This window comes from Sphingomonas changbaiensis NBRC 104936, from assembly GCF_000974765.1.
GTDB lineage: Bacteria > Pseudomonadota > Alphaproteobacteria > Sphingomonadales > Sphingomonadaceae > Sphingomonas_B > Sphingomonas_B changbaiensis.
This window is the reverse complement of record NZ_BBWU01000048.1, coordinates 55,752-109,498: the sequence shown is the minus strand read 5'-3', so window position 1 is coordinate 109,498 and position 53,747 is coordinate 55,752. Positions and strand designations below refer to the sequence as shown.

Annotated in this window: 59 protein-coding genes (2 of these 59 cut by a window edge); 33 read left to right on the top strand and 26 right to left on the bottom strand. The window is 65.5% G+C overall.

The window, feature by feature from the left end; all coding sequences use genetic code 11:
• On the bottom strand, nucleotides 1-755 hold the 5' portion of the coding sequence (locus SCH01S_RS12990) for a PhzF family phenazine biosynthesis protein (protein WP_046349235.1). 79 nt of this gene lie to the left of the window's left edge; the window shows 755 of its 834 coding nt (coding positions 1-755); the start codon lies at nucleotides 753-755; its stop codon lies beyond the left edge, outside the window.
• 83 nt (nucleotides 756-838) lie between these two features.
• Here SCH01S_RS12990 and SCH01S_RS12985 point away from each other — a divergent pair, with 83 nt between their 5' ends.
• Entirely contained in the window at nucleotides 839-2,041 is a 1,203-nt protein-coding gene (locus tag SCH01S_RS12985) for a TCR/Tet family MFS transporter (protein WP_046349234.1), read from the top strand.
• Here the strand turns inward: SCH01S_RS12985 and SCH01S_RS12980 are convergent.
• The 5 genes from SCH01S_RS12980 to SCH01S_RS12960 all read right to left on the bottom strand — a co-directional run bounded on the left by SCH01S_RS12980 (nucleotide 2,038) and on the right by SCH01S_RS12960 (nucleotide 7,733).
• Complete coding sequence (locus tag SCH01S_RS12980) at nucleotides 2,038-3,204, bottom strand: glycosyltransferase (RefSeq protein ID WP_046349233.1); 1,167 nt, start codon at nucleotides 3,202-3,204, stop codon at nucleotides 2,038-2,040. The genes SCH01S_RS12985 and SCH01S_RS12980 overlap by 4 nt on opposite strands.
• A gap of 4 nt (nucleotides 3,205-3,208) precedes the next feature.
• Nucleotides 3,209-3,970 carry a competence/damage-inducible protein A gene (locus SCH01S_RS12975; RefSeq protein ID WP_046349232.1) on the bottom strand — a complete coding sequence of 254 codons (762 nt, stop codon included), beginning with the start codon at nucleotides 3,968-3,970 and terminating at the stop codon, nucleotides 3,209-3,211.
• Between the two features lie 61 nt (nucleotides 3,971-4,031).
• A complete protein-coding gene (locus SCH01S_RS12970) occupies nucleotides 4,032-5,309 on the bottom strand; it encodes a cysteine desulfurase-like protein (RefSeq protein ID WP_046349231.1) in 1,278 nt (425 codons plus the stop codon).
• A 6-nt stretch (nucleotides 5,310-5,315) separates the two neighbouring features.
• Nucleotides 5,316-6,593 (bottom strand): dipeptidase, encoded by a 1,278-nt coding sequence (locus SCH01S_RS12965; protein ID WP_046349230.1) that lies wholly within the window; start codon nucleotides 6,591-6,593, stop codon nucleotides 5,316-5,318.
• A gap of 108 nt (nucleotides 6,594-6,701) precedes the next feature.
• Nucleotides 6,702-7,733, bottom strand: coding sequence for an AI-2E family transporter (locus tag SCH01S_RS12960; protein WP_052733934.1), 1,032 nt, complete (start codon nucleotides 7,731-7,733; stop codon nucleotides 6,702-6,704).
• A 139-nt stretch (nucleotides 7,734-7,872) separates the two neighbouring features.
• Between SCH01S_RS12960 and map the strand changes: the two genes are divergently transcribed.
• Both map and SCH01S_RS12950 read left to right on the top strand, forming a co-directional pair.
• Complete coding sequence (gene map / locus SCH01S_RS12955) at nucleotides 7,873-8,694, top strand: type I methionyl aminopeptidase (RefSeq protein WP_046349366.1); 822 nt, start codon at nucleotides 7,873-7,875, stop codon at nucleotides 8,692-8,694.
• Nucleotides 8,695-8,755: 61 nt separating this feature from the next.
• The gene (locus SCH01S_RS12950) at nucleotides 8,756-10,882 is read left to right on the top strand and encodes a PQQ-dependent dehydrogenase, methanol/ethanol family (protein WP_046349228.1); all 2,127 of its coding nucleotides are present in this window, start codon (nucleotides 8,756-8,758) and stop codon (nucleotides 10,880-10,882) included.
• 127 nt (nucleotides 10,883-11,009) lie between these two features.
• On the opposite strand, the gene SCH01S_RS12945 is transcribed toward SCH01S_RS12950, so the two are convergent.
• Entirely contained in the window at nucleotides 11,010-14,186 is a 3,177-nt protein-coding gene (locus SCH01S_RS12945) for an error-prone DNA polymerase (protein WP_046349227.1), read from the bottom strand.
• 58 nt (nucleotides 14,187-14,244) lie between these two features.
• Nucleotides 14,245-15,744 (bottom strand): flavin-containing monooxygenase, encoded by a 1,500-nt coding sequence (locus SCH01S_RS12940; protein ID WP_046349226.1) that lies wholly within the window; start codon nucleotides 15,742-15,744, stop codon nucleotides 14,245-14,247.
• Between the two features lie 345 nt (nucleotides 15,745-16,089).
• Here SCH01S_RS12940 and SCH01S_RS12935 point away from each other — a divergent pair, with 345 nt between their 5' ends.
• From SCH01S_RS12935 to murA, 3 genes are all read left to right on the top strand, one after another.
• On the top strand, nucleotides 16,090-16,560 hold the full coding sequence (locus tag SCH01S_RS12935; RefSeq protein WP_245612262.1) for a phasin family protein: 471 nt from the start codon (nucleotides 16,090-16,092) through the stop codon (nucleotides 16,558-16,560).
• A gap of 200 nt (nucleotides 16,561-16,760) precedes the next feature.
• Nucleotides 16,761-17,087 (top strand): ATP-dependent Clp protease adapter ClpS, encoded by a 327-nt coding sequence (gene clpS / locus SCH01S_RS12930; protein WP_084689577.1) that lies wholly within the window; start codon nucleotides 16,761-16,763, stop codon nucleotides 17,085-17,087.
• Between the two features lie 56 nt (nucleotides 17,088-17,143).
• Nucleotides 17,144-18,427, top strand: a complete 1,284-nt coding sequence (murA, locus tag SCH01S_RS12925; protein ID WP_046349224.1) for a UDP-N-acetylglucosamine 1-carboxyvinyltransferase — start codon at nucleotides 17,144-17,146, stop codon at nucleotides 18,425-18,427.
• Here murA and rnk read toward each other — a convergent pair whose 3' ends face one another.
• From rnk to SCH01S_RS12905, 4 genes are all read right to left on the bottom strand, one after another.
• Nucleotides 18,428-18,841 (bottom strand): nucleoside diphosphate kinase regulator, encoded by a 414-nt coding sequence (gene rnk / locus SCH01S_RS12920; RefSeq protein ID WP_046349223.1) that lies wholly within the window; start codon nucleotides 18,839-18,841, stop codon nucleotides 18,428-18,430. It abuts the gene before it with no gap.
• A 205-nt stretch (nucleotides 18,842-19,046) separates the two neighbouring features.
• On the bottom strand, nucleotides 19,047-20,306 hold the full coding sequence (locus SCH01S_RS12915) for a DUF445 domain-containing protein (RefSeq protein ID WP_046349222.1): 1,260 nt from the start codon (nucleotides 20,304-20,306) through the stop codon (nucleotides 19,047-19,049).
• 69 nt (nucleotides 20,307-20,375) lie between these two features.
• Nucleotides 20,376-23,465, bottom strand: coding sequence for an efflux RND transporter permease subunit (locus tag SCH01S_RS12910; protein ID WP_046349221.1), 3,090 nt, complete (start codon nucleotides 23,463-23,465; stop codon nucleotides 20,376-20,378).
• A 10-nt stretch (nucleotides 23,466-23,475) separates the two neighbouring features.
• Complete coding sequence (locus tag SCH01S_RS12905; RefSeq protein ID WP_046349364.1) at nucleotides 23,476-24,660, bottom strand: efflux RND transporter periplasmic adaptor subunit; 1,185 nt, start codon at nucleotides 24,658-24,660, stop codon at nucleotides 23,476-23,478.
• Nucleotides 24,661-24,895: 235 nt separating this feature from the next.
• On the opposite strand from SCH01S_RS12905, the gene SCH01S_RS12900 reads away from it, so the two are divergent.
• A complete protein-coding gene (locus SCH01S_RS12900) occupies nucleotides 24,896-25,609 on the top strand; it encodes an SIMPL domain-containing protein (protein WP_046349220.1) in 714 nt (237 codons plus the stop codon).
• A 57-nt stretch (nucleotides 25,610-25,666) separates the two neighbouring features.
• Here the strand turns inward: SCH01S_RS12900 and SCH01S_RS12895 are convergent, their stop codons facing one another.
• The gene (locus SCH01S_RS12895; RefSeq protein WP_046349219.1) at nucleotides 25,667-25,924 is read right to left on the bottom strand and encodes a GlsB/YeaQ/YmgE family stress response membrane protein; all 258 of its coding nucleotides are present in this window, start codon (nucleotides 25,922-25,924) and stop codon (nucleotides 25,667-25,669) included.
• A 182-nt stretch (nucleotides 25,925-26,106) separates the two neighbouring features.
• Here SCH01S_RS12895 and SCH01S_RS12890 point away from each other — a divergent pair, with 182 nt between their 5' ends.
• Nucleotides 26,107-26,868: a class II aldolase/adducin family protein gene (locus tag SCH01S_RS12890; RefSeq protein WP_046349363.1), complete on the top strand. Its 762-nt coding sequence runs from the start codon at nucleotides 26,107-26,109 to the stop codon at nucleotides 26,866-26,868.
• Nucleotides 26,869-26,871: 3 nt separating this feature from the next.
• On the opposite strand, the gene SCH01S_RS12885 is transcribed toward SCH01S_RS12890, so the two are convergent.
• A complete protein-coding gene (locus tag SCH01S_RS12885) occupies nucleotides 26,872-27,672 on the bottom strand; it encodes a DODA-type extradiol aromatic ring-opening family dioxygenase (RefSeq protein ID WP_046349218.1) in 801 nt (266 codons plus the stop codon).
• A gap of 95 nt (nucleotides 27,673-27,767) precedes the next feature.
• Here SCH01S_RS12885 and SCH01S_RS12880 point away from each other — a divergent pair, with 95 nt between their 5' ends.
• From SCH01S_RS12880 to SCH01S_RS12865, 4 genes are all read left to right on the top strand, one after another.
• Nucleotides 27,768-28,307 carry a (2Fe-2S)-binding protein gene (locus SCH01S_RS12880; protein WP_046349217.1) on the top strand — a complete coding sequence of 180 codons (540 nt, stop codon included), beginning with the start codon at nucleotides 27,768-27,770 and terminating at the stop codon, nucleotides 28,305-28,307.
• A gap of 107 nt (nucleotides 28,308-28,414) precedes the next feature.
• On the top strand, nucleotides 28,415-29,278 hold the full coding sequence (locus SCH01S_RS12875; RefSeq protein WP_046349216.1) for an RcnB family protein: 864 nt from the start codon (nucleotides 28,415-28,417) through the stop codon (nucleotides 29,276-29,278).
• Between the two features lie 63 nt (nucleotides 29,279-29,341).
• Complete coding sequence (locus tag SCH01S_RS12870) at nucleotides 29,342-30,010, top strand: prolyl hydroxylase family protein (protein WP_046349215.1); 669 nt, start codon at nucleotides 29,342-29,344, stop codon at nucleotides 30,008-30,010.
• Nucleotides 30,010-30,432: a GFA family protein gene (locus tag SCH01S_RS12865; RefSeq protein WP_046349214.1), complete on the top strand. Its 423-nt coding sequence runs from the start codon at nucleotides 30,010-30,012 to the stop codon at nucleotides 30,430-30,432. The genes SCH01S_RS12870 and SCH01S_RS12865 overlap by 1 nt, the downstream gene beginning before the upstream one ends.
• A 6-nt stretch (nucleotides 30,433-30,438) precedes the next feature.
• Here the strand turns inward: SCH01S_RS12865 and SCH01S_RS12860 are convergent, their stop codons facing one another.
• Nucleotides 30,439-30,921 carry an SspB family protein gene (locus SCH01S_RS12860; RefSeq protein ID WP_046349213.1) on the bottom strand — a complete coding sequence of 161 codons (483 nt, stop codon included), beginning with the start codon at nucleotides 30,919-30,921 and terminating at the stop codon, nucleotides 30,439-30,441.
• A gap of 76 nt (nucleotides 30,922-30,997) precedes the next feature.
• Between SCH01S_RS12860 and hisB the strand changes: the two genes are divergently transcribed.
• The 12 genes from hisB (at nucleotide 30,998) to SCH01S_RS12800 (ending at nucleotide 39,009) form a co-directional block, all read left to right on the top strand.
• Nucleotides 30,998-31,585 (top strand): imidazoleglycerol-phosphate dehydratase HisB, encoded by a 588-nt coding sequence (hisB, locus tag SCH01S_RS12855; protein WP_046349212.1) that lies wholly within the window; start codon nucleotides 30,998-31,000, stop codon nucleotides 31,583-31,585.
• Nucleotides 31,582-31,902, top strand: coding sequence for a YciI family protein (locus SCH01S_RS12850; protein WP_217995436.1), 321 nt, complete (start codon nucleotides 31,582-31,584; stop codon nucleotides 31,900-31,902). The genes hisB and SCH01S_RS12850 overlap by 4 nt, the downstream gene beginning before the upstream one ends.
• On the top strand, nucleotides 31,899-32,504 hold the full coding sequence (gene hisH, locus SCH01S_RS12845; protein ID WP_046349211.1) for an imidazole glycerol phosphate synthase subunit HisH: 606 nt from the start codon (nucleotides 31,899-31,901) through the stop codon (nucleotides 32,502-32,504). The genes SCH01S_RS12850 and hisH overlap by 4 nt, the downstream gene beginning before the upstream one ends.
• Before the next feature lie 136 nt (nucleotides 32,505-32,640).
• Complete coding sequence (hisA, locus tag SCH01S_RS12840; protein WP_046349361.1) at nucleotides 32,641-33,366, top strand: 1-(5-phosphoribosyl)-5-[(5-phosphoribosylamino)methylideneamino]imidazole-4-carboxamide isomerase; 726 nt, start codon at nucleotides 32,641-32,643, stop codon at nucleotides 33,364-33,366.
• Complete coding sequence (gene hisF, locus SCH01S_RS12835) at nucleotides 33,363-34,130, top strand: imidazole glycerol phosphate synthase subunit HisF (RefSeq protein WP_046349210.1); 768 nt, start codon at nucleotides 33,363-33,365, stop codon at nucleotides 34,128-34,130. The genes hisA and hisF overlap by 4 nt, the downstream gene beginning before the upstream one ends.
• Entirely contained in the window at nucleotides 34,123-34,467 is a 345-nt protein-coding gene (locus SCH01S_RS12830; RefSeq protein WP_046349209.1) for a phosphoribosyl-ATP diphosphatase, read from the top strand. Before hisF ends, SCH01S_RS12830 begins: the two co-directional genes overlap by 8 nt.
• A gap of 1 nt (nucleotide 34,468) precedes the next feature.
• Complete coding sequence (locus SCH01S_RS12825; RefSeq protein ID WP_046349208.1) at nucleotides 34,469-34,660, top strand: hypothetical protein; 192 nt, start codon at nucleotides 34,469-34,471, stop codon at nucleotides 34,658-34,660.
• A 65-nt stretch (nucleotides 34,661-34,725) separates the two neighbouring features.
• On the top strand, nucleotides 34,726-35,406 hold the full coding sequence (gene gmk / locus SCH01S_RS12820; RefSeq protein ID WP_046349207.1) for a guanylate kinase: 681 nt from the start codon (nucleotides 34,726-34,728) through the stop codon (nucleotides 35,404-35,406).
• Nucleotides 35,407-35,445: 39 nt separating this feature from the next.
• The gene (locus SCH01S_RS12815; RefSeq protein WP_046349206.1) at nucleotides 35,446-36,684 is read left to right on the top strand and encodes a putative DNA modification/repair radical SAM protein; all 1,239 of its coding nucleotides are present in this window, start codon (nucleotides 35,446-35,448) and stop codon (nucleotides 36,682-36,684) included.
• Nucleotides 36,684-38,078 carry a UdgX family uracil-DNA binding protein gene (locus SCH01S_RS12810; protein ID WP_046349205.1) on the top strand — a complete coding sequence of 465 codons (1,395 nt, stop codon included), beginning with the start codon at nucleotides 36,684-36,686 and terminating at the stop codon, nucleotides 38,076-38,078. The genes SCH01S_RS12815 and SCH01S_RS12810 overlap by 1 nt, the downstream gene beginning before the upstream one ends.
• Nucleotides 38,079-38,100: 22 nt before the next feature.
• Nucleotides 38,101-38,367 carry a DUF3297 family protein gene (locus SCH01S_RS12805; RefSeq protein WP_046349204.1) on the top strand — a complete coding sequence of 89 codons (267 nt, stop codon included), beginning with the start codon at nucleotides 38,101-38,103 and terminating at the stop codon, nucleotides 38,365-38,367.
• Nucleotides 38,368-38,400: 33 nt separating this feature from the next.
• Nucleotides 38,401-39,009 carry a flavodoxin family protein gene (locus SCH01S_RS12800; RefSeq protein WP_046349203.1) on the top strand — a complete coding sequence of 203 codons (609 nt, stop codon included), beginning with the start codon at nucleotides 38,401-38,403 and terminating at the stop codon, nucleotides 39,007-39,009.
• Here SCH01S_RS12800 and SCH01S_RS12795 read toward each other — a convergent pair.
• Nucleotides 38,991-40,169: a TIGR03118 family protein gene (locus tag SCH01S_RS12795; RefSeq protein ID WP_046349360.1), complete on the bottom strand. Its 1,179-nt coding sequence runs from the start codon at nucleotides 40,167-40,169 to the stop codon at nucleotides 38,991-38,993. The genes SCH01S_RS12800 and SCH01S_RS12795 overlap by 19 nt on opposite strands.
• A gap of 90 nt (nucleotides 40,170-40,259) precedes the next feature.
• Nucleotides 40,260-42,383 (bottom strand): AsmA family protein, encoded by a 2,124-nt coding sequence (locus SCH01S_RS12790; RefSeq protein ID WP_046349359.1) that lies wholly within the window; start codon nucleotides 42,381-42,383, stop codon nucleotides 40,260-40,262.
• 148 nt (nucleotides 42,384-42,531) lie between these two features.
• Here SCH01S_RS12790 and rpmI point away from each other — a divergent pair, with 148 nt between their 5' ends.
• A complete protein-coding gene (rpmI, locus tag SCH01S_RS12785) occupies nucleotides 42,532-42,735 on the top strand; it encodes a 50S ribosomal protein L35 (RefSeq protein WP_046349202.1) in 204 nt (67 codons plus the stop codon).
• A 12-nt stretch (nucleotides 42,736-42,747) separates the two neighbouring features.
• Nucleotides 42,748-43,125, top strand: a complete 378-nt coding sequence (gene rplT, locus SCH01S_RS12780) for a 50S ribosomal protein L20 (protein WP_046349201.1) — start codon at nucleotides 42,748-42,750, stop codon at nucleotides 43,123-43,125.
• Between the two features lie 329 nt (nucleotides 43,126-43,454).
• On the opposite strand, the gene SCH01S_RS12775 is transcribed toward rplT, so the two are convergent.
• Nucleotides 43,455-43,715, bottom strand: coding sequence for a YjhX family toxin (locus tag SCH01S_RS12775; protein ID WP_046349200.1), 261 nt, complete (start codon nucleotides 43,713-43,715; stop codon nucleotides 43,455-43,457).
• Between the two features lie 283 nt (nucleotides 43,716-43,998).
• Here SCH01S_RS12775 and SCH01S_RS12770 point away from each other — a divergent pair, with 283 nt between their 5' ends.
• The 3 genes from SCH01S_RS12770 (at nucleotide 43,999) to SCH01S_RS17350 (ending at nucleotide 44,886) form a co-directional block, all read left to right on the top strand.
• Nucleotides 43,999-44,223 carry a DUF433 domain-containing protein gene (locus SCH01S_RS12770; RefSeq protein WP_046349199.1) on the top strand — a complete coding sequence of 75 codons (225 nt, stop codon included), beginning with the start codon at nucleotides 43,999-44,001 and terminating at the stop codon, nucleotides 44,221-44,223.
• Nucleotides 44,223-44,546, top strand: a complete 324-nt coding sequence (locus SCH01S_RS12765; RefSeq protein ID WP_046349198.1) for a DUF5615 family PIN-like protein — start codon at nucleotides 44,223-44,225, stop codon at nucleotides 44,544-44,546. The genes SCH01S_RS12770 and SCH01S_RS12765 overlap by 1 nt, the downstream gene beginning before the upstream one ends.
• A gap of 208 nt (nucleotides 44,547-44,754) precedes the next feature.
• Nucleotides 44,755-44,886, top strand: a complete 132-nt coding sequence (locus SCH01S_RS17350) for a hypothetical protein (RefSeq protein ID WP_281174994.1) — start codon at nucleotides 44,755-44,757, stop codon at nucleotides 44,884-44,886.
• Nucleotides 44,887-44,906: 20 nt separating this feature from the next.
• On the opposite strand, the gene SCH01S_RS12760 is transcribed toward SCH01S_RS17350, so the two are convergent.
• The gene (locus tag SCH01S_RS12760; RefSeq protein WP_046349197.1) at nucleotides 44,907-45,125 is read right to left on the bottom strand and encodes a KTSC domain-containing protein; all 219 of its coding nucleotides are present in this window, start codon (nucleotides 45,123-45,125) and stop codon (nucleotides 44,907-44,909) included.
• Nucleotides 45,126-45,239: 114 nt separating this feature from the next.
• On the opposite strand from SCH01S_RS12760, the gene SCH01S_RS12755 reads away from it, so the two are divergent.
• The gene (locus tag SCH01S_RS12755) at nucleotides 45,240-45,941 is read left to right on the top strand and encodes a BglII/BstYI family type II restriction endonuclease (protein WP_169746396.1); all 702 of its coding nucleotides are present in this window, start codon (nucleotides 45,240-45,242) and stop codon (nucleotides 45,939-45,941) included.
• A gap of 121 nt (nucleotides 45,942-46,062) precedes the next feature.
• Here the strand turns inward: SCH01S_RS12755 and SCH01S_RS12750 are convergent, their stop codons facing one another.
• The 5 genes from SCH01S_RS12750 to SCH01S_RS12735 are packed head-to-tail and all read right to left on the bottom strand — an operon-like array spanning nucleotide 46,063 to nucleotide 49,198.
• Complete coding sequence (locus SCH01S_RS12750) at nucleotides 46,063-46,719, bottom strand: MT-A70 family methyltransferase (protein WP_046349196.1); 657 nt, start codon at nucleotides 46,717-46,719, stop codon at nucleotides 46,063-46,065.
• A 44-nt stretch (nucleotides 46,720-46,763) separates the two neighbouring features.
• Entirely contained in the window at nucleotides 46,764-46,991 is a 228-nt protein-coding gene (locus SCH01S_RS16215; protein ID WP_084689566.1) for a DUF2188 domain-containing protein, read from the bottom strand.
• A gap of 11 nt (nucleotides 46,992-47,002) precedes the next feature.
• Nucleotides 47,003-47,782, bottom strand: a complete 780-nt coding sequence (locus SCH01S_RS12745) for a putative phage abortive infection protein (protein ID WP_169746395.1) — start codon at nucleotides 47,780-47,782, stop codon at nucleotides 47,003-47,005.
• Between the two features lie 2 nt (nucleotides 47,783-47,784).
• Nucleotides 47,785-48,837 carry a ribonucleotide-diphosphate reductase subunit beta gene (locus SCH01S_RS12740; protein WP_046349194.1) on the bottom strand — a complete coding sequence of 351 codons (1,053 nt, stop codon included), beginning with the start codon at nucleotides 48,835-48,837 and terminating at the stop codon, nucleotides 47,785-47,787.
• Nucleotides 48,838-48,889: 52 nt separating this feature from the next.
• On the bottom strand, nucleotides 48,890-49,198 hold the full coding sequence (locus SCH01S_RS12735; RefSeq protein WP_046349193.1) for a hypothetical protein: 309 nt from the start codon (nucleotides 49,196-49,198) through the stop codon (nucleotides 48,890-48,892).
• A 53-nt stretch (nucleotides 49,199-49,251) separates the two neighbouring features.
• Between SCH01S_RS12735 and SCH01S_RS12730 the strand changes: the two genes are divergently transcribed.
• Nucleotides 49,252-49,515, top strand: coding sequence for a DUF2171 domain-containing protein (locus SCH01S_RS12730; protein WP_046349192.1), 264 nt, complete (start codon nucleotides 49,252-49,254; stop codon nucleotides 49,513-49,515).
• Nucleotides 49,516-49,583: 68 nt separating this feature from the next.
• Here SCH01S_RS12730 and SCH01S_RS12725 read toward each other — a convergent pair whose 3' ends face one another.
• Nucleotides 49,584-50,048 (bottom strand): endonuclease domain-containing protein, encoded by a 465-nt coding sequence (locus SCH01S_RS12725; protein ID WP_046349357.1) that lies wholly within the window; start codon nucleotides 50,046-50,048, stop codon nucleotides 49,584-49,586.
• A 103-nt stretch (nucleotides 50,049-50,151) separates the two neighbouring features.
• On the bottom strand, nucleotides 50,152-52,038 hold the full coding sequence (locus SCH01S_RS12720) for a ribonucleoside-diphosphate reductase subunit alpha (RefSeq protein WP_046349191.1): 1,887 nt from the start codon (nucleotides 52,036-52,038) through the stop codon (nucleotides 50,152-50,154).
• 421 nt (nucleotides 52,039-52,459) lie between these two features.
• On the opposite strand from SCH01S_RS12720, the gene SCH01S_RS12715 reads away from it, so the two are divergent.
• A complete protein-coding gene (locus tag SCH01S_RS12715) occupies nucleotides 52,460-52,777 on the top strand; it encodes a hypothetical protein (protein ID WP_046349190.1) in 318 nt (105 codons plus the stop codon).
• 264 nt (nucleotides 52,778-53,041) lie between these two features.
• Nucleotides 53,042-53,747, top strand: the beginning of a protein-coding gene (locus tag SCH01S_RS12710; RefSeq protein ID WP_046349189.1) for a fumarate hydratase. 815 nt of this gene lie beyond the right edge of the window; 706 of the gene's 1,521 nt are visible here — the first part of the coding sequence; its start codon is at nucleotides 53,042-53,044; the stop codon falls past the right edge of the window.

Here is a 53,747-nt window from a genome sequence, read left to right as displayed (position 1 = left end):
ATGCGACCGGTGCGGCCGAGGCGCGCGCCCTGCGCAGCCGCATAGGGAGCCGTCACGCGCCCGCTCTCCAGCATCCACTGCGCGACGGAGGCGTTCAGGCTGCCGGTCACGGGATCCTCGAGCAGGCCGCCGAACGCATCGCTGAAGATCGCGCGCACTTCGTAGGCGGTGTCGTGCCCCGGCGGGTACGGACCGACCACGCCGATTTCCATGCGCGACGGATGATGACGCGCCGGGGTGAGCGCCAGCACCTCCTCGGCCGAGCCGAGCAGCACCGCGACCCAGCCGGGACCGTTGTCCGCCCAGGCGGCATCGGCGATGCGGTCGCGCGCAATCCCGAGAATGCCGGCGATCTCGACAAGCTTTTCCTCGTCCACGGGTCCGGAGCGGAGCAGCGGCGGCGCGGCGAAGGAGAGGGTCTCGCCGCTGCGGCGGAGCGGCACCAGGCCGGCGCCGCATTCCTGGATGACTTCGCCCGCGTTGCGCGGCGTTCCGCCGGAATCCAGCCAGGCATGGGCGGTGCCGAGCGTCGGGTGACCGGCGAACGGCATTTCGCGGTCGAGCGTGAAGATGCGGACCCGGTAATCGGCCTCCGGGTTCGTGGGCGGCAGCAGGAAGGTCGTCTCGGAAAGGTTCAGCCAGCGCGTGATGCGCTGCATCTGGTCGGTCGAGAGCGCTGTCGCGTCGTGCACCACCGCGACCGGGTTGCCGCTGAAATCCTCGATGCCGAACACATCGACCAAGCTGAAATCCATGACGAGCCTCCGTTGCCCGCCGGGCTTGGCTCACCTATTCCGCCTGCGCAACCAGTCGCCGGCTTTGCAGGAGCAAAGAGAAAATGACCCAGCGGGGCATCGGCTTCGTGCTTGCGACCATCTTCATCGACGCGATCGGGTTCGGTTTGATCATGCCGGTCCTGCCGCGGCTGCTGATGGCGGTCGGTGATTTCCGGTTGCCGCGGGCGATCGAGATCGGCGCCTGGATGGGCCTCGCCATCGCCGTCGCAACCTTCTTTGCGGCGCCCGTGCTCGGCAATCTGAGCGACCGGTTCGGACGCCGCCCGGTGCTGCTGATCGCGCTTGCCGGCATGGCGATCGACTATCTGCTGCTGGCCGTCGCCGGAACCATCTGGCTGATCTTCATCGGCCGCGTCCTCTCCGGCGCGCTCGGCGGCAGCTATGCGCCGGCACAGGCAGCCATCGCCGACCAGACCGCGCCGGAAGATCGGGCCCGCACGTTCGGGCTGGTCAGCGCCGCCTTCGGCATCGGCTTCATCGCCGGACCCGCGATCGGCGGCCTGCTGAGCGCGTTCGGCAATCGCGCGCCTTTCTATGCGGCCTCTGCCCTGGCGGCGCTCAATTTCCTCTATGGCTTGACGATCTTCCCCGAGACGCTGCCGGTCGAGCGCCGCCGCGCGTTCGACTGGCGCCGTGCCAATCCGCTTGGCGCACTGGCCGCGGCACGGGCGGTGCCGAACATGATGGCGGTCGCTGTCGTGCTGACGCTGTGGCAGATCGCCAGCATGGTCTATCCGATGACCTGGAGCTTCTACACGATCGCGCAATTCGGCTGGTCGAACGCGATGATCGGCGCGAGCTTTGCGGCAGTCGGCCTGATCATGGCGCTGACCCAGACCTTCCTGACAGGCCCCCTGGTCAAGCGGCTTGGCGAGCGCGATGCGGCGACGCTGGGCCTGGTCGGCGCGATCGTCGGATTCCTCGCCTATGCGTTTGCGACCCAAAGCTGGATGGCCTTCGCGATCATGGTCGCGATCGCTGTCCAGTCGCTCGTCCAGCCAAGCCTGATGGCCATGCTGTCGCGTCGGGCCTCCCCTGAGACGCAAGGCGAGGTGCAGGGCGTCGCGAGCATGGCGATGGGCATCGGCGCGATCGTCGCGCCGCTGGCGCTGACGCGTGTGATGGCCGAGTTCACCAAGGCCGATGCGCCGGTCCATTTCCCCGGCGCGGCGTTCCTGGTTGCGGCGCTGTTCGGCCTGGGGGCGCTGGTGCTGCTGCGGCGGCTGCCGCGGGTGGGTGCCTAGGCGGCGTCGATCAGCCAGCGCGCCGCGAGTTCTTCCTGGCTGGGATTGAGCCGCGCGCGAAAGCCGGGCGCCAGTTCCCGCGCGCGGCGTTGGAAGCTGTCGTTCTGGTAGAGCTGGCGCAGCGAGGTCGCGAACGCCTCCGGCTGGATTGCGCCGGCATAGACATGGCCGCCCAGCTGCAGGCGGGTGATCGCCTGGCCCGTCAGCGCCTTTTCCAGATCATAATGGACGACGACCACCGGCACGCCGGCCGAGAGCGCGCTGCTGACGAAGCCGAGCCCGCCATAGGTCATCACCACCCGCGACCGCTCTGCGATCCGAGCAAACGGGATGGGCGACGGTTCGACGGCAAGGCCAAGCCGGGTCAGCTCCACCTGCTGCGCGGCAGAGGCACCCTGGGCGTAGACGCGGATCGGCAGCCCCGAACGGGCCAATCCGTCCCAGAGCGCCGGAGTGCGCAGCAGCGCGGCATCGGCATAGAGAAAGATTTCCTCGCCCGCCCCCGCTTCCCCGATCGGATGCGCGACCGACGGGGCGACCACCGGCTCGCGCCGCCATTTCGCGTAGACGTCCAGCTCCGTGAAGGTTCCGGCCAGCGCGTGATCGGCCGCGAACAGCTGCGGCAGATGGGCGAGCGGTTTCAGCCCAGCCGCGGCCATCGACGCGTTCACCACGCCAAGCACACCGGCCTCTGCATAGACCGGGGGCTGGCCCGTCAGGCTGGGGAATTCGTCCAGATGGCCGGGCACCGAATCGAAGGCCAGGCCGATCGCCAGTGTCGGTATCCGGCCACGGGCAGCGCAGAGCAGGGCCGGGGCGAAATCGGCAGCGACCGCGTCGGGCCGCACGGCATCGAATATCTGGTGCCAAGCCTGGATCAGCACCGGCAACGTGTCTGGAATGTCGAGGCCGACACGGACAAGGATGTCGCCCATCGTGTTCGGCACCGGCCCGCCCAGCGCCCCGACATTCCCCAGCAGCCGGGGCCAGAGAGGCGCCTGCCATAGCTTCACGTCGCGCGGCAGATCGAAATCGCGGCTCAGGCGCTGGGCCGCGATCACCACCTCATGCCCTTCGGCCGTCAGCCGTCGCGCGATATCGGCCATGCGGACGAGATGGCCGCGATTCGCCCCCAGCTCCCAACCCAATAGAATGCGCGCCATGCGCTCAGATGCCGCCGTCGATGGGGGCGCGACCAGCTTCGGTGAGACGAGCAGCCAGATCGGCGCGGCAGGCGCCCAGCGCGACCGCGTCGGTCGAGCGGATCACGAAATTCGCCCCGACTTTTCCCTCGCGAAAGAACGGATAGCTGCCGATCTGGCAGCCCTCGTGCGCCTTTTCGGTTGCGCGCAGCAGATCCGCGACTTCGCTTTCGGCGACCCAGCAGCCGATCGTTTCCGACAGCAGCGGCTTGCCCCCCTCGATCGCCCCCGACAGCGCATCGAGCATCATCGCGGTGATGTGCGGGACGCCCGCCATGATGAAGATGTTCTGCCAGCGAATGCCCGGCGCGCCCGACATGCGGTTCTCGATCAGGTCGGCCCCTTCCGGCACGCGGGCCATCCGCAGCCGCGCATCGGTAATGCCGCCGCGGCTCTGGTAGTAGCTTTCGAGCATCTGGCGCGCCCGAGGATGGACGACGACCGGAACACCCAGCGCCTCGGCAATCGCGTCGACGGTAATGTCGTCATGCGTGGGGCCGATGCCGCCGGTCGTGAACAGATAATCGTTGCGCGCGCGAAGCGCGTTCACCGCCTCGACGATTGCCGGCACGGTATCGCCGACCACGCGAACCTCGGCCAGGCGAATGCCCTGCAGGTTCAGCCACAGCGCGATCTGGGCGATGTTCCTGTCCTGGGTGCGCCCGGACAGGATTTCGTCGCCGATAATGACGAGCCCGGCGGTCCAGATTCGATCGATGACGGCCATGTCCCGCCCTTACCGCAGCCTTTGAGTCGCGCAACCGCCTGAAGGCCGGACTGGCCGTTTCTCAGTCCGTACGCTTTGCGATGGCCGCCAGTGCTTCGAGCGTGCGGTCGATCTCCTCGCCCGTATTGTAGTGGCACAGCCCCAGGCGCAGCAGCCCGCCGCTCTCCGCCAGGCCCAGCCGGGCGACAACTTCGATCGCGTAGAAGTGACCGGCCCAGGCGAAGATGTCGCGGCTGGCCAGTGCTTCCGCGGCGCGCTCGGGACGGCAATTCGCGATCGTGAGGCCGAACGTCGGCACGCGGCCGGCAATGGTCGCCGGCCCCCAGAGCTTCACCGACGGGATCGAGCGCAAGCCGTCGAGAAGGCGCGCGCTCAGCTGCTCCTCATAGGCCTGGAACGCATGGAATGCGGCGCGCAGGCGCTCGACGCGGCTGGCCCCATCCCGCGCGAAGCGGGTACCGAGCGCGTCGAAATAATCGATCGTGCCGAGCATCGCGGCCTGGGCTTCGAACGACGGCGTGCCGGTCTCGAATGCGCGCGCCGGCGGGCGGTCGGCGGCGGGCCTGACCTTGTAGGGCCGCAGCCGCTCCAGCAGTTCGGTACGGCCCCACAGCACGCCCTGGTGCGGGCCGAAGAATTTGTACGGCGAGCAGACCAGAAGGTCGCAGCCCAGTGCGGCCACCTCCGTGATCACGTGCGGCACCGATTGCACCGCATCGACGAACAGCACGGCGGACGACTGCGCCTTCACGATAGCGGCGATCGCGGGGATGTCGTTCAACGTGCCGATCGCGTTGCTGGCGCCGCCGACCGCCACCAGCCGCGTGCGCGGGCCGAGCAGGGCCGGCAATGTGTCGATCCGCAGCGTGCCGCTGTCCGGATCGAAATCGAGCCAGCGCACCGTCACGCCGCGATCCTCTGCCGCGAGCAGCCAGGGCGCGACATTCGCATCGTGATCCAGCCGGGTGACGACGATCTCGTCCCCGTCCCGCCATTCACGCGCGAGCGCGCGCGAGACCGACAGGGTCAGCGACGTCATGTTGGGGCCGAATCCGATCTCGTCCGGCGCTGCGCCGAGCAGGTCCGCCATCGCCGCATGCGCGGCATCGCTCATCGCCCCGGTATCGATGGACGTGCGGAAGTCCCCGCCAAGATTGGCGGTGCCGCTCTCCAGATGCCGGACCATCGCATCGATCGCCGGCGCGCACATCTGCGTGCCGCCGGGACCGTCGAGATACACCCGGTTGCCGACGCGGAGCGCCGGGAATTGCGCACGCACCTCGTCAATCGGGAATGAGGCAGCCGCGCCGGTATTCCGTGAGGGCATTTCGGACAGCATTTCCGTCTATTCCTGTTGCGCAGCCGTGATCGGCTTTGTCGCGGGCAGCTCGCCCGCCATTCCGGCGGCGACCTTTTCCGCCTGGGCCATTACGCGCAGCACATTCTCGCCAGCAAGCTTGGCAATATCGGCGTCGCTCCAGCCGCGGCGCATCAGCTCGGCCAGAAGCGCGGGATAGGTGCTGACGTCCTCCAGCCCTTCGGGCAGGTCGTTGCCGACGCCGTCGAAATCGGAACCGATGCCGACATGGTCGACTCCCGCGATCTTGGCGATGTGCTCGATATGATCGGCGACCTGCGCCAGCGTGACCTTTGGGGCCGGATGGGCCTTCTCCCACGCGGCGAGCGCCGCCGCGGCTTTCTCCGGCTGCCCGATCAGCAGTCCTCCAAAGGGCGGCGCGTTGAGCCGGGTCTTTTCCGCCGCGCGATCGGCCGACCATCGGCGATAGGCATCCGACACATAGGCTGGAGCATAATTGACCATCACCACGCCGCCATTGGCCGCGACCAGCTTCAGCATATCGTCGGAAACGTCACGCGGATGGTCGTCGAGCGCGCGTGCGCTCGAATGGGAGAAGATCACCGGCGCCTTCGTCACGCGCAGCGCATCGCGCATCGTCGCTTCACTGACATGAGAGAGATCGACCAGCATGCCGAGCCGATTGAGCTCGTGCACCACTTCCTCGCCGAACGGGGTGAGGCCGTCATGCTTGGGATCGTCGGTCGCCGAATCCGCCCATTCGATCGTCCGCGAATGGGTGAGCGTGAGATAGCCGGCGCCGAGTGCGCGATAGGCGCGAAGCACCGACAGGCTCTCGTCGATCTGCCCCCCGCCTTCCACGCCGATCATCGAGGCGATCTTGCCCTCGTGGTGGATCCGCCGGACATCGTCGGCCGTGCGCGCCAACGCGAAGTCCTGCGGGTAGCGCGCAACGATATCGCGGACGAGGTCGATCTGCTCCAGCGTGTCCTTGACCTGCTCGAGCCCCGGCAGGTCGGCCGACACATAGACGGACCAGAATTGCCCGCCGACCATCCCGCGGCGCAACCGCGCGATATCCGTGTTGTACGGCGTCGGCCGCTTGTCGAGCCCTTGGCGAAGATCCATCGTCCAGCGCGCATCGCCTTCGCGTTCGCGCAGCACTTCGGGCCAGTCGTTGTGGCCGTCGATCAGCGGCGTCGTTTTCAGGACGCGCGCGACCCGGGCCGAATAATCCTGCGCCGGACTGGGCGATGACAGGGCGAGCAGCGCCGAAAAACAGGCGAGTGACGCGACGTGTTTCATGAGTGGCGATTCATCCTCTCTGGTTGTGGGAGGCCCCGGCTTCCGCACTCTCGATAAGTGCCCCTGCGCCGCGCCTCAAACGGAAAACACGTCCAGGTCGCGCCGACCTCAGTCTTCCGACGGCAACGGGGTCGGCGTGTGCAGCGCTTCGCGCACCCAGAGTTGTTTGACCAGCACGTAGAAGACCACGGCAAGCGGAGCGGCGAGCACGACGCCCGCGGCGCCGAACAGCGTTCCCATCGCGACTACACCGAACAGCAGCAGGGCCGGCGGGATATCGACCGCGCGTTGCTGGATGAGCGGCTGGATCAGATGGTTTTCGGCCTGCTGGACCAGCAGATACAGGCCTGCGACCCAGACGGCTTGTTGCGGGCTGTGGACCAGAGCGACGGCGATCGCCGGGACAGCCGAAAGGATCGGCCCGAGATAGGGAATGAACTCGAGCGCTGCGGCCAGCACGCCGAGCGTCAGGGCCGATGGCGACCCCAGCAGCAGCAGGCCCACTCCGGTCAACAGACCGACCAGCGCCATCGCGGCGAGCTGGCCCAGAAGCCATCGCCTGAGCGCCACGCCCACGGTATCCAGCGCGGCCCCGGCAAGCTCACGCCCTTTGGGCGGCACCAGCTTCACCAGGCCGGTCCGGTACAGCCGCGGCTGGGCCGCAAAATAGATGCTGCCGAAAATCACGAGCAGCAGGTGGAGAATGACCCCGATCGACGACGAGGCGATTCCCCCGACCCGGTTCGCAATCATGGCAGGATCGAGGAGGTTCTGGACCGCGTGGCGAAACGCGTCGCCGATGCCGATCGGATCGAGCAACTGGCCCAGCCGGTCGATCGCGCCCGGAATGGCCTGAGCGATCAACGTCGACTGCACGGACACTTCCCGGCCGAACAGCCAGGCCGCCCCGATCGGCACGCTGAACGCGATGATCACGGCTCCGGCAAGCGCCACGCCAGGCGGCATGCGCAGTCGCGTGTGCAGGAGGTCGGTGATTTCGCGTAGCAGGACCGCAACCAGAACGGCCGCAAAGGCGGTGATGACGACATCTCTCAGCATCCAGAGCGCGGCAGCGAGCGCCAGGATCAGGAGCGCGAGGATCAATCGCTCGGCGGTCTGCTTGTGCTGAGTCAGCGACACCGATCCCGCAATGTTTGGACCCGAAACAATGTTCCGGGCCGGTCCGGGAACAAGCGTCGCGCGGGCGGCCTCGCGGCTCGAGCGGGGAAATTCAACGCGATTCGTTGTCGGGAGCGGCCTGGATCGCTACATTTGCGCGATGACCAGCTATATCGACGCCGACGCCGCTGCGACCAGGACCAACGCGATCAAGCTGCATGGGCCCGACGGGTTCGCGGGCATGCGCAAGGCGGGACGGCTGGCGGCGGATATTCTCGACGCCATCGCGCCGCATATGGCGCCGGGCGTCGAGACCCAGGCGATCGACGACATGATCCGGGCGCACATGCTGCGCGAAGGGGCCGTGCCGGCGACCCTCGGCTATCGCGGCTATACGCATTCGAGCTGCATCTCGATCAATCACGTCGTGTGCCACGGCATCCCGTCCGAACGGACGCTCAAGGACGGCGATATCGTCAATGTCGACGTCACTCCGTTGCTGGACGGCTGGCATGGCGACACCAGCCGCATGTATCTGATCGGCGACGTCGGCGTGAAGGCACGGCGCCTGGTCGACGTCACCTATGAAGCGATGATGCTGGGGATCGAGCAGGCGAAGCCCGGCAACCGGCTCGGCGACATTGCGCATGCGATCCAGTCCTTTGCCGAGAAACACAGATATGGCGTGGTCCGCGACTTCTGCGGTCACGGCGTCGGACGGCTGTTCCACGACGCGCCGGAGGTCGTGCATGCCGGCCGCCCGGGAACCGGCCCTGAGCTGAAGCCCGGCATGTTCTTCACGATCGAGCCGATGATCAATATCGGCCGCCCGGACTGCAAGGTGCTGGAAGACGGCTGGACCGCCGTCACCCGCGACCGCTCGCTCTCAGCCCAATTCGAGCATTCGATCGGCATCACCGAAACCGGCTGCGAAATCTTCACCAAGAGCCCCACCGGCCTCGACAAGCCGCCTTACTTCTAAAAAGCCGTAGCAAATCGCAACCGAGTGCAGCAAACTCCCGTCAAAACACGGGAGTAGGGGCATGCGGGCAGTGATTGCGGCGGCTTTGGTGCTGGGCGCCGCGGCTGCTTATGGGCAGACGGGGATCAAGCCGGGCGCCAAGGTGGACGGCGCCTATCTGACCAACGGCGGCGACGGGACGGACTGGCCATCGGTCGGGCGCGATTACGACGAACAGCGATTCAGCCCGCTCGCGCAGATCAACGACAAGACTGTCGATCAGCTCGGCATCGCCTGGTTTGCCGACCTGCCGGACGCCCGCGGGGTCGAATCGACACCAGTGATGGTCGACGGCACGCTCTACGTGACCGGCCCCTGGTCGAAAGTCTTCGCCTATGACGCGGTGACCGGGAAGCCGCGCTGGAGCTTCGATCCCAAGGTCCAGGGCACCAAGGGCGTCGAGGCGTGCTGCGACGTGGTCAATCGCGGTGTCGCGGTGTGGAAGGGCAAACTTTATCTGGGAACCCTCGATGGCCGGCTGATCGCGCTCGACGCCGCGACCGGCAAGCCCGTGTGGAGCGTGCAGACCACCGATCCGGCCAAGCCCTACACGATCACCGGCGCGCCCCGGGTCGTCAAGGATATGGTGATCATCGGCAATGGCGGCGCAGAATTCGGCGTGCGCGGCTATGTCACCGCCTATGACGCGGCGACCGGCAAGAAACGCTGGCGCTTCTACACGGTCCCGAACCCAACCGGGCAGCCTGATGGCGAGGTCTCCGATCCGATCATGGCCAAGGCGTTCGCCACATGGACCGCCAATGGCCAATGGAAGCAATCGGGCGGGGGCGGCACCGCCTGGGATGCGATCGTCTACGACCCTGCGCTCGACCAGCTCTATATCGGCGTCGGCAATGGGAGTCCGTGGAACCATCAGGTGCGGAGCGAAGGCCGGGGCGACAATCTGTTCCTGTCGTCGATCGTCGCGCTCGATCCGAACACCGGCGCCTACAAATGGCACTATCAGGAGACGCCGGGCGAGAGCTGGGACTATACCGCGACCCAGCCGATCATCCTGGCGGAACTGGGCGGACGAAAAGTGCTGTTGCACGCGCCCAAGAACGGCTTTTTCTTCGTGATCGACCGCGAGACGGGCAAGCCCATCTCCGCCGATATGTTCACGGCCGTGAACTGGGCGACCGGCTATGATCCGAAGACCTGGCGGCCGATCGAGAATCCCGACGCGCGCTATGGTGCCAAGGGCAAGCCGTTCCTGGCTGCGCCTGCCCCGATCGGCGCGCACAGTTGGCAGCCGATGAGCTTCTCTCCCGCGACCGGCCTCGTCTACGTGCCGGTCAACGACATCGGCTTCGGCTATATCCCGCCGCTCTCGCCCGAAGACGCAAGCCGCAAGGCGATCGGCTTCAATGTGGCTGCGAACATGAGCGAGGGAATGCTACCGGCCGACCCGGCCTTCATCAAGGCCGCGATCGCGGCGACCAAGGGGGCGCTGGTCGCCTGGGATCCGGTCGCGCGCAAGGCGCGGTGGCGGGTCGACTATGCGACGCCCTGGAACGGCGGCACGCTCGCGACCGCCGGCAACCTCGTTTTCCAGGGCACTGCGCTGGGCGAATTCCGCGCCTATGCGGCCGACAGCGGCAAGCAGCTCTGGTCGCTGCCGGTCCAGTCGGGCGTGCTCGCGGCCCCTTCCACCTATTCGATCGGCGGCGTGCAATATGTCGCGCTGCTGACCAGCCGCGGCGGCGCCTGGGCGCTGACCTCGGGCTATGCCGGTGGCGCCGCCAACAAGGTGCCGAGCATCCCGCGGCTGATCGTGCTGAAGCTGGGCGGCACGGGGAAATTACCGGCACTGCCGGAGCCGATGGCGGCCAGCTTTGACCCGCCGCCGGCGACCGCGCCTGCTGCCCAGGTTGCGCACGGCAAGGCAGTCTTCGGCCGCTATTGCCAGGTCTGCCACGGCGCGAACGCCGTCAGCGGCGGCGTAACGCCGGATCTCCGCCATTCGGGCGCGCTCGGAGACGCGGACACGTGGAAAAACATCGTCATCGACGGCGCACTCCACGACCGCGGCATGGTGAGCTTCGCCAAGGTCCTCAGCCCCGCGGACGCCGAAGCGGCCCGCGCCTATGTGATCAGCGAGGCGAACTGGGCGAAGACGCACGACACGGCGATTTTGGGGAGCCGGTGAAGCAAAGCCTCCGCTCGTCCTGAGCGTAGGCCGAAGGACGAAGTCGAAGGGCGTCGGCACGGGTCAGGGAGCAGCGCCCTTCGACTACGCGCTATGCGCTCCGCTCAGGACGAGCGACCCACGTCATCTAATGGAAATCCCGCGTCTTCACCCGGATCAGGTCGCCACGATCGGGTGAGCCGCCGTGTGTCGCGCCATCGCCGCGGCTGGTGTGGTGCGGAAAGTCCATTTCGCCGACACGGCGCAGCAAGTGGGTCGAATCCTCGATCCGCTCGCTGACGATGTGGATTACCTTGCCTTCGATCTGCAGCCTGCCGCGCACTGTAATCATGGCCGATCCCATGATCGCGCGCCGCTGCCGTTCGAAGTCGCGTTCCCACACGATGACATTGGCGATGCCGGTCTCGTCCTCCAGCGTGATGAAGCAGACATTTCCTTTGCCGGGCCGCTGGCGGACCAGGATGATGCCGGCGACCGTCACTCTTGCGCCGTCCTTCAGCTTGGCAAGATGGCCCGCAGGCACGATACGTTGCCGGTCCAGCTCCGGCCGCAGGAACCGCACCGGATGGTGGCGCAGCGACAGCTGGATCATGCCATAATCCTCGACCACCTCGCGCCCTTCCGTCATCGGGCGGAGGGTGACAGCGGGTTCCCGATTCTCGACTGACATGAACAAAGGCAGCTCGGTCTGTCCGAGCCCCCGCACTTGCCACAGAGCCTGGCGACGATCGATGCCCAGGCAGGCGAAAGCATCCGCTTCGGCCAGCTTTTCAAGTGCCGCCACCGGCACGCCCGAGCGATGCCAGGCATCTTCGACCGAGACGAACGGTTTATCCATCGCTGCAACGGCAATAAGGGCGCCGTGAGTGTCTGACAGGCCTTTGACCAGCCTTAGGCCGAGCCGCACCGGCTTGCGTTCTGCGTCTCCTTCCAGCGTGCAATCCCATCGGCTCGCATTCACGCACGGCGGCAGCACCTTCACGCCATGCTCGCGAGCATCGCGGACGATCTGGGCGGGCGCATAGAAGCCCATCGGCTGCGCGTTGAGGAGGGCGGCGCAGAAGATTTCCGGATGATGGCACTTCATCCAGGACGAGGCGTAGGCGATCTTGGCGAAACTGGCCGCGTGACTTTCGGGAAAGCCGTAGCTGCCGAAGCCTTCGATCTGCTTGAAGGTGCGCTCGGCGAAATCGCGCGTGTAGCCGTTCGCGAGCATGCCCCCGATCATCTTGCCCTTGAATTTGTCGACACCGCCCCTGGACTTGAATGTCGCCATCGCACGCCGGAGTTCGTCCGCCTCGGCAGGAGTGAAGCCGGCGCCGACGATTGCCACTCTCATCGCCTGCTCCTGGAAAAGAGGGACGCCCAGAGTCCTTTCCAGCACCTGTTTGAGTTCTTTGGACGGATATTCCGGCTCTTCCTTCCCCTCACGCCGCCGCAGATAAGGATGGACCATGTCGCCCTGGATCGGTCCTGGACGCACGATCGCGACCTGGATGACGATGTCGTAGAATTCCTTCGGCTTCAGCCGCGGCAGCATCGACATCTGCGCCCGGCTTTCGATCTGGAAGACGCCGAGTGTGTCGGCGTTAGAGATCATCCTATAGACGGCTTCATCGTCGTTCTGGAAAACATCGGACCACAGGTTCAAATCGATTTGCTTGTGCTCGCGCAGCAAATCGAACGCTCGGCGCATGCAGCCCAGCATGCCGACGCCCAATACGTCCACCTTCATGATCTTCAATTCCTCGAGATCATCCTTTTCCCACTCGATCACGCGTCGATCCACCATCGTCGCCGGCTCGACCGGCACGAGTTCATCGAGACGATCATCGGTGAGGACGAATCCTCCCGGATGTTGGCTGAGGTGCCGCGGCATACCGATCAGTTGACGGCTGAGCTCAAGCGCGAGCGCCAGGCGGGGCGCATCTTTGTCCAGACCGAGCTGTTCGACATGCCGTTCGGCAACGCCGTCGTTCGACCATCCCCAAATCTGGCCGGACAGCGCACCGGTCAGGTCCTCGGGTAAGCCCAGGGCCTTGCCTACCTCCCGAATAGCCCCACGCGTCCGATAGCGACTGACGACCGCGGTCAATGCGGCATGATCATGTCCGTAATTGTTATAGATCCACTGGATCACCTCTTCTCGGCGTTCATGTTCGAAATCGACATCGATGTCGGGCGGTTCGTCGCGATTTTCGGAAATGAACCGTTCGAACAAAAGACCATGTTTGACCGGATCGATCGAGGTGATCTCCAGTACATAGCAGATCATCGAATTGGCTGCCGAGCCACGGCCTTGGCAGAGAATATCCTGGCTACGTGCGTAGCGGACGATCGAATTGACGGTCAGGAAATAGGGAGCGTAACCGAGCTTACCGACCAGGCTCAGCTCGTGTTCCAGAAGATTTGAATATTCCTTCGGCACCCCCTTTGGAAATTTCGTGCGCAGGGCGTCGCGAGTCAGCTTCTCCAACGCCGATTGGGGCGAACGCCCGGACATCACGATCTCGTCGGGATATTGGTAGCTGAGCTCGCGCAAGCTGAAGGTGCAGCGCCTCGCGATGTCGGCGGTCGCCTGCACCGCGTCGGGAAAGCGAGCGAACAGCCGCTCCATTTCCTTGGCGCTCTTCAGATGCCGGTCGGCATAGCGTTCGCGGCGGAAGCCGAGTTCGTCGATCGTGCAATGCTCGCGGATTGCGGTCACCACATCCTGGAGCATTCGTTTGTTGGGACTGTCGTAAAGCACATCGCCGGTGGCGAGCGACCGCACTCCATAACGCCGGGCCAGCGCGTCGAGCGCGCGCAGCCGCGTGGCCTCGCCCGGCCGGCGGCGATGGGTGAGCGCCAGATGGGCGCGGCCGCCGAAGATGCCGCCGATTTGCGCAAGCGCGACCTCGGTGACGCGGTCTGCTTCGTCCGGAACCAGCGCCGCAACTAGTCCGTCGCTCCACGCTGGGATGTCATCCCAATGTAGGAAACACTGGCCCTTCTCGCCCCTTTTCCGGTCGACGCGTCCCTTGCCAATCGTCAGCAGACGCGTCAGGCGCGACCAGGCGGCGCGGTCCTGTGGCCAGACCAGCAGTGCCGTCCCATCCATCAGGTCGAGCCGGCAACCGGCGACCAGCCGCACCCCGGTCGCATCGGCAGCACGCAGAGCCTTCACGAGACCACCAACCGTATTGCGATCGGTGATGCCGAGCGCGGAGTAACCGAGCATCGCCGCGGCCGCGAACAGTTCCTCTGCGCTGGAAACACCGCGCAGGAAGCTGAAATGGGTGGCTGTGTTGAGTTCCGTGTACATGGCCCGAGTCGCCGGACCAATTACACCAATGTTCTAGTTATGTTCCAGTCTGACGCGCCTACTCCGCCGCGATCAGCTCCGGCGCGGCATCCCGCCGCACGGGGCCGGCCTTGCGGAAGGTCATCGCGCCATCCTCGACCTTGCCGAATTTCAGATCGAGCATGTCGAGCGCGTAATTCTGGTGGACTCGCCACGGGCGTTTCGAGCCCTGCTTCGGCAATTTTTCCAGCGCGCGCTGGACATAGCCGGAGGTGAAGCTGAGCCAGGGCTGTTCCTCGACCTCGGGATCGTCGAGCACCGGCGTCGCAATCTGGGTGCCGGTGCGGTCCATGTGATTGATCAGCCGCGCGACGTACATGCAGGTCAGGTCGGCCTTCAGCGTCCAGGACGCGTTGGTGTAGCCGAACGACGTGGCGAGGTTCGGCACGCCTGAGAACATCATCGCCTTGTAGGTCATCGTCCGGGAAAGTTCGACCGGCGCACCGTCGACGCTGAAGGCGACGCCGCTCAGCAGCTGCACGTTCAGGCCGGTCGCCGTCACGATGATGTCGGCTTCCAGTTCGCGGCCGTCCTTGAGCAGGATTCCCTTCGGCGTGAAGCGGTCGATATGGCCCGTCACGACCTCGGTCGAGCCGTTGCGGATCGCTGCGAACAAATCATCATCGGGCACGAGGCAGAGGCGCTGGTCCCAGACATTATAGCTGGGCGTGAAATGCGCCATGTCATAGCCCTCGGGCAGCAGCGCCTTCACGCGCTCCAGCACCCAGGCATTGACGCCTTCGGGATTGGTGCGCGTCTTCTTGTAGAAATACATGCCGAACAGCACGTTCTTCCACCGCGTCAGGCCATAGGCGAGCTTCGACGGCAGCATCTTGCGCAGGCCGTTCGCGATTTTGTCCTGGCTAGGTCGCGAGACCATGTAGGTCGGCGATCGCTGCAGCATCGTCACATGCGCTGCCTCTCGCGCCATCTCCGGGACCAGCGTGACGGCAGTCGCACCGCTGCCGATCACGATGACCCGCTTGTCCTTGTAGTCGAGCTTTTCCGGCCAATGCTGCGGATGCACAATCTGTCCGCGGAAATCCTCGCGGCCGGCAAATTCGGGCGTGAAGCCCTGGGCGTAATCGTAATAGCCGCTGCACATGAACAGGAAATTGGCAGAATAGGTGGCCAACTCGCGATTCGGTCCGCGCTCGACCTCGACCGTCCAGCGCGCCGTCTCCGAATCCCACGACGCGCCCTTCACCCGGTGCTGGTACCGGATATGCTTGTCGATGCCGTAATGGGCGGCCGTTTCGCGCAGGTAATTCTTGATCGAGGGCCCGTCGGCGATCGCCTTCGCTGCCGTCCACGGATGGAACGAGAAGCCCAAGGTGTGCATGTCCGAATCGGAACGGATGCCGGGATAGCGGAACAAGTCCCACGTGCCCCCCAGATCATCGCGCGCCTCCAGGATCACGTAGCTCTTGCCCGGCGCATAGGCCTGCAAGTGATAGCCCGCGTCGATGCCGGAAATCCCGGCGCCCACCACCAGCACGTCCACCGATTCGATCGTCATGCCCACATCCTTCCTGACGTTTACGTAAACCGCAAGGGGCAACGGGTCCAGCGACGATCAAGCGGCATTATTGTGCACCGCACAAAAATCGCTTGAACTTGCCGAATCGATCCTATATTGTGCAGTGCAACATAACGATCGGGGAAGCTGTTTCCGATGAGTAGCAAGGAACGCAAGTCCGCTCCCGTGAAGGCGCCGGCCGCGAAAAGGGCCACAGCGCCGAAGCCCGTTCAGCCCGTTGCCGAACAGGCGATGACGGCGCCGGCAGCGATTGCCGCGGCGACTGTCCAGACTGAGACCCAGCCGGTCGTGACGCCGGCCGAACCGACCACGAAAGGACCGACCATGACCGACACCGTCAACAACACCGCCGATACCGCCAAGACCTTCGCGTCGGACGCGCAGGCTCGTGCGACCCAGATGTTCAGCGACTTCAACACCCGCAGCAAGGCGGCCGTCGAGCGCTCGACCAAGCTGGTCGAGGAGCTGAACGAGTTCAACAAGGGCAATATCGAGGCGCTCGTCGAGTCGGGCCGCGTCGCTGCGAAGGCCGCGGAGACGCTGGGCCAGCAGGCGGCGGAGACCGCTCGCAAGAATTTCGAGCAGACCACCGCGGCGCTGAAGAGCTTCGCGTCGGCGAAGACCCCGACCGAGTTCTTCCAGCTGCAGAGCGAATATGCCCGCACGGCTTTCGACCAGCTGATCGCCGAGACCTCGAAGAACAGCGAGACGATGCTGAAGCTGGCCGGCGACGTGTTCCAGCCGATCTCGAACCGCTTCGCGGTCGCTGCCGAGAAGATCAAGACCGCCGCTTAACGTTGCGTGGCTTACCCTCGACCGGCTCTCCCCCTTCCCCCTGAGCCGGTCGAACCGACGGCCGCCCCTCCCTTGGGGCGGCCGTTTTCGTTTGTGCGGTTAACGGCACGCGCTCACCCTTGCCCGACGGAGCCGGCTTGCCATATTCTGCGTTCGCCATGCGTGACACGGATTTCAACATGATCGACCGCCCGACGCTCATGGCAGAGCGCAAGGATGATGAAGACAGCGGCACCGGCGTCGGCGTTGCAACGCGCACGCGGACCAAGTCCAAGAAGCCGTCGCTGTACAAGGTGCTGATGCTCAACGACGACTACACGCCGATGGAGTTCGTCGTGCTGGTGCTGCAGAGCTTCTTCAGGATGAGCATCGAGGATGCGACGCGGGTGATGCTCCACGTCCACCAGAAGGGCGTCGGCGTGTGCGGCATCTTTTCCTATGAAGTCGCCGAATCGAAGGTCAGCCAGGTGATCGACTTCGCGCGCCAGAACCAGCACCCGCTCCAGTGCACGCTGGAAAAGGCGTGATCTGACCTTCCCTTCCCTCCCTTTCAGGGCGGGGAAACTATCGCTAAGCGCTCTCCATGGATCGCATCATCATCCGCGGCGGGCGGCCGCTTGAGGGACGCCTGCCGATTTCCGGCGCGAAGAATTCGGCGCTGACGCTCCTTCCCTGTGCGCTGCTGACCGACGAGCCGCTGACCTTGCGCAACCTGCCGCGCCTCGCGGACGTCGACAGCTTCGGCCACCTGCTCAACCAGCTCGGCGTCTCCACCACGATCGAAGGCACCCGGCCCGAGGATTTCGGGCGCGTGATGACGATGCGCGCGACCAGTCTCACCGCGACGATGGCGCCGTACGACATTGTGCGGAAGATGCGCGCGTCGATCCTGGTGCTGGGACCGATCCTCGCGCGCGCCGGCGAAGCGACGGTGTCGCTGCCGGGCGGCTGCGCGATCGGCAATCGCCCGATCGACCTGCACCTGAAGGCGCTGGAAGCGCTGGGCGCGAAGCTGGAAATGAGCGCCGGATATGTCCGCGCGGTCGCCCCCGGCGGGCGGCTTCCCGGCGGCCATGTCGCCTTCCCGATCGTGTCCGTCGGCGCCACCGAGAATGCGGTGATGGCGGCAGTGACCGCCTCCGGCCGCACGACCATCGAGAACGCTGCGCGCGAGCCGGAAATCGTCGACCTGTGCCGCTGCCTGACGTCGATGGGCGCGCGGATCGACGGCATCGGCACCGAGACGCTGACGATCGACGGCGTCAAGGAACTGCACGGCGCGACCTATGCCGTCATGCCCGACCGGATCGAGGCCGGGAGCTATGCCTGCGCGGTCGGCATTACCGGCGGATCGCTCGAGCTGGCCGGCGCACGCGCGAGCGAAATGCGCGCAACGGTCACGGCGCTGCAGGAAGCGGGACTGGACATCGAGGAGACGCGTGACGGGCTGAAGGTAACGGCAAACCGGCCGCTGAAGCCGCTCACGCTCTCGACCGCGCCCTACCCGGGCTTCGCAACCGACATGCAGGCGCAATTCATGGCGATGCTGACGCTTGCGCAGGGCTCCAGCGTGCTGACCGAGACCATATTCGAAAACCGCTACATGCACGTGCCCGAACTGGCGCGGATGGGCGCGGACATCCAGGTCACCGGCCGCTCGGCGGTCGTGCGCGGCGTCGACGGACTGAACGGCGCGCCGGTGATGGCAACCGATCTGCGCGCGTCGATGAGCCTGATCATCGCCGGCCTAGCCGCCCGCGGCGAAACGCAGGTCCGCCGCGTCTATCACCTCGACCGCGGCTATGAGCGCCTGGAAGAGAAATTGTCCGCTGTCGGCGCCGAAATCGAGCGCGACGGCGACGGCTGATCATTCCGGCCGCCTGACCCCCAGAATCCGCAGCCTGTGAGGCTGGCCGTCGCGGTCGGGCCAGTCGATCGTCTGGCCTTCGCGCAGGCCGATCAGGCCGGCGCCGACCGGCGTCAGCACCGACACGCGTCCTGCCTCGATATCCGCCTCGCCCGGCATCACCAAAGTGACCGTCCGCAGCCGGTGAGTGCTTTCGTCGAGGAAATCGACTTCGGAGCCGATCGTCACCGTCCCGGCCGGCAGCGCGTCGATACTATGCGTTTCGGCGCGCTCGATCTCGCTCAGCAGCATCGCCGCGACGGCAGGGCTGCGCCCTTCGATCTGGAGCGCGAGATCGACCAGCATGTCGCACTCGCTGTCGATCAGATGCACCGGCGGGCGCCGAGCGCCGCGCAGCGGAATCGTGGTGGCCATGTCAAATACTCCGGAATTGGTGCGGCCGCGGCACAGGGCCGGCGGGCCGAAATCATCTCTCGACCAAATCCCCCGCAGGCGGACGCACCCGCCCCCGGGGCTCAGGCGCGTGCGGCGCTTTGGCTTCCGTGCACGCGAAAGCGGGCAAAACGATAGACGACGGACATGGGGCAAGGATGGGATCGATCGGCCCGCTTGTCAAAAATCAGCGCAGCCATAGTTCGATCGCATGGATCGCAAGGCCGACCAGGCCGCCGACCAACGTGCCGTTGACGCGGATATACTGAAGGTCGCGGCCGACGGCGTCCTCCAGTCGCTGTGTCACCGTGCGCGTGTCCCAACTGCGGACGGTGTCGCTGACCAGGCGAACGACGCTGGCGCCGTAATTGGCTGAAAAGCCGACCGCGGTGCGGCGAGCAAAGCGATTGATGGTGATGCGGAGCCGCGCGTCCTGCTGGAGCGTCTCACCGAGCTGGCGGAGCGCGTCGCCGAATTTGCCGCCCATTGCCGAGCGCGGATCGCGCGCCGCACGGAGCAGCGCAGCGCGGCCCTGTTCCCACAGGCCGTCGATCCAGCGACGCATCGCCTCATTGTCGAGCAATTCGTCGCGAATCTCGGCGACGCGGCGCTGCATGACCGGATCGAACTGCAGGTCCTCGGCGAGGCGCGCCAGCCCATCCTCCGCGCGCATACGAACCGGATGCCCGGCATCGGCCGCCATGTCGTCGAGCAGGCGCAGCAGGCCGTCGATGATCTTGTCGGCAAGCGTCTCATCGAGCCCGGTCCAGCGCAGGATCGAGCCGGCCCGATCGTGGATCATCTGGCGGATCAGATGCTCGTTCGCGTCGAGCGTCTTGCCGGCCCACCGAATCAGCCCCTCGAGCAGAGGGATGTGTCGATCCTTGGCGATCGCCGCCTGCAGCGCCTGTCCCAACATCGGTGCGAAATCGATGGCGCGCACGCGGCGATCGATCGCATCCTTGACCATGCCGCCCAGCCGTTCGGGATCGAGCGCTTCCATCACATCGGCGACCAGCCGCGCGCCCGTCTCACGGATGCGGCCCTCCTGCGCCGGCGGCGTTGCGAGGAAGCGTCCGATCGCGCCGGCCACGTCCACCCGCCGCATCCGTCGTGCGACGACGCCGGGGATCAGGAAATTATCCTTAAGGAAGGTGGCGAGCGTGTCGCCGATCCGGTCCTTGTTGCGCGGAATGATCGCGGTGTGGGGAATCGGCAGGCCAAGCGGGTGACGGAAGAGCGCCGTCACCGCGAACCAGTCTGCCAGACCGCCGACCATGGCCGCCTCGGCAAAGGCGCGAACGAAGCCCCAGCCGGGCTGGCCTGGCTCAAGGGCGCGCGCGACGAAGAAGAGGCCCGCCATCAGCACCAGCAGACCGGTCGCGACGATCCTCATCTGCCGCGGGCCGTTCGCGGTGCGGGTCACGAAGGCAGGCGAAGCGGTCATCGCCTCACCAAAGCGCGGGGATGTGAAACGTTCAATCCCCGAACCGGCTTTGGCGCTTTCGCAGTCGTCTTACTCCGCCGGCTGCTCCACCGAACGGTCGTCGCCCGGCTTGAACGTCAGGATGCGGCCGAGCTTCGGTCCGAGCCACTTCTCGAAGCTGTCGGCCAGGCTGAAGGCGGCGGGCACGATCACCAGCGTCAGCAGCGTCGACAGGATCAGGCCGCCGATCACGGTGATGCCCATCGGCTGCCGCCAGGCCCCGTCGCCGGTCAACGACAGCGCGGTCGGGATCATGCCCGCGACCATCGCGACAGTCGTCATCACGATCGGCTGCGCGCGCTTGTGGCCGGCGTCCATGATCGCTTCGAACTTGGGCACGCCGTGCGACATCTCCTCGATCGCGAAATCGATCAGCAGGATCGAGTTCTTGGCGACGATGCCGAGCAGCATCAGCAACCCGATGAACACCGGCATCGAGATCGGCATGCCGACTAGGTGCAGCGCCACCGCGCCGCCCAGCGGCGCCAGCAACAGCGATCCCATGTTCACGAACGGCGGCATCACGCGCTTGTAGAGCAGCACCAGCACCGCGAAGACCAGCAGCACGCCCGAGATCACGGCGACGATGAAGTTGTTGATCATCTCCATCTGGAACTTGCTGTCGCCGGCCTGGATCTTCTGCACGCCGGCGATCTTGCCGTCGAGGATCGCCTTCATCGTCGGAAGCGCGTTCAGCTTGGTCATGGCCTGGCTGGTGACGACGCCCGGCGCAAGATCGGCACCCACCACGACGCGGCGGATCTGGTTGTAGCGCCGGATCGTCGTCGGCCCGGCGCCGAACTTCACGTCGGCCACGACCTTGAGCGGCACCGAACCGCCGCCGGCGGTCGGCACCGGCAGGTTCTCGATCGTCGACAGGTCGCGGCGCGCATTCTCGTCCAGCGCCACCCGGATCGGGATCTGGCGGTCCGACAGCGAGAATTTCGCGCTGTTCTGGTCGATGTCGCCCAGCGTCGCGATGCGGATCGTCTGGCTGAGCGCCTGGGTCGTCACGCCCAGATCGGCGGCGAGGTTCATGTGCGGATGGATGACGATTTCCGGCCGCTTCAGGTCGCCCGCGACGCGCGGCGCGCGCAGTTCGGGGATTGTCGCCATCTCGCCGACCAACTTGTTGGACACGGCCTCCAGCTTTGCCGGATCGTCGCTGCCGAGCATGATGATGATGTCGCGCCCCAGGCCGCCGCCCGATTGCGACTGGAAGTTCACCCGCGCATCGGCAACCTGCTGGAACTTCGGCGCGACTTTGCGCTCCCATTCGACGCTCGAAATCGGCCGGTTCTTTTTCAGGGTCAGGTAGATGGTCGAGGCGGTCGGGTTCACGTCGGAAAAGGCGGCGTCGACCTCGGCCGTGTCGGCCGCAAGCATTGCCGCGACGTCGTGCGTCACTTTGCGCGTCTGCTCGAGCGTGCTGCCGGGCACCATTTCGATCTGCACCTGGCTGTAATCCTGGTCGATCGTCGGCTGGAACGTCATCGGCAGCGTCGCGAACGCGAAGATGGTCGCGGCAAAGGCGCCGCCGCCGCCGATCAGCACGGTCTTCCAGCGATTGCGCACGCACCAGGACAGGATCGACATATAGCGGTCGATCAGCCAGCCTTCGCCGTGCGACGCCTGGCCATGGGCCTTCAGGAAATAGGCGGCGATCATCGGCGTGATCAGGCGCGCGACGGCCAGGCTCAGCAGCACCGCGATCACCACGGTCATGCCGAACTGGATGAAGAACTGGCCGGAAATGCCCGGCATTAGGCCGACCGGCAGGAACACGGCGACGATCGACATCGTCGTCGCAAGCACCGCCAGGCCGATTTCGTCGGCGGCGTCGATCGCCGCCTGGAACGCCGATTTGCCCATGCGCATGTGGCGGACGATGTTTTCGATTTCGACGATCGCATCGTCGACCAGCACGCCCGCGACCAGGCTCAGCGCCAGCAGCGAGATGGTGTTCAGCGTGAACCCCATCATGTCCATGAACCAGAAGGCCGGGATCGCCGACAACGGGATGGCGAGGGCCGAGATGATCGTCGCGCGCCAGTCGCGCAGGAACAGGAACACGATCAGCACGGCCAGCACCGCGCCCTCGATCATCGCGTCGATCGAGCTGTGATACTGGCCCTTGGTATATTCGACGCTGGTGTAGAGCTGCTTGAACTTGATCTTCGGGTTCTGCTTCTGGAGCTTGTCCAGCACCTTCATCGCGTCGTCGTAGACGGTGACGTCGGACGCGCCCTTCGCCTTGGTCATCGAGAAGCTGGTGACCTGGCGGCCGTTCATCATCGAGAGGTTGCGTTGTTCGCCGTACATGTCGCGCACATCAGCAACATCGGCCAGTTTGACCGTGCGGCCGTTGCCGACGGCGATCTGGGTCTGTCCCAGATCATAGGCGTTGCGGGCGTTGCCCAGCACGCGCACCGACTGCTCGGCGCCCGCGATCTCCGCGCGGCCGCCGGCGGCGTTCATGTTCACCTGGCGCAGCTGCTGGTTGACCTGGACCGCGGTCAGCCCCTGGGCCTGGAGCTTGGCCGGATCGAGGATCACGCGGATTTCGCGACTGACGCCGCCGCCGCGCTGGACCGCAGCCATGCCGGTAATGGACAGAAGCTGCTTGGCGACGGTGTTGTCGACATACCAGCTGAGCTCTTCCAGCGTCATGTCGGTCGCTTCGACGCTGAAATAGGCGATCGGCCCGCCATCGGCGTCCATCCGCGTGACCTGAGGCTCAAGAATGCCTTCGGGCAGCTGGCTGCGGATCTGCGCGAGCGCATTGCGCACATCGTTGACGGCCCGATCGACCGGCGTGCCGATCGTGAACTGCACAATCGTGAAGCTCGTCCCTTCCTCGACCTTCGACGAAATATCCTCGACACCGCTGATCGCGCGCACCGCCGCTTCGACGCGCTGCGTGACCTGGGTCTCCAGCTCGGTCGGCGCTGCGCCGGGCTGGTTGACGGTGATGGTGACGCCGGGAAAGGCGACGTCCGGCATCTGGTTCACGTCCATCCGCATGAAGCTGATGAACCCGGCCAACGTCAGCGCGACGAACAGGACGATCGGCGGAACCGGGTTCCGGATCGCCCAGGCGGAAATGTTGCGGAAGCTCATGGCGCTGTCCTTAACGGCCGAGAACGGCGTGGTGCGGCTTCACCACCTGTCCGGGATTGAGGAACGCACCCGCCGACAACACGACCTTCTCATCGCCGTTCAGGCCGCTGATGATCGCGATGCCCTTGTCGCTGACCTGCCCGGTCTTGACCGCGCGGCGCTGCGCCTTGTCGTTCGCGTCGACGATGTAGACGAAATTGCCGTTCTGGTCGCTCAGCACCGCGGATTCAGGAAGCAGCGGCGCGTTCACCTGACCGGTCACGATTTCCGCCTGCGCGAAACCGCCCGGACGGAGCAGCGGGCTGTATGCCAGCGCGATACGAGCAATGCCCTGCCGCGTCTGCGGGTCGATTACGGGCGATACCTGCCAGACCTGTCCCTTAAACGACTGGCTGGACCCGACCGGCGTGACCGTCGCGATCGCGCCGACGTGCACGGAGGCCAGGTCGTTTTCGGACAATTGCGCGCGCAATTCCATTTCGCCGCCCTTGGCGAGGCGGAACAGCGTGCCGCTGCCCGCGCCGACAACCTGGCCGGGCTCGACCGAACGGGTCAGCACCAGCCCCGCGGCCGGGGCGCGGATGTCGAGCCGGCCGGTGCGCGCCAGCGCTTCGCGATATTGCGCTTCCGCCACGCGGACCTGCGCCAGCGCCTGGTCCCGCGTCGCGAGCTTGCGTTCGACATCGGCCTTGGACACGAAACCCCGGCCGACGAGCTGCTGCGCACGCGCGAGCTCCTGCTCGGCAAGCCGGGCGTTGGCGCGGGCGACGTTGATCTGGGCATCCAGCGCCGCGCTCTGCTGCGCCTGGACCGAGCGTTCGATCGTCGCGAGCACCTGGCCGGCGCGCACCCAGTCGCCGGGCTGGACCAGCACCCGGGTCACTTCGCCGCCCTCGCCGACCACGCCGACGGGCATGTCGATCCGCGCAGCCATCGTGCCGGTCGCCGACACCGTGCCGGCCACCAGCTGCCGTCCGGGCGTCACGACCGTGACTTCGGGCGCCTGGGCCTTGGCGCCCTGGGCAGCCGCGGGGCCTGCGGACTCGCTCTTGCGGCCGAACATGAAGAACGCCAGCGCGGCCGCCAGCACCAGCACGACCGCACCGATGATCAACGCGCGCCGCCGCCGCGGCGCCGAATCATCGTCCAAAATCATGCTGGCCCCCTCGGACCGGACGCTCGTTTCGTAATTCATATTCACTAGCCTTCCGCCCCGGCGGTTATCGTTTCTCAGAGCTGTATTACATTAATAACTCACCAGCCTCAAGGCCGGACAATCGCAATTTTTGCGGTCCGGACATTCCGGGCTGGCTGGCGCGCGCGGCGCGTTATGTAAGGACCGGGAGCATCGGAAGGAAGATACACCGGTTAAGGTGCGATGCAGGGGCGGGGCGTCACTGCGGGACCGAAACGAGAAAAGGAGCACGATCATGAAACTCATCGCCGCCCTGGGACTGACGCTCGCCGCCGCCCCGGCATGGGCGCAGGCGAGCCCGGTTCCCGTGCAGACGATCAACGGCACAGTTCTGGAAATCACGGCCGAAGGCCAATCGAAGCGCGTTCCCGATCTGGCGACGATCAGTGCCGGCGTGGTGACCCAGGCGCCCGACGCGGCAAGCGCGATGCGCGAGAATGCGACGCGGATGGATCGTGTGATCGCGGCACTGAAGCGCGCCGGCATCGCCGACAAGGACCTCCGCACCGCCAGCATCTCTCTGCAGCCGCAGTATCGCTACGGCGAAAACCAGCCGCCGGTGATCACCGGCTATCAGGCATCCAACACGGTCACCGTCAAGTTCCGCGACATCGCCCAGTCGGGAAGCGTGCTGGACGCACTTGTCGCGACCGGCGCCAATCAGATCAACGGGCCGGACCTCGGACTCGACGATCCGGCGGCAGCGATGGACGAAGCACGGCTCGATGCGATGGCGAAGGCGCGCGCACGGGCCGAACTCTATGCCCGTGCTGCCGGGCTAAAGGTGAAGCGCATTCTGTCGATCAGCGAGAGCGGCTCAGAGATGCCCCGGCCGGTGCCGATCCTGATGCGGGCGCAGGGCATGGTCGCCGACTCCGCCCAGTCGAAGATTCTGCCCGGCGAGCAGTCGCTGACCGTCAACCTCTCGGTCCAATTCGAGCTGGAATAAAGAAAAGGGCCGGGCATGGCGCCCGGCCCCTAAACACCCTTCCCGATGCGCGTCCTGTTAGCGAACGCTGCCGCGACGGAAGAGATTGACGATCGCCAGAAGGACGACGGCGCCCAGCAGCGAGACAAGGAAAGAATAAAGATTCAGCCCGGCATTGTTGATCGAGCCGCCCGAAAAGATCAGGCCACCGATAAACGCGCCGATGATGCCGACGACGATGTTCAGGAAGATACCCTGCTGCGCGTCCGTCCGCATGATGATGCTGGCCAGCCAGCCGATAATGCCACCCACGACAAGCCAAACGATAATATTCATTGCGTCCTCCTGTCCGAACCCACAGTCATTTGTCCGTAATCTTCGGTCTTGAACCGCTGCATTAGACGCTCGGAAGGCCGCAACGGTTCCGCAACGGATGCGCGTTTGTTTCGCAACCGGTCTGCCGCGCTCGATTGCCGCGCCCGGACCCGCGTGCGATAATCGCGGCGAAGGAGACGACGATGGCGACCGCTGTGCTGCGCAATTCCCAGATGAGCGAATCGGAATGGAAAGCCCGGCAGGAACTCGCCGCCTGCTACCGCGTGTTCGCGATGCTCGGCTGGGACGAGATGATCTACAACCACATCACGGTGAAGGTGCCCGATGAGGAGGATGCGTTCCTGATCAACCCGTTCGGACTGCACTTCAGCGAGGTGAAGGCATCGAACCTGGTCAAGATCGACATCGACGGGAACAAGCTGGACGACAATCCCTATCCGGTGAACCTGGCCGGCTTCGTCCAGCACAGCGTGTTCCACCGCAACCTGCCGGATGCGCATTGCATCATGCACACCCACACCACTGCGGGGATGGCGGTCAGCTCGCTCGAGGGCGGGCTTCAGCCGGTCAACTTCTACGCGGCGAACTTCGTCGGCCAGATCGCGTATCACGACTTCGAAGGCGTGACCGTACGCTCCGAAGAGGGCGAGCGGCTGATCGCGCATCTGGGCGACAAGCGGGCGATGCTGCTGAAGAATCACGGCATCCTGGTGATGGGCCGCACCCTGCCGGAAGCCTTCATCAAGCATTGGTCGCTGCAGCGCGCCTGCGAAATCCAGATGGCGACCCTGTCGATGGGTAAGCCGCTGACAATCTCGCCCGAAGTCGTCGCGGTCCACCAGCGCGATCTGTCGAAGGTTCAGATTCCCGGCGGCGCCGGCCGCGCCGATTTCGACGCGATGGTGCGCCGCGTCGACAAGATCGACCCGAGCTGGCGGGAATAGCCGTCAGCCGAAGCGGTAGGCGCTGACGGCCCAGCCGAGCGCGCGGCCGGCAAAGTCGCGATGCGCCGGATCGTCGCCGCCGGCGCCCAGCGCGACCATCAGCGGCAACAGATGCTCCTCGCGCGGGTGCGCGAAACGGGCGTGCGGCAGCGTGTCCCACGCCGCCACGCGTTCGGCACGGCGCGCGGGATCGGGATCGGTGACGGCGTCGGTCAGCGCCGCATCCCATGCGTCGGCACGGGCAGTTACGTGCGGTCCCCGCTCGCGCAGATTGTGAAAGCTCATGCCCGATCCGACGATCAGCACGCCTTCGTCGCGCAACGGCGCCAGTGCGCGGCCGATCGCGATGTGCGCCTGCGGGTCCAGATCGGCGCGAAGCGAGAGCTGGGCGAGCGGGATGTCGGCACCGGGAACAGCGACCTTCATCGGAACGAATACGCCGTGATCCCAGCCGCGGTCGGCCTCCGTGCCGACCGGGAAGCCCGCCGCCTCGATCAGCGCCCTGGCGCGCCGGGCGAGATCGGGCGCGCCCGGCGCATCCCAGCGCAGTCGGTAGGTGTGCTCCGGAAAGCCGTCATAATCGTAGAGCAGGTCCGGACGTGCGCCGGTGTGCACGGTAACCTGCGATTCTTCCCAATGGCCTGAGACGAGCAGGATCGCGCGCGGGCGTTCGGGCAGGCTGTCGATCAGGCCGGCCAGATAGGCCTGCATCGGCTGCCACATCGGATCGGCGGGACCGCCATTCGGGTCCATGAAGAAGCACGGGCCGCCGCCGTGCGGGATGAAGAGAGTCGGGAGTTTCATGCGGCGGATATCTGTTCGCCCACGCGGCCCAACAATGCCGCGCACGGAAACAGCGCGTTTCGCTTTTTGGACCTTCGCGCTAAGCCCTGGCAGGCATGACGAAGTTCACGGTCAACAACCAGCCGGTCGAATATCTGCTCGATCCCGAGACGCCATTGCTGTGGGCGCTGCGCGACGCGTCCAACCTGACCGGAACCAAATATGGCTGCGGCACCGGCGAATGCGGCGCGTGCATCGTCGATATCGATGGCGCGGCGGTGCCCAGCTGCAGCGTGTCGATCGCCGCGTGCGAGGGGCGGTTCGTGACCACGATCGAGGGCCTGTCCCGCGATCGCAGCCATCCGGTGCAGCAGGCCTTTGCTGCCCTGAACGTGACGCAGTGCGGCTATTGCATCCCGGGCATCGTGATGGCGGCTGCGGTGCTGCTCAAGCGCACGCCGGCGCCGACCGACGCCGACATCGATGCCGCGATCACCAACATCTGCCGCTGCGGCATTTATCCCAGGCTGCGCGAGGCGATCCGGCGCGCAGGGCGGGTCGCGCAGGGCGAGACGTTGCTGGGCGCGCCGCCGCCGGGCATCGATCCTGCCGGCGCGGCACGCGCGGTGCCGGCGCTGACGCCTCGACCCGGCTGAGCTTTCGCTTTGCTTTCAACGCGGTTCAGCCACGACTCATCGACATTGGCGCAAAAGGGGCGCAACCTCCTGCAGCGCTTGGCTGCGGGGGATGAGGAGACGAAGAGATGCGCAAGCTAATCGCCACTTTGCTGGCCGCGGCTACGCTGACGACCCCGGCATTGGCGCAGCGCCACCGCGATGGGGATGCAGGCTTTCAGGCGGCCCCGGAACAGACTGTCGAGCAGCGTGCGGCTCGCCCCGCGGCGCAGGCGCGTCAGCAGGCGCAGGCGCGGCAGCAGGCCCCGGCGCGCCAGGAGTTTCGCCAGGAACGCATGCAGGCCCGACAGGACTTCCGCCAGGAGCGCCAAGGTGACCGTCAGGCCTTCCGCCAGGAGCGGCAGGGAGATCGCCAGGCCTGGCAGAGCGGTCAATATCAGAATCGCGAGCAGTTCCGCCGCGATCGCGCCCAGGACGCGCAGAACTTCCGACGGGACCGTGCGGACGATCGGCGCGATTTCCGCCAGGATCGCCAGCAGGACCGGCGCGACTGGCAGCAGGACCGCCAGAATTGGCGGCGCGATCGCAACCAATGGCGGGATGGCAGCCAGTGGCAGGATCGCAATCGCTGGCAGAATCGCGACCGCGACAATTCGCGCTGGAACAATGGCGGCCGCAATAACGGCAGCTGGAACCGCGAATGGCGGCGGGACCCGCGGTACAACTGGCAGCAATGGCGCCAGCGCAATCGCAGCTCCTATCACTTCCCGCGCTACTATGCGCCGCGCGGGTGGAGCTACAACCGCTTCTCGCTGGGTGCTTTCCTAGGCGCGCCGCTGTTCGCGCAAAGCTATTGGATCGATGATCCGTTCCAGTATCAGCTGCCGCCGGCGTACGGCCCCTATCGCTGGGTCCGCTACTATGACGACGCGCTGCTGGTCGATATCGAAACCGGCCAGGTGGTCGACGCGATCTACGATTTCTTCTGGTAAGCGACACGGGAGCCGGAGCGATCCGGCTCCCATTTTCTTGCGGCGCTGCTAGGAACGCGGGCGATGACTCCCGAGCAGTTCGCCCTTCAGACATCGGAAGCCCGCGCGCGCATCGGCGCCGAAGTCGGCGTCAGGCTGGCGGCAGCTGGCGTCCAGTCCGTCCGAAGCCCCGGCCTCACGCTCTGGTATCTCGAACAGTTCCTGACGCTTGCCGATTCCTCTTACCTGATCGAGCAGATCGAGCATGACCGTCAGCCCTCGACATTGTTGTCCGACTCACCTGACGAGGCTTTCCGCACCAGCGACAGCTGCAATCTCAATCGCTGGGACGAGCGCGTCCGCGCGATCGACCTGCGCATCTGCGAGCTGATGGGGCTGGAGGAGCGGTCGGGCGAAACGCTCCAGGGCCAGCGTTACGCGCCGGGGCAGTATTTCCGCACGCATCACGACTTCTTTCACACCGACCAGAGCTATTGGGCCGACCAGGAAAAGACCGGCGGCCAGCGGACCTGGACCGCGATGATCTTCCTGAACCAGCCCGAAGCGGGCGGCGAAACCGCGTTCGAGGCGGCCGGCCTGACGGTCAACCCGCGCACCGGCATGCTGCTGATGTGGAACAACATGGACGCGAACGGCGCCCCCAATCTCTACGCCGCGCACGCGGGGCAGACGGTCCAAGCGGGCGTCAAATATATCGTGACCAAATGGTTCCGCGAGGGGAACTGGTTTTGATGCCGCCGGCAACGCATGAGGCGCAGTGTCACTGCGGCGCGCTGCGAATCCGTTGCCAGGGCGATCCGGTCAAGGTCTCGCTGTGCCACTGCCGCGATTGCCAGCGGCGGACCGGCAGCGCGTTCAGCATCGCCGCCTTCTTTCCGCGAACTGCCGTCTCCTTGACGCACGGCACGGCGAAGCGCTTCGCACGCGGCTCCGCCAGCGGCTGTGATGTCACGTTTTTCTTCTGTCCCGATTGCGGCACGAATCTGTGGTGGGAGCCGGCCCGCCTGCCCGACCTGATCGGGGTCGCGAGCGGCGCGTTCGCCGATCCAGCCTTTCCGATGCCGGAGCAGGCGGTGTGGAGCGTCGATCGGCAGCCTTGGGTCATCTTGCCGGAAGCGGTGGTGGAACACGAACGGAATCCCGTCCGGCGCTAGTCGGGCCTATTTCTTGCGGCCGAAATCGATCGTGACGACGTTCGAGCCGTCCTCGGCCGGCGTCACCGTCGGCCCGTCATTTTCCGCCTGCTCGTGCGGCTCCGGACCGCCGTCCTCGCCCTGCGCCTGGAACTGCAGCGCGAAGTTGACGGCCGGATCGACGAAGCCGGTCACCGCGGCGAACGGGATCGAGAGCTTGGCGGGCACCTGGTTGAACGACAGCCCGACCTCGAAATGCTTGTCGGCGACCCTCAATTCCCAGAATTTGTTCTGGAGGACGATCGTCATCTCGTCCGGAAACCGCTCGGAGAGGTGGCGCGGCATCTCGACGCCGGGATGGGCGGTCTTGAACGTGATGTAGAAGTGATGCTCGCCCGGCAAACCACCGGTCTGCTCGACTTCGCCGAGCACGCGCCCGACGACGGCGCGCAGCGCTTCCTGCACGATCTCGTCGTATGGAATCAGGCTGTCCGGCGGAGTCTCGCTCATGCGCCGACTCGTAGTCTTGGCGCTGAACGGGTCAAGCCATGTTGCAATGCGGCACGGTTATTCGCATGGGGGTTTCATGCGCACGGCCACGGTGAACCGAAACACGGCTGAGACGAAGATCGGCGTCACCGTCAATCTGGACGGCACCGGCGTGTACCGCGTCGCGACCGGGATCGGATTCCTGGATCATATGCTGGAGCAGCTCAGCCGCCACGCGCTGATCGACATCGACGTGACCGTCGACGGCGATCTCCATATCGACCAGCACCACACGACCGAGGATTCGGCGCTGGCGATCGGCGACGCCATCTCCAAAGCACTGGGCGATCGCCGCGGGATCATGCGCTACGGCACTGCCTACGCGCCGATGGACGAGGCATTGACCCGCGCCGCGGTCGACATTTCGGGGCGGCCGTTCCTGGTCTGGAAGCTCGAGTTCACCCAGGAAAAGCTCGGCGAATGGGATACCGAGCTTGTCGAGCACTGGTTTCATTCCTTTGCCCAGAGCGCCGGCCTGACCCTCCACGTCGAGAATCTTTACGGCCGCAACAACCACCACCTGGTCGAAAGCGCATTCAAGGCGCTCGCCCGCGCGCTGAGGCAAGCGGTCGAGATCGACTCGCGCAAGGCCGACGCGGTGCCGAGCACGAAGGGCGTTTTGTGAACTCGGACGCTGCCGTTCGCACCGACGCGCCCTTGTGCGTCGTCGTCCTGACCTACGTTCCCGATCTGGCCGCCGTCGACGCGCGGCTGGACCAGCATCTCGCATGGCTGGGACGGCAATATGCTGAGGGGCGGGTTCTGGCTTCAGGTCGCCGCAATCCGCGAACCGGCGGCGTGATCGTCTGCCGGGGCGACCGGGCAGCGGTCGACGCCATCGTCGCGACCGACCCCTTCATCGCGAGCGGGGTCGCGACAGCCGAGGTGATCCCCTTCATAGCGTCGATGGCCGCACCGGACCTGGCCGGCCTGCTGCAATGAGCAGCGTCGCCCTCATCGATTACGGGGCGGGAAATCTCCATTCTGTCTGGAACGCCTTGCGGGCGGCCGGGGCGGCGCAAGTCAGGGTGACCGCAGACCCAGTAGAGGTGCTTGGAGCGGATCGGATCGTGCTGCCCGGCGTCGGCGCCTTCGCCTCGGCGATGCGGGCCTTATCGGCGGTACCCGGCATGATCGGTACTCTTGAAGCGTCGGTGCGCGAAAAGGGGCGGCCGTTCCTCGGCGTCTGCGTCGGCATGCAGCTGATGGCCGAGACCGGCGAGGAGCATGGCACGACGCGCGGGCTCGGCTGGTGCAAGGGCACCGTCCGCGCGCTTGCCCCCCGGCCCGAGCTGAAGGTCCCGCACATGGGGTGGAACGACGTCCGCCCGACCGCGCCGCACCCGTTGATCGCGCCGGGCGAGGCCTATTTCCTGCATTCCTTCGCCTATGACGGGTCGGACGTGCTGGCCGAAACCGACCATGGTGGCCCCGTCGCCGCGGCGATCGGCCGCGACAATATGGTGGGCGTGCAGTTTCACCCGGAAAAGAGCCAGCGCTACGGCCTGGCGCTGCTCGAAAGGTTTATCGCATGGCGGCCGTAACCAATTCCTCCCCTGCAAGGGGAGGGGGACCGCTCGCGACAGCGAGTGGTGGAGGGGTGTCAGGGTTCGAGATTCACTCTCAACCGCTGACACCCCTCCGTCGCGCTGCGCGCGCCACCTCCCCTCTAAGGGGAGGATCGGCTCTGTGATCGTCTTTCCCGCAATTGACCTGAAGGCCGGACAGGTCGTGCGGCTCGCAGAAGGCGATATGGCGCGAGCGACGGTCTATGCCGATGATCCGGCGGCACAGGCAGAGCGCTTCGCCGCCGCCGGTGCGGACTGGCTGCACGTCGTGGACCTGGACGGCGCCTTTGCCGGCGAAAGTGTCAATGGCGAGGCGGTCCGCGGCATCGGCGAGACGTTTTCGGGCAAGATCCAGCTGGGCGGCGGCATCCGCTCGCGCGCGAGCATAGAGCGCTGGTTCAGGCTGGGCATCGACCGCGCGGTGATCGGAACGGCCGCGCTGACCGACCCCGAACTGGTGCACAGCGCGGCGCGGGACTTCCCTGGCCGGATCGTCGTCGCCGTCGATGCACGCGACGGCATGGTCGCGACGCAGGGCTGGGCGGATGTGTCCGACGTGCCCGTGATCGATCTGGCGCGCCGCTTCGAGGATGCGGGGGTCGCGGCCCTGCTGTTCACCGATGTCGGCCGCGACGGACTGCTCAAAGGGGTCAATGTCGACGCGACGGCCGCGCTGGCTTCGGCCCAGTCGCTCCCCGTGATCGCGAGCGGCGGCGTCGCGGGAATCGAGGACATTCGCGCGCTGAAGGCAAGCGCCGGGATCGAGGGCGTGATCACGGGCCGCGCGATCTACGACGGCAGGCTCGATTTGGCCGAGGCCATCAGGGTCGCGGGATGACCGTCCGGGTCCGCGTCATTCCGTGCCTCGACGTCGCGAACGGCCGCGTGGTCAAGGGCGTCAATTTCGTCGACCTGGCGGATGCGGGCGACCCTGTCGAGCAGGCGCGGGCCTATGACGCGGCCGGGGCGGACGAGCTCTGCTTCCTCGACGTCGCCGCAAGCCACGAGGCACGGGGCACGATGGTCGACGTCGTGCGCCGCACGGCCGAGGTCTGTTTCATGCCGCTGACGGTGGGCGGCGGCGTGCGCTCGGTCGAGGACGCGCGCGCGCTGCTGCTCGCCGGCGCCGACAAGGTCGCGGTCAATTCAGCCGCGGTGGACCGGCCGGAGGTGGTGGCGGACATTGCCGACCGCTTCGGCAGCCAATGCGTCGTCGCTTCGGTCGATGCGCGGGCAGTCAGTCCGGGCCGCTGGGAAGTGTTCACGCATGGCGGGCGCCGCGCAACCGGCCTCGATGCTCTCGACCATGCCGTGCGGCTGGCGGAGCTTGGCGCCGGCGAATTGCTCGTCACCTCGATGGACCGCGACGGCACGCAGGGCGGCTACGATCTCGCCCTGACCCGTGCCGTTGCCGATGCGGTTTCAGTGCCCGTGGTCGCGAGCGGCGGCGTCGGCGCGCTCGAGCATCTGGTCGAAGGCATTCGCGACGGCCATGCCTCGGCCGTGCTCGCCGCCTCGATCTTCCACTTCGGGCGCCACACGATCGCCGAGGCGCACGCCGCACTCGGCGCCGCCGGCTTCCCGGTGCGCAGCCATGACTGACGATCGCCTGACCCGCCTGTCCGCAAGGATCCGCGCCCGCCGCGGCGCCGATCCGGACTCGTCCTATGTCGCCCGCCTGCTCGCAACGGGTCGTGAGCGGATCGCCCAGAAGGTCGGCGAGGAGGCGGTGGAGGCCGTGATCGCCGCGACCCGCGGCGACCCTGGGGCGCTGACCGGCGAGGCGGCGGACCTGGTGTTTCACTTGGCCGTCCTGCTCGAGAGCTTGGGCCTTAGCTTCGACGATGTGCTCGCCGAGCTCGAACGGCGCGAGGGGGTCTCCGGCCTGGCGGAGAAAGCCGCGCGTTCGGGCGTTGGCCTTTCGAAACCGGGAGAATGAGATGATCGGCAAGGTAATCGGCGCACTCGTTGGCAAGGAAATCGGCGACCGTCATGGCGAGGGCGGCAAAGGCGCCCTGCTGGGCGCAGTCGCGGCAGGGGCGATGAAGCGCCTTGGTCCGATCGGGCTCGTGCTCGGCGGCGCCTGGGTCGCCAAAAAGGCCCTCGATCGGCGGAAAGAGCGCTCCTCCTAAATTCCGTGGGCTTCGAGCGCAGTTCCTGGAGTTGACGCAACGAGGACTCCGCGCCACGAGCGGCCATGCTTCGCCCGACGACCCTTTTGGCCTCGCGCGCCGACGATCCCCATAAATTCCGCCGCCGCGGCGTGCTGTTCGTGCTGTCCTCTCCTTCGGGAGCGGGCAAGTCGACCATCTCGCGCATGCTGCTGCAAGCCGACCCGCTGCTGCGCATGTCCGTTTCGGCCACCACGCGGGCGATTCGGCCCGGCGAGCAGGACGGGGTCGATTATCATTTCGTCGACTTGCCGCGCTTCAAGGAAATGGCGTCGGCCGGCGAATTCCTCGAATGGGCGCACGTGTTCGGCCACCGCTACGGCACGCCTGCCAAGCCGGTCGACGAAATCCTGGCGTCGGGCAACGACGTGCTGTTCGACATCGATTGGCAGGGCGCGCAGCAGCTGCACCAGCTGGCGGGCGGCGACGTGGTCCGCGTCTTCATCCTGCCGCCGTCGATGGAAGAGCTGGAACGCCGGCTCCGCGCCCGCAACACCGACAGCAACGAGGTGATCGAGGCCCGCATGTCGCGCGCGGCCAGCGAGATCGCGCACTGGGACGGCTATGACTATGTGCTGGTCAACGACGATGCCGCCAAATGCTTCGAGCAGGTGCGCACGATCCTGCAGGCCGAGCGACTGAAGCGGAGTCGCCAGACGGGCCTGATCGGCTTTGTCCGCAAGCTGATGACCCCCGACCCGAGCTAAGCCCTTGAGTTCGCGCCTGTGAGAACATAATAAGAACGAATGGCGCAGCTCGATGTCCGGCATAAGCTCGAAATCCTGGCAGACGCGGCCAAATATGATGCGTCCTGCGCATCGTCGGGCACGGCAAAGCGCGACAGCCGCGGCGGCAAGGGGATCGGGTCGACCGAAGGCATGGGCATTTGCCACGCCTATGCGCCGGATGGTCGCTGCATCTCACTCTTGAAGATTCTGCTGACGAACAGCTGCATCTTCGACTGCCACTATTGCGTCAACCGCAAGAGCTCGAACGTGCGGCGCGCACGGTTCACGGCGAAGGAAGTCGTCGATCTCACCCTCGCTTTCTACAAGCGCAATTATGTCGAGGGGCTGTTCCTCTCGTCCGGCATCATCCGCAGCCCCGACTACACGATGGAGCAGATCGTCGAGGTGGCGCGCAGCCTGCGCGAGGATCATGATTTTCGCGGCTATATCCACCTGAAGACGATTCCGGATGCGGATCCCGAGCTGGTGCGACTGGCCGGCATCCATTCCGATCGGGTCTCCATCAACATCGAGCTGCCGACCGAGCGCGGATTGAAGCGGCTGGCGCCGGAAAAGGACGGCCAGCGAATCGAAGCAGCGATGGCCGACGTCGCGCACGCGATCGACGATGCGGCGGACGCGACCAGGTACAAGCACGCGCCCCGGCTCGCGCCCGCAGGGCAGTCGACCCAGATGATCGTCGGCGCGGACAGCGCAACCGACAGCGATATCGTGCTCCGCGCCTCGTCCCTTTACGGTCGGTACAAGCTGCGCCGCGTCTATTACTCCGCCTTCAGCCCGATACCTGACGCCAGCGCCGTCCTGCCGCTTCGCCGCCCGCCGCTGATGCGCGAGCACCGGCTGTACCAGTCCGACTGGCTGATGCGCTTCTATGGATTCCAGCCGCAGGACGTCGTGGCCGCGGCTGGCCCCACGGGCATGTTGCCGCTGGACATCGACCCGAAGCTTGCCTGGGCATTGAAGCACCGCGAGCGATTTCCCGTCGACCTGAACCGGGCGCCGAAGGAGATGCTGCTGCGCATCCCCGGTCTGGGCGTGAAGGCAGTGAACGCGATCCTGGCGAGCCGTCGCTTGCGGCGGCTCCGCCTTGACGACATCGCTCGCCTGACCGTCTCGATCGCAAGGCTGCGGCCGTTCATCGTGGCCGAGGACTGGCGCCCCACTCTTCTCGCCGACCGTGCCGACCTGAAGCCGCTTGTCGCACCCCCGCGTGAGCAGCTGGAGCTGTTCGGCTGATGCGCATCGTGCGCCTCGCGGCAGAGGATGATTTCGAGGGCTGGCGAACGGCGGCGCGGGCACTCGCCTCGGCAGGCGTACCGGCGGATCAGGTCATATGGCAGGTCGGAGAGGCTGCGACCGATCTGTTCGGAGAGGAAGCCGATCTGCCGAATCAAGGGATAGGCTTTGCCGTCCCGCGCCTCTTTGTCGACCTGGCGCAGAGCGTCGTCGCCCATTCGGATTCCGAGCGCTTTGCCCTTCTCTATCGCATGCTGTTGCGCCTCCGCGAACAGCCCGGGCTGATGCACGACGCGGCCGATCCGCTGTTGCGGCGCCTGGAGGACATGGCGAAGGCGGTGCGGCGCGACCTGCACAAGATGCGCGCCTTCCTGCGCTTCCGCGAACTGGCAACCGGCGAAGGGCCGCGCTTCGTCGCCTGGTTCGAGCCCGAGCATCACATCGTGCGGATGAACGCGGGTTTCTTCGCTCGGCGGTTCGCCGCGATGCACTGGTCGATCCTGACGCCTGCCCTGTCGATCCACTGGGACGGCCAAACGCTGACCGAAGGTCCCGGCGCGACCAAGGCCGAGGCGCCGGCCGGCGATCCGGTCGAGGAGGTGTGGCGCGCCTATTACGCCTCGATCTTTAACCCGGCCCGGCTGAAGGTCGGGACGATGCTGAAGGAGATGCCGCGCCGATATTGGAAAAACATGCCCGAGACCGCGTTGGTCCCGCAGTTGATCGCAGGGGCGCAGGCCCGGGAGAGCGGCATGGTTGCACAGTCACGCGCACGGATCGGCGGCAACAGCGCGGTCGCCTGGGAAGCGCTGCGCGACGAAGCCGCCGGCTGCACGCGCTGTCACCTGTACAAATGCGCGACGCAGACCGTGTTCGGCGAGGGCGAGGTCTCGGCGAAGCTGATGCTGGTCGGCGAGCAGCCCGGTGACCAGGAAGATTTAGCCGGCAAGCCATTTATTGGCCCCGCGGGACAGGTGCTCGACAAGGCGCTGGCCGACGCGGGCGTGGACCGCGCCACCACCTACGTCACCAATGCGGTCAAGCATTTCAAGTTCGAGCAGCGCGGCAAGCGGCGCATCCATTCCAAGCCGCAAGGGCCGGAGATCGAGGCATGTCGATGGTGGATCGATCAGGAGCGGATGCTGATCCGCCCGCCCGTCACGGTCGCGCTTGGGGCCACTGCGGCGCGTTCGTTGCTGCACAAGGTGGTGACGATCGCGGGCAGCCGCGGGCGTCCCTTGACGCTGGAGGACGGCGGCGAATGCTGGGTGACGATCCATCCGAGCTATCTGCTCCGCCTGCACGACCGCGCCGACAAGGAGCGCGAATATGAGCAGTTCGTCGAGGATTTGCGCGCCGCCAACGCCCGCGTCGCGGCGCTTGCGGCGGCGTGAGGCGAGCGGCTAAGGCGCGGCGATGACCGACACTCCTCCCGATCGTCTTTCGAACGACCCGCGCAGCCCGCACTATGATGCCGACGTGCTCGGCCGCGGCATCGGCATTCGCTTCAAGGGCGCCGAGCGTGCCGATGTCGAGGAATATTCGGTGCCCGAAAACTGGGTGCGCGTCGCGCTCGGCAAGAAGACGGATCGGCACGGGCGCCCGCTGACGATCAAGCTTTCGGGGCCGGTGGAACCCTATTTCCTGACACCTGCCGACGGCGAGGCTGACGGCGCAGCGTAGGAACCCGGCCGGACGCTCATGCGTCTGCCGGGCATGGCTCTTTCCGCGATCGCGCTCAACTGCACCCTGAAAACCGGGGCGCAGTCCTCCACCGACCGGATGATCGGCCTGATCGCGGGCGAACTCGCCAAGCACGACGTTCACCTGACGGAGACGATCCGGGTCGTCGATCACGACGTGAAGCCGGGCGTGAAATCGGACGAAGGCGCCAGCGACGCCTGGCCCGCGATCCGCGCCAAGATCATCGCCGCCGATATCCTGATCTTCGGGACACCGGTTTGGCTCGGCCAGATGTCGAGCGTTGCCAAGCGCGTGCTCGAGCGCATGGACGCCTTCCTCAGCGAAACCGACGCGCAAGGCCGCACGCCGGCCTATGGCAGGACCGTGCTGGTCGGCATCGTCGGCAACGAGGACGGCGCGCACAGCATCACCGCGTCGCTGCTCCAGGCGTTGAACGATGTCGGCTTCACCGTGCCGGCCGCATCGGCGACCTATTGGGTCGGGGAGGCCATGGGCAAGGTGGATTTCAAGGACTTGCCCAAGGTGCCCGACAAGATCACCGCCACCGCCAAGGCGGCCGCGTCGAACGCGGCGCACCTGGCGAGGCTGCTCAGCCGCGAACGCTATCCGGGCAGCGGCTGAGCCGTGCGGCGGCGGGCCTGCCAGCCGGCAAGGCCGAAGCCGGCCAGCAGCAACGCCCAGATCGCCGGCTCCGGCACCACGTTTAGCCGCCCGAACAGCCCGTGCTCCTCGTCGCCGATGCCGGCGGTGAAGTAGAGTGCGTTGGAATCGGCACCGACACCGTTGTTCCCGAACGCAAGCGACCAGAGATAGGGAATCTTCAACGGCGCGCCCGACGCATCGGCGAGCATGCCGAGATATGCGCCGTCGCTTTCCCGGAACGAGTTGATGAAGCCATCCTCATCGGCGAAATTGCCGATCAGGATCCTGCCACCCACCAAGCCGAAGCTATCCGGCACGCGTGCCATGCCCCAGGGCGACAACAATTGTCCCCCGGTCGCAAAGCGCCGGACCAACGTGCCGTCGGTGCCGAATATGTCGACGACGCCAGTGCCGAGCGGCGCTTCGTCGGCGTTCTCCGGCGGCGCGTAGGTGACATAAAGCTGGCCGCCGATATTGGCGATGTTGAACGGCGCGAGGCCGGCGGGGAGGTTCGGGTCGACGAAGCCGCTCGACGACGTCAGCATGAAGGCGGAGTCGTACACGTCGACCCGTCCTTGACCGGCATTGGCGGCGTAGAGGAAATTGTGTCCGCCGCTGCTGCCCATCGCGAGGCCGGTGTATATCGCACCGGGCGTTCTCGCGGCTACCGCGGCGTTGGTGCCCAGCCCATTGTTCCAGCCCGAAATCGTGCCGTCCAGGTTAGCGAAGATGAAGTTCGCCTTGGCACCGTCGGCGGGTAGCACGAAATCGGTGGTGGGGTTGAACACCTGGCCGGTCGGACCGGTCGGCGGTGACGGACTGCCGGGAATGGTGACGGTCAGGCCGATCTTGCCGCCGGAGGCGTTATAGAGCGTCGCCTTGCCGGCGCCCTGGTCCGACGTCCAGAACGGACTGGTCGGGCCGAACGACATCCCCCAGGGATTGATCAGGCTGGGGTCCTGCGTGACCGCAGGCTTGAACCCTTGGGTTGCCAGGAACGCCTGGTCATCGGTGACAAGGCTGGTCACGCCAACCCGCGGCGGGGCACCGAAAGCCGGCGAGGCGGCGAGCAGGACGGCGGCGGAAGCGGTGGCAAGCAACGCGAGACGCAACGGCAACGCGGTGAAACGTGCGCGCATGGCGACCTCCATTGGGTGCCGGCGGCGAAAGGGCTCGGAAACGACGAAGTGGCGAGTCGCGCCGGCGGTGGGACTATATCACATCGCGACTCAGAAGATGCCGAGGAACTTCTTGCGCTGCGCGTGCCGTTCTTCGGGCGAACGCTGGCCGGACTTCGACTTGCCGGTGGTGCCGTTGCCGACATCGTCGCGCGGATGGCCGCCTTTGGTGCGCTGGGCTGACGCAGTCGCGCCGGACAGCACCGGACCGCAGGCGGCCGCCTTGGCGTCGCCGATGTCGACGAACGCGAGGACCGCTGCGAGCGGCGACACGACGGCGCCGAGGCCGACCGCCGCCCCGCCCCGCGCCAGCAGCTGCGGGCTGATCACGTCAAGCGTGGGCTTGGCGAAATAGCCGCCGATGCCAACCGGGCTTTGCCCCGAGAACAGGCTGAATTTCTTGCCGTCCGCGCGAATGCGCAGGTCGATCGCCTCCGTCTGGAAGCTGACGCCCCCGCGGCCGAGAATGACGTTCTTCGTGGTGTCGATCAGGATCGGATCGGCGGCGGCCACGCCGTTGCGCACGGTGAACGCGATCAGGCCGCAATTGATTTCGACCGGCTGCTTCAGCTCGTGCTTCCACATCTTCCAGACGAAGGTGCCGATATCGAGCTCCGACAGCTGGGCGTTGCGGGCCCAGAGTGAGCCCTGCGGCATGATGATCGCGATCCGCCCGTTGGAGTTGCCCAGCCATTTGCGCACGCTGTCGCCAGGGCCGGCAAGCTTGACGCGCGCCTTCAGCGTGCCAGTCGTGCCCGATTCCTCGACCCCGAAGCCCTTCAATAGCCGACCCATCGGCGTCGGCGAGAGGCGCAGGTCGAGATCGGTGAAGATCGGCTGACGGCGGGCATCGATCGAAATGTCGGACGAGACATGGCCGCGATCGAGATCGAACGTCAGCGGCGACAGCTTCAACAGGCTGTGGTTCAGCGCGAGCGTAAGGGCGATGTTCGAGATCGGCCATTTGTCGCCGCGGATGCGGCGCACCGTCCAGTGCACGTCCGCGTCGAACCGGCGGATCGCGTCGGCCTTTAGAGGCGCATCGGGCAGGATCCGCGGATGGCCCCCGTCCATGCGCGCGACCTGGCCGCCGGTCGCCTCGAGCCGCTTCGGGTCATAGCCGATGAACGGGCCGGCATCGATCAGGTCGAGCGTGTCGGTCGCAAGGTTCGCATCCAGCTTCAGACGATTGGCCGGGGTGGAGACGGTCAGTCGCCCGGCAAGGTCGCTGTCGCCGAACCGGCCGCGCAGCCGTGTGAACCGCCATTCGCCGTCCTGCTTCGTCAGGACCGAACGCAGGCTGTAGGCGCGCGTGTCGGGAACTGTGACGCCGATGAAGTCGAACGCGTCGTCGAGATTGGCGCCGCGCAGCCGGAAGTCGAGCGGCGCGCCCTCGATTCGCGTCGCGCCCGCCAGCGTGCCGCTGACGTCCAGCACGGTCCGGTAGCCTTCTGCATGCATGCGGAACCGGTTCCGGCCGCCCGTCACCGTCTCGTTGGGCGAGAGCAGGCTGCCCGAAAGGCGGAACGGCCGGTCGCGCAGCGAACCGGTGCCGGCGAAGCGGATATCCTGCGCAAAGCGGGTGTCCTGCGCGCGAACGGTGTCGATGCCGACATCGGCAGTAAGCCGCATCCGCGGATCGCTGTAGCGGATGCGCGTGCCCTGGATCAGCGCGCGGCGGATATCCGGCAGCTCGAGCGGCTTGGCCGACGGCTTGCCCATCGTCCAGCTGTTCTGCCTGCCGTCGGCGCTCCATTCCAGGTCGACATCGCCGTTCAGCAGCATCAGCCAGTCCGCCCGCTGCCGGCCGAAGATCAGCGGGATCGTCTTGATGTCGCTGTCGATCAGCTTCGACTTCAGGAAATAGGGCTCCTTCGCCCATTTCGGGTTGGTGATCGTCAGCCCTTCGGCCAGGAATTTGATGTCGATCGGGTTCAGGTACAGCTGGAAATCGCCTGCGACCCGCACCTCGCGCTCGGCCGAGCGGCTGGCATATTTCTCGAACGTATGTTTCAGGAACCGGCCTTTGGTGACGTAGAGAACGGTCCAGGCGAGCAGGATCAGGCCGACGATCGTCGCGAGCAAGGCGACGAGGCTCGCGACCGCGGTGCTGGCCGGATCGCGATGGATCGGGCGCGCTTCGTCGAAGGCGCCGGGCCGGGCCATCTCGTTCATGACCGGCATCAACCGCCGATCCGCGCATCCGGTTGCAATTCGCACGCCTCCCCGCTAGGAGCCGCCGCTTCGCGATAAGAAGGGACTGCCCGGCCAGTGTGGGCTGCCGTGGCCGTCCGTAATCGTCGAACAGATCGAAAGGACGAAAATGCCCAAGCTCAAGACCAAGAGCGGTGTGAAGAAACGCTTCAAGATCACCGCCACCGGCAAGCTGAAGCACGGCGTGGCCGGCAAGCGCCACCGCCTGATCAGCCACAACGGCAAATATATCCGCCAGAACCGCGGCACCTCTGTCCTCTCCGACGCCGACACGGCGACGGTGAAGGCCTGGGCCCCCTACGGCCTGAAGTAAGGAGGACCGATAATGGCACGTGTGAAACGCGGCACCACGACGAAGGCGAAGCACAAGCGCATTCTGGATCAGGCGAAGGGCTATTACGGCCGTCGCAAGAACACGATCCGCATCGCGCGCCAGGCGGTCGAAAAGGCCGGCCAGTACGCCTATCGCGACCGCAAGGTGAAGAAGCGGAACTTCCGCGCCCTGTGGATCCAGCGCATCAACGCCGCATGCCGGGCCGAAGGCCTGACCTATGGTGTGTTCATGCACGGCTGCAAGCTCGCCGGCGTCGAGCTGGACCGGAAGGTCCTGGCCGACATCGCGATGCACGAAGGCGAAGCCTTTGCGGCGATCGTCGCCCAGGTGAAGGCAGCGCTGCCGGAAGGCGCCCGCGTCGCGGCGTAAGCCCACCCGGATTGAGAGAGTAGAGACGGGCTCGGGGTGCAGGCTCCGGGCCCGTTTTCTTTTGCTCGCCGGACATGGACGATTTGGACGACCTGGACGACATTCACATGGATTCGGGGAAATTTTCCCTTTCCGGCGAAGCTGCGTTGCGGAGGGCCGATCGACACTGAGAATGAGCCGCGGCGAGCTTGGCACAGCGGCGGGCGTGTAGGACAGCGGTTTGTGGCGCTGCCTGCTGCAGCGCTTCATTGGCTCACACGAAGAACACGAAGACACGAAGGGAACGGCGCTTTCTTTGTGCCTTTGTGTCTTCGTGTGAGCCCCCTTCCCTACCGTTGATCCAATTGCGGCCGGACCGCCGCCAAGCCGTCGCGGCTGATGCGGTAGGGTTGGCCGCCCTGGCTGGCGATCAGCCGGCGGCGTTTGAGGCGGCGGAAGACGCCTGTCGTGCAGTCGGCGAGAACGAAGCCCTCGCGCGTGAAGCAATCGACCGCGACGATCTTGCCGGTTTGCGGGTGACGGCGGTGCCCAATGCGGCCGCCCAACGCGAGCGCGTGCAGCACGCGCTGTTCCTGTTTCGAGATGTTCAAGTGGAGAAGGCCCGTTGCTGACGGTGAGACCCGCGCGACGCCAGGCGCGCCGGGCGCTCAGCCCGCCGCGCGCGTCACGCATGCCCGACGGCAGCCGAGGCAAGCCCCGGCCCGTCGAGGGTGCCCATCAAAGTAATACTTTGATGGGAGCCCGATCAGCGGGCGACAATCTCCGACATATCCACTCCGGTTGGTACGGCGATGGTTACGGGAGGGGAATGGGGCGGGTCAAGCACGGTCCGCGGTTGTTGACTATCCACGCGAGCGGCCGCACCTTCGCGGCATGAGCAAGCGGCAGCGCATCGTCATTGACCCGGCAGTCTGCGGTGGCCGGCCGATCGTCGCCGGGACACGCGTGCGCGTGGCGGACGTGCTGGACGCGCTCGCCTCCGGCGCAACGACGGACGAGTTGCTGGCGGATTTTCCCTATCTGTCGCGCGAGGACGTCCTCGCCTGCCTCGCTTATGGGGCCCGCGCCGTTGACCACACGGTCGTGCAAGCCGCCTGATGCGCTTCCTGGTCGACGCGCAGCTGCCACCGGGGCTTTGCGCGTGGCTGCAGGAGCAGGGTTTCGCTTCCGAACACGTCACCGAAACGCTCGGCGGGCAGACGCCGGATGCCGCGATCGTCGGTTATGCGGAACGGCACGGGCTCATCCTCGTCAGCAAGGACGATGATTTCGTCACCCGCTTTCCAGAGCGAAGCTATCGCCTGCTTTGGTTCCGATGCGGGAACATCACGAACCGGGCCTTGTCGGCTTGGCTTGCGGAGCGATGGGAAGCCATCGTTAGTAAGCTCGAGGACGGAGAATCGCTGATCGAGGTTCGGTGAGCGAAAGCCGTCTCGAGACTTCACCTCGCGCAACGGGGCGAAGGGGCGGTAAGACTATCTCGATGCTCTGGATATGCCTCCTCCTGCTGGCGCTCGTTGTGGTGGGCATGCTGTATCAGGCCAGCCTGTCTCCAGAAGAGCGGGCGTCGATCCGGCAGGATCGCCAACGGCGCCGGCGCGATCAGCCGCTCCGCCGCCGCGCGATGCGGTGCTGGACGAGATTGAACGCGATGCCGTCCATGCGCTCGCCCGCTATGGCACGCCGGACGATGCCGAGCGGCTGATCGCGCAAGGGATCGATCTGGAGGCGCTGGGCTATCGCCCGCCCGACCAGGGCTGAGCGGCCGACGCACTCAGCATTCAGGCGGACACTTCCAGCGGCCCCTGATAGGCGTAGCGGTCGCGGATATGCTCCTGGAAGAATCGGCCCTTCGACTCCGCCGCCTCGAACGCCTCGCGGACGCGCGGCGGCACGTCGAAATAGCTGTACCACTCGCCACTGGTGAACCGCACGAACAGCGTGCGCGAGGGTGCGTCATATTCGATCTGCGCGACGGCCTCGGATTGGACGTGGGGCATGGGGTGAGAACGTGCGGGGTCGCCGAGTGTGCCACCATTCAGGCAGACGCGCCAACGCCGTGGGGTATCGAAGCCTCCTTTTGCTTTCACCCGCCGGTCCTGCATAACGCGACGATGTTCGAGACCTTCACGTACGATCTTCCCGCAGTTCTTCCGCCAGTCGCAAGGAATCATTGGGCCTTCATGGAGTCCAATTCCGCGGCGGCTGTTATGCAGGCCGTCTGCCCGCAGGAATGGGCGGACATTGTTGATGTGCTCTCGACCTACCGCCTTGATCCGAGTTCATGGCTCAAGGCGGGCGGCAATCGCGGCGACATTGCTGCGCAAATAGACGAGGAATTTGCCCGTCGAGGCTGGCGCGAGACGCGACTGGATCTGGAGACGAAGGGCGTCCTGTTTTCGCGGGCAGGCGAGAAGCTCGGCGAACTGCCGACGGTGCATCAGGAAGGCTACCTCGTCGACAACTTCAAGAACCGCATCGTTCTGGATGTCGAGTGGAACGCGAAGGACGGAAACCTGGACCGCGATCTCGCCTCCTACCGATCATGGTTTGAAGCAGGCGTCATTTCCGCCGGCGTGATCATCACCAAGGACCGCCTGGCGCTGCTGCAACTGGCACGGCGCCTCTGGGCCGAATATCAGGCGACATTGCCTGATGAACAGAAGAGCCCAAGGCTTCCGATCGATCTCACGACATCGACGGTCACGGCATTCGATAAAGCGCGGATGCGCGTACGCCGGGGCGTGATGGGGTCATGCCCGATCCTGATCGTCGCCGCGACGGAAGCGACCTGGAACGGCAAGCCCTATAGCTAACGGCCTGATCGGGACGGGATCGCCCCCTGCCGTCATGCCGGACTTGATCCGGCATCCACCTACCTTTCCCACCAGTCAAGAAGAAGGTGGACCCCGGATCAAGTCCGGGGTGACGAGGGAGTTACTCTGCGGCGATATCGATCGCGCTGTTGTAGCTGTAGGTGTCCCAGGTCGGCTTGTAATCGTCGTCGGCCTGGTTGCCCCAGACGGTCCAGCCGGTGCGCTTGCCGCGGCTGAACATTTCGAGGCGGGGGCCCCAGCTGCAATCCTCGATGATCTTGTATTGCTCGTCGGGCTTGCGGCTGTGTTCGCGCTTGCGGGTGGCGAGCAGGTTGACCTGGCTGCGGCCGGGCGGGAGGGTGCGGGCGTTACGCCCACGCACGCCGAACAGCAGCAGCTCGGTGACGTTGCGGAAATAAAAGCCGACGCCGCGCCCGTCCGATCCGCCGTCCTTGCGCACCTTGTGCCAGACGATGTTGGAAATGTAGCGATAGCCCCACGCCTCCATCACTTGCAGCCCTTGCGGCAGCAGAGCGTTCGGCACCCAGAGATAGAGGTGAGAGGGATCGGCGGCGATATCGGCGACCGGCAGCGCGCAAATCTCATCCAGCGTCATCGTGCCGTAACGCGAGAGCCGCTTATGCTCCGGCGCGACCTTGCCGGTGCGGTTCTGAAACTGCCACGGCGGATCGGCGAGAATGGTGCCGAATTTCCTCCCCCGCGCACTGGCGAGCAAGTCGATTTCGGCGTCGGAGAGGTTGTCGGCAGAGGAGAACATAAGGGGATCTTGGATCGAGCCAAGCGCTACGTCAACCTTTGGGTTTAGCCACGCCTGCTATGAGGATCATTGCCAAAGCTGTTTCGCTCGCGAATGCGCCCATCAAGCCCCTGTAAAAAGGCCTCTCCACGAGACTGCTGCGCGAGCTTACGCGCCTCGGTCCATGCCTCTGCCTGAGTCCGGTGCGCTGACGAGGCTCTGGACGCGCCTTCGCGCTTGACCTTCCACCCGTCCTTGCTTCCCACGACCCAAACGTTGCGATCATTGGCCATCTTACGCTCCTTCAGCTTGGTGAAATTTCTAGTCCGACGCTTCCAAAAGCGATAGGTTCATAATGATCTTCGAGATCGAAATCGGCTTTGGCGCCTGCCGATATGTTATTTAGGAGGGCATACTTCTCGATCAACGGCTTAAAGTTAGCCCTACCTTCTTCATGGAAAAGGCCATTGAGAGCGAGCAGAATCAACTCGGGCTCGGACAATGTGGCCCTTATGAGCTTCACGTAAAAATATGCATCTTCCCGTTCCGAGCCGTCGACGTAGAAAACGATATTGAAGAGCGTCCGAAAATAGTGCGCTAAGTCGTTTTGGTTTCTTAAAAATACGATCTGGTAAGCACTGCCGTAATCTGGATCACTCTTTTCCTTCGTCTTGCGTACCTGATCGGCAAAGCTGGAGAATGCATCCTTACCAGTGCGCTTCCACGTGAGATGCCCAATATCTATCTGCTCAACAATGCGATCTAACGTGGCTTGTAGATGGAAGAAGGTGACCTCAAAATCGCGCTTGGCAGCCACTTTATCGAGTTCCGTCTCACGCTTCGTAGCGTTTGCAAGTTCTTCGCGCTGATATCTGACCGCTTCCCATGCTCCAATCGCCGCTGCGGTAGCCATAAAAGCACTTAGCCCTCCGAACGAGTCCCCAAAAGTTCCTGAGAGGCTAAAGTCGGTCTCTACAAAACTTAAGTCATGTCCCGCTGCCAGCCCCTGCAGAACAACCCCAAGACACCAAACGGCTGCAAGAATCGAGAAAAAGCCTAAGACTCCTCTCGGCAACCATTTCATGCTCATTCCGCCGCCACGCCCGCCCGTGCGAACATATCCTCGCCCTCGCCGTCCTCGTTCGCGACCACGGCGAGCTTCGCGGCCTTGCGCCGGTCGAAGTTATCCCACACCTCGTTCCAGTTTCCGCGCGTCGCGGCCTTCGAATATTCGGTCGCGCGCGTCTCGAAGAAGTTGGCGTGCTCCACCCCGTTGAGTAGTGGCGCCAGCCACGGCAGCGGGTGTTCGTCGATCATGTAGATCGGGGCGAAGCCGAGCTGGCCCAGGCGCCAGTCGGCGATGTAGCGGATGTACTTCTTGATCTCCTTGGGCGTCATGCCGGGCACCGGGCCCATTTCGAACGCCAGGTCGATGAACGCATCCTCCAGCCGCACGGTCTTCTGGCAGCAATCGAGAATGTCTTCCTTGACCGCCTTGGTAAGGCAGTCGCGTTCCTTCACGAAGGCGTGGAACAGGCGGGTGATGCCTTCGCAGTGCAGGCTTTCGTCGCGGACCGACCAGCTGATGATCTGGCCCATGCCCTTCATCTTGTTGAAGCGCGGGAAGTTCATCAGCATCGCGAACGACGCGAACAGCTGCAGCCCCTCGGTGAAGCCGCCGAACATCGCTAGCGTCTTCGCGATATCCTCGTCATTGTCGACGCCGAATTGCTGCATGTAATCATGCTTGTCCTTCATCTCCTTGAACTGGAGGAAGGCGCTGTATTCGCTTTCCGGCATGCCGATCGTGTCGAGCAGGTGCGAATAGGCGGCGATGTGGACCGTTTCCATGTTGCTGAACGCGGTCAGCATCATCTTGATCTCGGTCGGCTTGAACACGCGGCCATATTTGTCGTGGTAGCAATCCTGCACCTCGACATCGGCCTGGGTGAAGAAGCGGAAGATCTGGGTCAAAAGGTTCCGCTCATGATTGGTGAGCTTTTGCGCCCAATCGCGGCAATCCTCGCCCAGCGGCACTTCCTCCGGCATCCAGTGGATCTGCTGCTGGCGCTTCCAGAACTCGAACGCCCAGGGGTATTCGAACGGCTTGTAGGATTTGGAGGCGGACAGGAGAGGCATGGGCGTTACTCCGCGTTGATCTGGATATGGGGAGGAAGGGGTGCGCGCGCCATCAGTCGCGCGTCCGGATGATGCGGGTGCGGGTGACGGTGTGCGTCTTGCGGGCGCCGACGCCTAAGAACACGATGCCGACGAAATAGCCGAAATCGTACCAGCCGCCATTGTTCGGGACCGCGTAGATCGCGACGTCCGGCATGAACAGGCTGAGCACCCAGGCGACCGGGAAGATGAAGCCGTGCCAGACGCCCAGCAGGAAGCCGGGCGTGTCAGGGCCGTGCTGGACCGCGCTTCCGACTTGACGGGCGCAGGCGGCGAGCGCGAGCAGCAGCGCGGGGGCTGCGACGGATCGATTCCGGGTCATGCGTCCAATCTCCGGCCTGCGCGTTGTGAAGGCGAAACGAAGGAGGAGTAAGAATGACCGACCTCAGCCAGATCCGCGAGCATATGGACGTGATCGGCGCCGACGGCGTCCATGTCGGCACCGTCGACCATGTCGAAGGCGACCGCATCAAGCTGACCAAGAAGGACTCCGGCGCCGACGTGGAAGGCGGCCAAGGCGCCCATGCCGGGCACCACCATTACATCTCCGTCGGCCTGGTCGCCGGCGTCGAGGGCGACAAGGTACGGCTGAGCGCGACCGGCGCGAACGCGGCGGAGTTGTTCGAAGAGGAAGCTTAACCCCTCTCCTTCCAGGAGAGGGAGGGGCCCGCCTCGCGCAGCGAGGTGGGAGGGTGAGGATGAGGGTGTCATAGGCTGCCGCCCTCACCCTTCCGCGGCTTCGCCGCTCCAGTGTCGGGTAAATGGTGCCCCACACCATTTAGGTCATGCTGGGAGCATGACCGGCCCGACACTCTCTCCCGCTGGGAGAGGGAGATAGAGATCGCCTCCAGCACGCCGTCCAGATTCTCAAGAACGTCGTTGTTCCAGAAGCGAAGGGCGCGGAAGCCTTTTGCTTCGAGGAAGCGCGTCCGGCGTGCATCGCGGGCGCGCGCCTCGTCATGCTGGCCGCCATCGACTTCGATGATCAGCTTGGCCTTTAGACACGCAAAATCGGCGTAATAGGGATGGAACGGCACCTGGAAGCGCCATTTGTACGCCGGTAGCCTTTCGCGCAGGCCGTACCAGAGCTTGTCTTCGGCTTCGGTGCGGTTGCGACGGAGTTCGCGGGCGCGGTCGACGGAGCCGCCAGGAAGGCCGCGATAATTCTGCATCACCATCGCCCTTACCCTCCCATCGCTGACGCGATGGGCCCCTCCCTCTCCCGCCGGGAGAGGGAAGGAGCGGCGCAGCCGCGGGAGGGTGAGTGCGACTGGCCTACTGGCACGCCAAACACTCGTCGTAATCCTTTGCCTCGACCTCGATCTGGCGCAGGTCGGGGGTGTTGTCGGCTTCGACGCCGCCGGCGAAGCCGGCGCGCTGGACGGATTTCGAGCGAAGGTAATAGAGCGACTTGATGCCGAGCTCCCACGCGCGGAAATGGAGCATCAAGAGGTCCCATTTCTCGACGTCGGCCGGGATGAACAGGTTCAGGCTGGCGGACTGGTCGATATAGGGCGTGCGGTCGGCGGCGAGCTCGATCAGCCAGCGCTGGTCGATCTCGAAGCTGGTCTTGTAGCAGTCCTTTTCTTCGCCTGTGAGGAAGTCGAGGTGCTGGACCGAGCCGCCTTTCTCAAGGATCGAGTTCCACACCGCGTCAGAGTTCTTGGACTTCTCGATCAGCAATTTCTCCAGATACGGATTGCGGATCGAGAAGCTGCCCGACAGCGTCTTGTGGGTGTAGATGTTGGCCGGGATCGGCTCGATGCAGGCGGAAGTGCCGCCGCAGATGATCGAGATCGACGCGGTCGGCGCGATCGCCATCTTGCACGAAAACCGCTCCATCACGCCGCGCTCGGCCGCGTCCGGGCACGGGCCGCGCTCGGTCGCCAGCATCATCGACGCTTCGTCGGCGCCGGCGCGGATGTGCTTGAACATCTTCAGGTTCCACGACTTGGCCATCGCGGATTCGAACGGAATGCCGCGCGCCTGCAGGAACGAGTGATAGCCCATCACACCGAGCCCGACGGAGCGTTCGCGGCCCGCCGAATATTTGGCCCGCGCCATTTCGTCCGGCGCGCGCTCGATGTAATCGGTCAGCACATTGTCGAGGAAGCGCATCACGTCCTCGATGAACTGCTTGTCGCCGTTCCACTCGTCCCAGGTTTCGAGGTTCAGCGACGACAGGCAGCAGACCGCGGTGCGATCGTTGCCGAGGTGATCGCGGCCGGTCGGCAGCGTGATTTCGGAGCAGAGGTTCGAGGTCGAGACCTTGAGGCCCAGCTCCTGGTGGTGGCGCGGCATCGCCTTGTTCACATGATCGGCGAAGACGATGTACGGCTCGCCGGTCGCAAGGCGGGTTTCGACCAGCTTCTGGAACAGCGAGCGGGCGTCGACCTTGGCGCGTTCCGACCCGTCCTTGGGCGAACGCAGTGTCCATTCCTCGCCGCCGCGCACCGCTTCCATGAAGTCGTCGGTGATCAGCACGCCGTGGTGCAGGTTCAGCGCCTTCCTATTGAAGTCGCCGGAGGGTTTGCGGATCTCGAGGAACTCCTCGATCTCGGGGTGCGAAATGTCGAGATAGCAGGCAGCCGAACCACGGCGGAGAGAGCCCTGGCTGATCGCCAGCGTCAGCGAATCCATAACGCGCACGAAGGGGATGATGCCGCTGGTCTTGCCGTTCAGGCCGACCGGCTCGCCGATGCCGCGCACGCTGCCCCAATAGGTGCCGATGCCGCCGCCGCGCGAGGCGAGCCAGACATTCTCGTTCCATGTGTTGACGATGCCTTCGAGACTATCGTCGACCGAGTTCAGGTAGCAGGAGATCGGCAGGCCGCGCCCGGTGCCGCCGTTCGACAGCACCGGCGTCGCCGGCATGAACCACAGGCGCGAGATATAGTCGTAGAGCCGCTGCGCATGGGCGGCGTCGTCTGCGTAAGCGGAGGCGACGCGGACGAACAGGTCCTGATAGGATTCGCCGGGCAGCAGATAACGGTCGCGCAGCGTGTCCTTGCCGAACTCGGTCAGCAGCGAATCGCGGCTGTGGTCGACCTCGACTGGGAAGGGACGCGCGCGCACTTCGCGGGTGCCCGTGCCGGTGCCGGTGTCCGCGGCCTCGACGGTGGTGGCGCTCATATCGGCCTCCTGCGTGTCCCTGAAATCCATGCGTCCCAAGCCCCTCATTGTTCCCGATCTGTTCGATTCGGGCAAGCCAACCATCGGTAACACTTCCAGGGCTCGTCCGGGCGGGCGAAAAACGCCTGTCCCCGTGTTCCACAGGGCGTGAGTCATCCGTGCACGCGATATGGTGTCGCGCGCGGTGAATACCACGTCTTGTGTGAGCCCCCGGTGTTAGCGCTAGGGATTGTGTTCCAACGCGAGTCCGGACGCAAGACGGTAAATCATTGCCGAAGCCCGCAGTTCGTCGCGCGAAGGATTCGTTTCGGCGCTGAACCGATGTCTTGCAGAGAGGGAATTCCCGGCCCTCGCCCAACCGTTCGACGGGCCCGCGCCAGCGATTCAGATTCCTGTGGATTATCCGGCGCGCAGAGGGAAAGGCTCACCCTCGATCTGAAGGGAGCGCCGCATGCCGAAACCCGTGCGTTTCGTGCCGACAAGCAAGATGGCGGAGAACGCCGCGCGCGGGCTGGACCTGCGGGCGAAACACGGCCGCGGCGGCACCCATGTCGGCGTCGCCCGCGCCGAGCAGCTGATCGCCCGCGAACCGCTGGAGCCCAAGGACATCAAGTCCATGTACAGCTATTTCGCCCGCCACGCGGTCGATAAACAGGGCCGCAACTGGGCCGACCCGGCGCGCCCATCCGCCGGCTATATCGCCTGGCTGCTCTGGGGCGGCGACGAGGGGAAGATGTGGGTGGATGAGAAGCGGAAGATGTTGGACTGAGGGATATCGGCTGACGACCCCCCCTTGCCGCCCTTTTCGTCATTCCCGCGACAGCGGGGATTGCCGCTTCTTCTTCGTGCCCTTTGTGCGAAATCTATCTCGCACGAAGAACGCAAAGCTCACCAAGGTAGAAAGGAAAGAAGCGGGATCCCCGCTTTCGCGGGGATGACCACGACTGGCCGCAAACCACCCGTCGTCGACACATTCCTCTTTCCCCATCCATACTCTAGAAAAGCCCCCGCAAGCTGTGCGAGGGGGCACGCCATGACCACGACCATCCGCGAAGCCGATCTGATCGAGAGCGTGGCCGACGCGCTCCAGTATATCTCCTATTACCACCCGATGGATTACATCCGGGCGCTGGGCGCGGCCTATGAGGCCGAGGTGTCGCCGGCGGCGAAGGATGCGATCGCGCAGATCCTGACCAACAGCCGCATGTGCGCGGAGGGGCATCGGCCGATCTGCCAGGATACGGGCATTGTCACCGTGTTCGTGAAATGGGGGCAGGACTGTCGGCTCGAGAGCGACAATTCGCTGCAGGAGGTGATCGACGAGGGGGTGCGGCGGGCCTATCTGCACCCGGACAACCGGCTGCGCGCGTCGATCCTCAGCGATCCGGCCTTTTCGCGCGTCAACACCAAGGACAACACGCCGTCCGTGCTGCACGTCGAGATGGTGCCGGGGCATCACGTCGAGGTGATCGTCGCGGCGAAGGGCGGCGGCTCCGAGAACAAGTCCAAGTTCAAGATGCTGAACCCGTCCGATTCGATCGTCGATTGGGTGCTGGAGACCGTGCCGACGATGGGCGCGGGCTGGTGCCCGCCGGGCATGCTCGGCATCGGCATCGGCGGCACCGCCGAAAAGGCGATGACGCTCGCCAAGGAATCGCTGATGGGCGATATCGACATGGCGCAGCTGAAAGCGCGCGGGCCGCAGAATAAGATCGAGGAACTGCGGATCGAGATTTTCG

Bases quoted from the DNA above. Each gene is read 5' to 3' on its own strand.
- SCH01S_RS16215 (WP_084689566.1), bottom strand. From the start codon at position 46,991: ATGGCCAATGATCGCAACGTTTGGGTCGTGGGAAGCAAGGACGGGTGG.
- SCH01S_RS12935 (WP_245612262.1), top strand. From the start codon at position 16,090: ATGACCGACACCGTCAACAACACCGCCGATACCGCCAAGACCTTCGCG.
- SCH01S_RS12765 (WP_046349198.1), top strand. From the start codon at position 44,223: ATGCGCTTCCTGGTCGACGCGCAGCTGCCACCGGGGCTTTGCGCGTGG.
- SCH01S_RS12755 (WP_169746396.1), top strand. From the start codon at position 45,240: ATGTTCGAGACCTTCACGTACGATCTTCCCGCAGTTCTTCCGCCAGTC.
- hisH (WP_046349211.1), top strand. From the start codon at position 31,899: ATGAGCAGCGTCGCCCTCATCGATTACGGGGCGGGAAATCTCCATTCT.
- SCH01S_RS12760 (WP_046349197.1), bottom strand. From the start codon at position 45,125: ATGCCCCACGTCCAATCCGAGGCCGTCGCGCAGATCGAATATGACGCA.
- SCH01S_RS12725 (WP_046349357.1), bottom strand. From the start codon at position 50,048: ATGCAGAATTATCGCGGCCTTCCTGGCGGCTCCGTCGACCGCGCCCGC.
- SCH01S_RS12945 (WP_046349227.1), bottom strand. From the start codon at position 14,186: ATGTACACGGAACTCAACACAGCCACCCATTTCAGCTTCCTGCGCGGT.
- SCH01S_RS12910 (WP_046349221.1), bottom strand. From the start codon at position 23,465: ATGAGCTTCCGCAACATTTCCGCCTGGGCGATCCGGAACCCGGTTCCG.
- SCH01S_RS12915 (WP_046349222.1), bottom strand. From the start codon at position 20,306: ATGACCGCTTCGCCTGCCTTCGTGACCCGCACCGCGAACGGCCCGCGG.
- SCH01S_RS12800 (WP_046349203.1), top strand. From the start codon at position 38,401: ATGGCTCTTTCCGCGATCGCGCTCAACTGCACCCTGAAAACCGGGGCG.
- SCH01S_RS12830 (WP_046349209.1), top strand. From the start codon at position 34,123: ATGACTGACGATCGCCTGACCCGCCTGTCCGCAAGGATCCGCGCCCGC.
- map (WP_046349366.1), top strand. From the start codon at position 7,873: ATGACCAGCTATATCGACGCCGACGCCGCTGCGACCAGGACCAACGCG.
- SCH01S_RS12870 (WP_046349215.1), top strand. From the start codon at position 29,342: ATGACTCCCGAGCAGTTCGCCCTTCAGACATCGGAAGCCCGCGCGCGC.
- SCH01S_RS12790 (WP_046349359.1), bottom strand. From the start codon at position 42,383: ATGAACGAGATGGCCCGGCCCGGCGCCTTCGACGAAGCGCGCCCGATC.
- SCH01S_RS12895 (WP_046349219.1), bottom strand. From the start codon at position 25,924: ATGAATATTATCGTTTGGCTTGTCGTGGGTGGCATTATCGGCTGGCTG.
- rnk (WP_046349223.1), bottom strand. From the start codon at position 18,841: ATGGCCACCACGATTCCGCTGCGCGGCGCTCGGCGCCCGCCGGTGCAT.
- SCH01S_RS12950 (WP_046349228.1), top strand. From the start codon at position 8,756: ATGCGGGCAGTGATTGCGGCGGCTTTGGTGCTGGGCGCCGCGGCTGCT.
- SCH01S_RS12730 (WP_046349192.1), top strand. From the start codon at position 49,252: ATGACCGACCTCAGCCAGATCCGCGAGCATATGGACGTGATCGGCGCC.
- rplT (WP_046349201.1), top strand. From the start codon at position 42,748: ATGGCACGTGTGAAACGCGGCACCACGACGAAGGCGAAGCACAAGCGC.
- hisB (WP_046349212.1), top strand. From the start codon at position 30,998: ATGCGCACGGCCACGGTGAACCGAAACACGGCTGAGACGAAGATCGGC.
- SCH01S_RS12970 (WP_046349231.1), bottom strand. From the start codon at position 5,309: ATGCTGTCCGAAATGCCCTCACGGAATACCGGCGCGGCTGCCTCATTC.
- SCH01S_RS12750 (WP_046349196.1), bottom strand. From the start codon at position 46,719: ATGTTCTCCTCTGCCGACAACCTCTCCGACGCCGAAATCGACTTGCTC.
- SCH01S_RS12860 (WP_046349213.1), bottom strand. From the start codon at position 30,921: ATGAGCGAGACTCCGCCGGACAGCCTGATTCCATACGACGAGATCGTG.
- SCH01S_RS12890 (WP_046349363.1), top strand. From the start codon at position 26,107: ATGGCGACCGCTGTGCTGCGCAATTCCCAGATGAGCGAATCGGAATGG.
- SCH01S_RS12940 (WP_046349226.1), bottom strand. From the start codon at position 15,744: ATGACGATCGAATCGGTGGACGTGCTGGTGGTGGGCGCCGGGATTTCC.
- SCH01S_RS12735 (WP_046349193.1), bottom strand. From the start codon at position 49,198: ATGACCCGGAATCGATCCGTCGCAGCCCCCGCGCTGCTGCTCGCGCTC.
- SCH01S_RS12880 (WP_046349217.1), top strand. From the start codon at position 27,768: ATGACGAAGTTCACGGTCAACAACCAGCCGGTCGAATATCTGCTCGAT.
- clpS (WP_084689577.1), top strand. From the start codon at position 16,761: ATGGCAGAGCGCAAGGATGATGAAGACAGCGGCACCGGCGTCGGCGTT.
- murA (WP_046349224.1), top strand. From the start codon at position 17,144: ATGGATCGCATCATCATCCGCGGCGGGCGGCCGCTTGAGGGACGCCTG.
- SCH01S_RS12720 (WP_046349191.1), bottom strand. From the start codon at position 52,038: ATGGATTTCAGGGACACGCAGGAGGCCGATATGAGCGCCACCACCGTC.
- SCH01S_RS12975 (WP_046349232.1), bottom strand. From the start codon at position 3,970: ATGGCCGTCATCGATCGAATCTGGACCGCCGGGCTCGTCATTATCGGC.
- SCH01S_RS12805 (WP_046349204.1), top strand. From the start codon at position 38,101: ATGACCGACACTCCTCCCGATCGTCTTTCGAACGACCCGCGCAGCCCG.
- hisF (WP_046349210.1), top strand. From the start codon at position 33,363: ATGACCGTCCGGGTCCGCGTCATTCCGTGCCTCGACGTCGCGAACGGC.
- SCH01S_RS12865 (WP_046349214.1), top strand. From the start codon at position 30,010: ATGCCGCCGGCAACGCATGAGGCGCAGTGTCACTGCGGCGCGCTGCGA.
- SCH01S_RS12810 (WP_046349205.1), top strand. From the start codon at position 36,684: ATGCGCATCGTGCGCCTCGCGGCAGAGGATGATTTCGAGGGCTGGCGA.
- SCH01S_RS12825 (WP_046349208.1), top strand. From the start codon at position 34,469: ATGATCGGCAAGGTAATCGGCGCACTCGTTGGCAAGGAAATCGGCGAC.
- SCH01S_RS12715 (WP_046349190.1), top strand. From the start codon at position 52,460: ATGCCGAAACCCGTGCGTTTCGTGCCGACAAGCAAGATGGCGGAGAAC.
- SCH01S_RS12815 (WP_046349206.1), top strand. From the start codon at position 35,446: ATGGCGCAGCTCGATGTCCGGCATAAGCTCGAAATCCTGGCAGACGCG.
- rpmI (WP_046349202.1), top strand. From the start codon at position 42,532: ATGCCCAAGCTCAAGACCAAGAGCGGTGTGAAGAAACGCTTCAAGATC.
- SCH01S_RS12740 (WP_046349194.1), bottom strand. From the start codon at position 48,837: ATGCCTCTCCTGTCCGCCTCCAAATCCTACAAGCCGTTCGAATACCCC.
- gmk (WP_046349207.1), top strand. From the start codon at position 34,726: ATGCTTCGCCCGACGACCCTTTTGGCCTCGCGCGCCGACGATCCCCAT.
- SCH01S_RS12885 (WP_046349218.1), bottom strand. From the start codon at position 27,672: ATGAAACTCCCGACTCTCTTCATCCCGCACGGCGGCGGCCCGTGCTTC.
- SCH01S_RS12745 (WP_169746395.1), bottom strand. From the start codon at position 47,782: ATGAAATGGTTGCCGAGAGGAGTCTTAGGCTTTTTCTCGATTCTTGCA.
- SCH01S_RS12905 (WP_046349364.1), bottom strand. From the start codon at position 24,660: ATGAATTACGAAACGAGCGTCCGGTCCGAGGGGGCCAGCATGATTTTG.
- SCH01S_RS12875 (WP_046349216.1), top strand. From the start codon at position 28,415: ATGCGCAAGCTAATCGCCACTTTGCTGGCCGCGGCTACGCTGACGACC.
- SCH01S_RS12985 (WP_046349234.1), top strand. From the start codon at position 839: ATGACCCAGCGGGGCATCGGCTTCGTGCTTGCGACCATCTTCATCGAC.
- SCH01S_RS12770 (WP_046349199.1), top strand. From the start codon at position 43,999: ATGAGCAAGCGGCAGCGCATCGTCATTGACCCGGCAGTCTGCGGTGGC.
- SCH01S_RS12965 (WP_046349230.1), bottom strand. From the start codon at position 6,593: ATGAAACACGTCGCGTCACTCGCCTGTTTTTCGGCGCTGCTCGCCCTG.
- SCH01S_RS12795 (WP_046349360.1), bottom strand. From the start codon at position 40,169: ATGCGCGCACGTTTCACCGCGTTGCCGTTGCGTCTCGCGTTGCTTGCC.
- SCH01S_RS12980 (WP_046349233.1), bottom strand. From the start codon at position 3,204: ATGGCGCGCATTCTATTGGGTTGGGAGCTGGGGGCGAATCGCGGCCAT.
- SCH01S_RS12900 (WP_046349220.1), top strand. From the start codon at position 24,896: ATGAAACTCATCGCCGCCCTGGGACTGACGCTCGCCGCCGCCCCGGCA.